Genomic DNA, 56,312 nt, shown 5'->3' with positions numbered 1-56,312 from the left:
TGCCCGCGGCGACGGCGTACGTGATGCCGGCGGCTATGGAGTTGCGGACGGCGGTGTCGAGCGCGGGGTCGGCGCCGCCGCCGAGCGACATGTTGGCCACGGCCGGCTTGACGGCGTGCTGGGTGACCCAGTCGATGCCGGCGACGACCTGCTCCGTCGTGCCGGAGCCGTTGTTGTCGAGGACGCGGACGCCGACGATCTTGGCCTTCTTGGCCACGCCGTACGAGTTGCCCGCGACGGTGCCGGCGACGTGCGTGCCGTGGCCGTGGCCGTCCTGGGCGGTGTTGTCGTTGTCGATGGCGTCGTAGCCGTAGGAGGCGCGCCCGCCGAACTCGGTGTGGCTGATGCGGACGCCGGTGTCGATGATGTACGCGGTGACGCCCTCACCGGCCTTGTCCGGGTAGGTGTAGCTGTTGTCGAGCGGGAGCGGGTGCTGGTCGATGCGGTCCAGGCCCCAGGACGGCGGGCTGGGCTGGGTGCCCTGGGCGTCGTCGACGGTGAACGTCCGGTTCTGCACGACGGACTTGACCGCCGGGTCGGCTGCGAGCTTCTTGGCCTGCGCCTCGGAGACCTTGACGGAGTAGCCGTTGAGGGCGGCGCTGTACGTGCGGCCGATCGTCGCGCCGTAGCGGCGGGCGACGGCCTTGCCGCTGTCGGCGGTGGAACGGGCGGCCGAGTCCTTCAGGGTCACGATGTAGCTCTCGGCGACCGCGCCGGGGGCGCCGGCGTTCTCGATGACGCCCTGGGGCCCGTTGTCGGCGGCGGAGGCGGGTAACGCGGCGGCGGCGCCCAGTGCGAGGGCGGCGACGGCGGTCGCGCTGAGGCCGGCGATTTTCCGGCGGGTGTGACGCATCGCGGACATGTGGGGGGTCCTTCTCGTCGGTGGCATGGAGAGCGGACATCCGGGTGCTGGGCATGCCCATGACAATGACATCCATGTGCTGCCGGCTGCCGCTGCCGAAAGGTTGACGCACGCTCAGGCAGTCCCACAAGAGGATGACGAACGCTTAACATCCGTGCCATACAACGGCCATGAACGAGCAAAGGCGTTCCGCACATGACGCACGCACTCCCCGGTTACGTCTGCCCCGAAGACGCCACGCGCGCCGACGCCCGGACGGCCCCCTGGTGCTGCCCGTTGTGCGGTGGACCGTGGGATCTCGACTTCGCACCGGATCCGGCCAGCCCGCTCGAACCGGCCGGCGGACCCAACTCGCTCTGGCGGTTCGGCTCCGTGCTGCCGCTGCCGGGGGCTTTCTCGGTGACGCTGTCGGAGGGGAACACCCCGCTGGTCCCGCTCGCGGAGCGCATTCACGCCAAGCTCGACTTCCTGATGCCGACCCTGTCGTTCAAGGACCGGGGCGCGGTGATGCTCGCGGAAGTGGCCCGGCGGCTGGCTCCGGAGCGGGTGGTCGCGGACAGCAGCGGGAACGCGGGGACGGCCGTGGCGGCGTACTGCGCGCGGGCCGGACTGCGATGTGAAGTTTTCGTGCCCGAGGGCACCTCGGAGAAGAAGACCGAGCAGATCCGTGCGCACGGGGCGGCGGTCCGCGTCGTGCCGGGCGGCCGGGAGGCCACGGCGGTGGCGGCCCGGGAGGCCGCCGACCTCCCCGGGGTCTTCTACGCGAGCCACGTCTTCAACCCGTACTTCCTGCACGGGACGAAGACGTACGTGTACGAGGTGTGGGAGGAGCTCGGCGGCCGGCTCCCCGAGACCCTCGTCGTCCCCGTCGGCAACGGCACCCTGCTGCTGGGGGCCGCGCTGGCAGTGGAGGAACTGGCCCGGCGCGGGGTCAAGCCGCCGGCGCTGGTCGCGGTCCAGGCGGAGGCGGTGTCCCCGCTGGCCGCGGCCTTCGCGGCGGGCGCGGAGGACGCCGATCCGGTGGAACAGCGGCCCACCCTGGCCGAGGGGATCGCGATCCCGGCCCCGCCGCGGGCCCGGCAGATCCTGGCGGCGGTCCGCAAGTCCGGCGGCACCTTCCTGACGGTCCCGGACACGGCCCTGCGCGCGGCCCAGCGGGACCTGGCGCGGCGCGGGCTCTTCGTGGAACCGACGGCGGCGGCCTGCTGGGCCGCGGTGGGCCCCCTGGCCCCCGCCGACCCCCTCCAGGGCCGCACGGCGGTCCTCCCCCTGTGCGGAGCGGGCCTGAAGGCCGGCCTGGCGTAACCGCGGCCGCGGCCACGGTGGCCGCCGCGGCGGCCACGGCTGCCTCGCCCCTCGGGTACGTGTCGGAAAATCGCCAGCCGAAGCCCCGCACGCTCTGATGAACTGGGCCGATGACCACCACCGTTGACCTCGCCCGCCGTTTCACCGCCCTGCACACCCCCGCCGCACCGCTGGCCCTGGCCAACGCCTGGGACGTACTGAGCGCCCGCCTCGTCGAGGCCGCCGGCGCCCCCGCCGTCGCCACCACCAGCGCCGGGGTCGCCTGGTCCCTCGGCACGCCCGACGGGGACGCCCTGAGCCGGGACCGCGCCCTCGACCTCATCGCCCGGGTGGCCGCGGCCGTTTCCGTCCCGGTGACCGCCGACATCGAGGGCGGCTTCGGCGCCGACCCCGCCGGGGTCGCCGAGACCGTCACCGGGGTGCTCGAGGCCGGTGCGGTCGGCATCAACATCGAGGACGGCACGCGGGCCCCCGCCGACCACGCGGAGCGGGTGGCCGCGGCCCGCGCCGCCGCCGAGGCCGCCGGGGTGCCGCTGTTCATCAACGCCCGCATCGACACGTTCCTCTTCGGTCTCGGCGAGGAGGAGAACCGCCTCGACGAGACGCTCGCCCGCGCCGCCGCCTGCCTGCGCGCGGGCGCCTCCGGCATCTTCGTCCCCGGCGTCACCGACCCGGCCACCGTCACCGAGCTGGTCAAGGGCATCGACGCGCCGCTCAACCTCCTCGCCGGCCCGGGCGCCCCCGCCGTCGCCGAGCTCGGCGCCCTCGGCGTCGCCCGCGTCAGCCTCGGCTCCGGGGTCGCGTCGGCCGCGTACGACGTGGTCCGCCGCGCCGCCGAGGAGCTGCTCGCGGGCGGCACGTACACCGCGCTCGACCCGGGCCTCCCCTACGGCGAGCTGAACGCCCTGCTCAAGGGCTGAGGCCTCTGCATCGAGGATGCCTGTACGCGGCAACGAACCTAGGATCCCGTCATGCGCACCTCGGAGACCGCCGGGAGCGGGCCGGCGCCGCGATCCGCGCCCCGCGGGGTCGGCGCGGGCGTCTGGACCGCGCTGGCCCTCGTCTACGTCGTCTGGGGTTCCACGTACCTGGCCATCCGGGTGGTCGTCCGGACCATGCCGCCGTTCCTCTCGGCCGGAGCCCGTTTCATCACGGCCGGCCTGCTGCTGCTCGGCCTCGTCGCCTGGCGGCACGGGCCGGGCGCGCTCCGGGCCACCCGTACGCAGGCCGGCTCGGCGGTCGTGGTGGGCCTGCTGCTGGTGCTGGGCGGCAACGGCCTCGTCGTCCTCGCCGAGACCTCGCTGCCGTCCGGCCTGGCCGCGCTGCTGATCGCCGCCGTGCCGATGTGGCTGGTGGTGCTGCGGACCGCCACCGGCGACCGGCCGCCGCCGCGCACCCTCGGCGGCGTGCTGCTGGGCTTCGCCGGGCTCGCGGTGCTGACCAGTCCGGGCATCGGCGGCGACGTGCGGCTCTCCGGGGTGGTGCTGGTGGTCGTGGCGTCCGTGCTGTGGTCGCTGGGCTCGTTCTCCGCGTCGAAGCTGTCGCTGCCGGACAACCCGTTCACCGGCAGCGCGTACCAGATGCTCGCGGGCGGGGCCGGCGGGATCGTCGTCGCCCTGCTGCGCGGCGAGCACCGCTCGCTGGACCGGGCCGCGTACTCCACCGCGTCCTGGCTGGCGCTGGGCTACCTCGTCGTCTTCGGCTCGCTGATCGCCTTCACGGCGTACGTGTGGCTGCTCCAGGCGGCGCCGCTGTCGCTGGTGGCCACGTACGCGTACGTCAATCCGGTCGTCGCCGTCGCGCTGGGGGCGCTGATCCTCGACGAGGCCCTGACCGTGCCGATCCTGGTCGGCGGCGGGATCGTCGTGGTGGCGGTGTGCGTGATCGTCAGCACCGAGCGCAGGCAGTGACCGGCGCCGCCCACGACACGCCCCGGGGCGGACCTCAGTCCCGCACGGCCCGCTCGTACAGCGCTTTCGCCTTCTCGTCGAACAGCGCGGCCGTGGAGTCCACGTCCGTCTCCCCGCCGCTCAGCACCCCGATCAGCCGCCCCGGGTTCCCCGGACCGCCGCGGTCGGCGATCCAGGGGCTTCCGCTGGTGCCCGACCAGAAGCCCGCGCAGCCGATGTACAGCATCGCGGGGTCCTGCTGGTCGTGGCTGGTCTGGGTGGTGCAGGAGACCGGCTTGTTCTGCGGGTTGCGGTCCGACTCCGGATAGCCGACGACCGTGACCTCGCGCTCGTACCCGGAGGTCCAGTCGGGCTTCGGGGCTTCGTCGGCGCCGCCGACCGCCTGCTGCACCGTACGGCCGTCCTCGTCCGGCTCGATGCTGAGGAAGGCGAAATCGGCGGTGTCCTCGCCCCATTTGGTCCAACGCTCGTCCACGTGGACCGCGCGGACCTTCCACACCCCGAGGGGCTGGCGGCCCCCGCCCTCCCCGGTGAAGGCGGGGGCGAAGGAAAGCGCGCCGATGGCCATGCCGTCGTGCGCGACCGCTCCGGGCTCGCCGTCCTCGCCCGCCGGGGCCACGCAGTGCGCGGCGGTGGCGACGACCGTGCCCTTCGGGCTGTCGACGACGCTCGCCGTGCACCAGTGCTCGCCGTTCGCCATGAGCACGCCGACGCCGGGGAAGGCGTGCACGGCGTTCAGGTCCTCGTCCGTCGCCTTGACGAAGCCGACGGCCAGGGCCGCCGCCACGGTGGCGACGGCAGCCGCGGAGGCGCCACGGACGACTGCCTTCATCGCACGCCGGGATCGGGGGTCGGTGCCAGCATGACCTTGCTGATCCACTCCAGAGCACCCTCCCTCATACCGCGGACGTACGACTTCCCATTGTGCTCACCATCCTGGATCACCTGGAGCGTGGTGTGCACGGGGCCCTTCCCGTACTCCTTCATGAACTTCTCGGCCTTCTCGCGGCCCGTCTCCTTGGTGCCGATCTGGAAGTTGACGTAGACGTCCGGACCACCCTCCTTGATCAGCTTCTCGGCGAGCTTCTCGGGGTTGTTCTCGTCCATGGCCTGCGTGTTCCCCTTCCACAGCGGGGAATCGGGGACGATGTCGACCCCGCTCGCGATGGCCGCCTTGAAGCGGTCGGGGTACTTCAGGACGTGCTTGAACGCGCCGAAACCGCCCGCGGAGGAGCCCATGAAGGCCCAGCCGTCCCGGGAGGCGAAGGTCCGGAAATTGGCCCTCGTGAAATCCGGGATGTCCTCGGCCATCCAGGTGCCCATCTTGGGCTCGCCGGGGATGTCGGAGGCGTCGAAGTGGTGCTTGGTGTCCGCGTTGTGCACCGGCATGATCAGGATGAAGGGCAGGCTCGTACCCGCCTTCGCCCCGTCGCTCACGGCCTTCTGGAGGCCGAGGCCGGGGCCCGTGCCCCAGTAGTTCGTGGGATAGCCGCGCCCTCCGGGCAGGGAGATCAGGACCGGGAAGGCGCTCTTGGCGTACTTCGGGTCGTCGTACTGCTTCGGGACCCAGACCCACACGTCGCCGGTGAACCCGGACTTCGCGCCGGTCAGGGTCGTCCGGCCGATCTGCGTGCCGTCGGGCAGCCGGTACGTCCGGACGAAGTCGGCCTTCGGTCCGGTCGGCATGATCACCCCCGGCCGGATCTCCTCGGCCGCGGCGGCCGACTCCTGGACCTTCCCGAAGGAGACCGGATCCCCTATGTCCGAGAAGAGCCCGTACTTGTACGCTGCGGCGCCGCCCCCGGCGGCGAGTGTGAGCGCCAGCGCCCCGCTGATCACGAGCCTGCGCGAGCGCTTGGGGCGGCGGCGGCCCGTGGTCTGCGGGCCTTCCTCGGTCATGAGGTCGCCGTCACCCTGTAGCTGGTCATGCTGCACGGATTTGTCCCGTTCCTTCTCCGGCGCTCCCGAAGAGCGCGGGTCGGACCGATCGGTCCCCCTTCACCCCTTACAGAGGTGTCAACGATCGGATGGGTTGCCTGGGACCGGCGGGACGTGGTGCGTCCCACGCCGGTCCGGGCGCGCCGTGCGTACGGGCCGGTCAGCCGGTGGCGGGCTGCGGGGCCTTGAGCACCTTGCTGATCCACTCCAGGGAGCCTTCCTTCATGCCCCGGACGTAGTGCCAGCCGTTGTGCTCGCCGTTCTGGATGTCGCGGATGGTCATCTTGACGGGGCCCTTGCCGAACGACTGCTGGAACCTGGTCATCCGCTCCCTCCCCGACTCCTTGGTGCCGATCTGGAAGTTGATGTAGACCTCGGGGCCGTTGCCGTCGATCAGCTTCTTCGCGAGCTTCTCGGGGTTGTTCGCGTCCATCTCCGCCTGGTGGCCCTTCCAGAGCGGGGAGTCGGGAACGATCTCGCCGCCGCTGGCGATCACGGCCTTGAAGCGCTCCGGGTACTGGAGGACGGTCTTCATGCCGACGAACGCGCCGGAGGATGAGCCCATGAAGGCCCAGCCGTCGCGGGACTTGTACGTACGGAAGTTGGCCTTGGTGAAGGCCGGGACGTCCTCGGCGATCCAGGTGCCCATCTTGGGCTGGCCGGGGATGTCGGCGCCGTCGTAGTAGTACTTGGCGTCCGGGTTGAGCACCGGCATGATCACGATGAACGGGAGGCTGGTGCCGGCCTGGACGCCCTCGCTGATGGCCTTCTGGAGTCCGAGGCTGCGGTCGGACCAGTAGTTGCTCGGGAAGCCGTTGCCGCCGGGAAGGGCGATGAGCACCGGGAAGGCGCTCTTCTCGTACTTCGCCTCGCCGTACTCCTTGGGCGTCCAGACCCAGACGTCACCCTCGAAGCCGGACTTCGCGCCCGCGAGGCGGGCCTTCGCGATGACCGTGCCGTCGTCCAGCTTGGCGGTCTGCTTGAAGTCGGACCTCGGGCCGGTCGGCAGCAGTACGTCCGGATCGCCGCTGGGCGTGGCGGACGGCGACGGCGCGCCCGGGGAGGCCTTGCCCGCGTCGGGGGCGGCGGAGGCGGAGGCATCGGTGGCGGGGGCCTTGCCGAAGCTCACGGACCCACCGTTGCCGGAGAGCCATTCGAGCTTCCAGGCGGCGAAGCCGGCGCCGCCGAGCAGGAGCGCGAAGGCCGCGGCGGCGGATATCCATATCGCGCGGCGAGGGCGTCTGGCGGGCGGGGGCTGGTGCACGGACTTCGCTCCGAACGGTCATCGCTGTCCTGGTCGCGGCGGGGACGGAACAGCTGGGTGTCGCCTTGGTTCTGATGTCTGATGTCTTGCGTCTTGCGCTTGACGTACGGGGACTCACCGCTGGGCGTCGAGTACCTCCGCGCACCGCCCGAGCAGGCTGATCAACTGCTCCCGCTCCTCCGCCGAGAAGGCGGCGGCGAGCGCCCGCTCCACCCGTACGGCGCCGGCGTCGGCGAGCTCCATCGCGGCCCGCCCCTCTTCCGTCAGCCGGGTTTCGAGCACGTTGCGGTGCCATTCGTGCGGGGTCCGCTCGATGAGCGCGCGCTCCTGGAGGTTCTTCAGCACGGTGTTCATCGTCGGCGGCGTCACCCCGCACAGGCGGGCCAGCGCGGCGGCCGAGATCCCCGGCTTCTCGGAGAGCCAGAGCAGCGCGGCGTACTGCGGAACCGTTACTCCGGCGGGCTTGAGCGCGGCGTTCTTGGCCGCGAGAAGCGCCTGTTCGGCGCGCTTGACGTGCGAGCCGATGCGCTCCTCGGGAGGCATGGAGGTCATTGCTGCATCCTAAGGCCCTTGCATGCATTAGAGCTCTAACATATCTTCGTGTTCACCCACACGGAAGAGGACACCTGCTGTGCTGAAGAAGCTCCTGCCCGCGACCCTCCTGACCCTGACCACGGCCCTCACGCTGGGCGCGATCCCGGCGGCGCACGCCTCGCAGGCCGCCCCGGCCGCCGCGGTCTCCGACAGCCGCGTTTCCACCGCCTTCACCCTCCCCGGCGGGAAGGTCTATCCCGAGGGCATAGCCACCGACCCCCGCAACCACACCGTGTACGTGGGCTCGTACGCCGACGGCACCGTCTACCGGGCCCGCCCCGGGCAGCGCACCGCCGAGGTGTTCCTGCCCGCCGGCACCGACGGCCGCCACACGGCGAACGGCCTGCGCGTCGACGCCCGCGGCCGCCTGTGGGTGACCGACTCCACCTCCGGCGTCGCCGTCTACGACACCGCGTCCGGCCGCCGCCTGGCCCACTTCGAGGTCGCCGGGGCCGGCGGGCTCTTCGTCAACGACCTGACCATCACCCCGGACGGCACCGCCTACCTGACCGACAGCGTGCGCTCGGTGATCTACCGGGTCACCCCGGCCCAGCTCGCGGCCGGTTCGGGCGCGCTGCTCCCCGCCTACGACCTGAACGGGCACCTCACCCCGTCCCCGGCGGGCAGCTTCGCCCTCAACGGGATCGTCTCGGACCCGGCGGGCCGCTTCCTGCTGGCCGTGGACATGACCGCGGGCGACCTCCACCGCATCGACCTGCGCACCGGCGCGATCTCCCGCGTCGCCCTCCAGGGCGGGGACCTCACCCACGCCGACGGCCTCGACCTGGCGCCCGACGGCACCCTGCGGGTGGCCCACAACACCACGAACACCCTGACCCGGTGGCACGTCAGCCCCGACGGCACCCGGGCCCGGCTGACCCGGACGATCACGGACCCGTCGCTGCAGATCCCGACCACGCTGAGCCACACCCCGGGCCGCACGCTGGTGGTCCGCTCCCAGTTCGACAAGGGCGGCCCGATGGGCCCGGGCACGCCGACGGCCTTCACGATCGCCTCGGTCCGCGGACTCTGATTCTTGACGCGCCGCTCGCGCGCCTCGGCCCTGGCGGGCCCGCCTTCTTGACGCGCCGCTCGCGCGCCTCGGCCCTGGCGGGCCCGCCTTCTTGACGCGCCGCTCGCGCGCCTCGGCCCTGGCGGGCCTCACCGGCTTCGCGCCGCTGCGCCGGACTCCGTCCGGCGGTTGGTCGCTCCGGGGTCGGCGACGTCAGCGGGCGGCGCCCAGGCGGGCCTGTTCCTCCTCGACGATGCGGCGGGCCAGTGAGGCGTCCGAGACGTCGACCGCCTCGGGCGCCGACTCCGCCACCACGCTGCGCCGGGCGTACGCGTCGAAGAGCCGCGCCTTGCGGTCCAGCACCTCCAGCATCCGCTGGTCCACCCCGTCGGTGGCGAGCAGCCGGTGCACCCGTACCGCGCGCACCTGGCCCATCCGGTGCGCGCGGGCCACGGCCTGCTGCTCCGTGGTCGGCTTGACCTGCGGCTCGCAGAGGATCACCACCGACGCCGCCTGGAGGTTGATCCCGATGCCGCCCGCCTCGATCTGCGCGAGCAGCACCGCGTGCCCGGCCGCCGCCGCGAACCCGTCGACCAGGCGCTGGCGGCGGGCGGGCGGCACGCTCCCGGAGATCGGACCGAAGAGGACGCCACCGCCACCGCTGCCGCCGCCCGCGTGCGGCGGCCGGCCGAGCGCGTCCTCGACCGCCCCCAGCACCTCGCGGAAGGCGGAGAACACCACGACCTTCAGCCCGTTGGCCGCGGCGTCCGCCACCAGCTCGCGCAGCCGCCGCAGCTTCGCCGATTTCTCCGGCTCCGCGTACGCGGCCCTGCGCATCGCCATGAAATTGCCGGCCCGCACCGCCGACCGGTAGGCCTCCCGGTCGGCCGCGCTCAGCTCCTCCCACTCGTCGGTCCACTGGAGCTCGGGCAGTTCGGCGAGTACGTCGCGCTGGTTGCGCCGCAGGTACGCGGGAGCCACCGCCTTGCGGAACGCCTTGGACCCGGCCACCGTGTCGACGTCGCCGATCCCCGAGGCCACCTCGGGCCGCAGGATCCGTACGAGACTGCGGAACTCCGAAACCCGGTTCTCCATCGGGGTGCCGGTGAGGAAGAGGACGTACCCACAGCGCCCGGCCCAGGCGGCGACCGCGAGCGAGCGCTGCGCCTGCGGGTTCTTGACGTGGTGCGCCTCGTCCACGACGAGCATGCCCAGCCCGCCCGCGGCCTGTTCGGGGAATCCGGTCAGTGCCTGGAAGGTCGTCACGGCCACCCCGCCCTCCCCTTGCCAGTCCGCGAAGGCGTCGTGCCGGTCGGGGCCGTGCAGGGCGACCGCGCGCAGGGTGCTGCGCGCCTCGATCTCGCGGGTCCAGTTGATCAGGACGCCGGCCGGGCAGACCACCAGGAAACGCCGGTGCCCCTGCGCCGCGAGGTGCGCGAGGGCGGCGAGTGCCTGGATCGTCTTGCCCAGTCCCATCTCGTCGCCGAGGATCACCCGCCGCTGGGCGAGCGCGAAGCGGGCGCCGAAGGCCTGGTACCCGCGCAGCGAGACCCGGCGGTGCGTGCCGTCGAGGGGCTGGGCCAGGACGCGTTCGGCCAGCGCCTCGGGCAGGAACCCCTGGGCGGCGGCCGGGTCGGCGCCGCCGCCGGGCCGCTCGGTGACCTCCGCGAGCAGGCCGTAGTACTCGGCGGAGCGCAGCTCGAAGTCGACCCAGGCGGCCGCCTCGCCGGCGGGGCCGCGCAGCAGGTCGACCGAGGCCTGCCCGAGCAGGACGGGCACCCCGTCGGCGGCGGCCCGCCCGGTCCGCCGGCCGATCTCGGCGAGGGCGGCGAGCGCCCGCTCGCGCCGCTCCCGGCCCGCGAGCCACCTCCGCAGCCGGCCGGCGGCGGGTCCGGCGTCGGCGAGCAGCGGTCCGAGCCCGGCGTCCAGGGCCGTGGCCGCCTCGACGGCCCGGCGGGCGTCGGGTCCGGCCTCGACGAGCGGGTGCAGGGCGGCGACCAGGGCGGTGGTCCGGGGCTCGGGCCGGTCCACGTCGAGGTGCACGGCGACGGTCTCCCCGACGGCTTCGGCGAGCTGCCGCGCGGCGCCGAGTGCCTGGTCGGCGGTCTGCTGCCCGACCCCGGGGATCTGCCGGAGCCGGTGGCGCCCGGCGTCCAGTACCCGCTGCACGGTGTCGAACCCGGCCGCCTCGATGGCGGCCACGGCGCCCGCCCGCAGCCGCCCCTCGGTGACGTGGGCCAGCCGGTCGGCGGGGATCCGGCGCAGCTCGGAGCGGGCCAGGTCGGCGTGGATCGGGGCCCAGGCCTCCCGTACGGCCTCGACGGCCCGCCGGTGGTCGGCCAGCAGCGCGCCGGCGGCCGCGTGCAGCCGTTCGCCCGCACCGATCACCTCGGCCGCCGCCCTGCGCCGCATGCCCCTCACCCCCGACTGCTCCCGACCGCGCCGGGTGACGGCCCGCTGCGCGACCGGCTGCAGGCAACCTACCGCCGTCGGCGGGGTCCCCCGTGACCTGCGCACGGCGGCCGGGAGGGCGCGGACGGGAGCGTGAGCGGGGACAGGAGGAGAATGAAGGGATGTTTCCGCACGAACCCGAATCAATCCATTCGGGGAGGCCGAACGTATCCACTGACGTGCAGAGAATGGGCCTCCCGCTCGGGCGTGCGCCGGACGAAGCGTTGCTGTCGGGCCTTGCGACGGGTGATCCCGAGATCGCCGTCGCGTTCGTGCGCCGCTTCCAGCGCACGGTCTTCGGCGTGGCCATCGCCGTGGTCGGCGACGCCCAGCTCGCCGAGGACATCGCGCAGCAGACGTTCGAGCGGGCGTGGCGGCACGCGCAGGTCTACGACTCGCGCCGCGGGTCGGTACGGACCTGGCTGACGGCGATCGCGCACCATCTGGCGATCGACGCGGTCCGTGCCCGCCGGGCCAATCCGGTCGCCCCGGAGGACCTGGACGCCCTCCTCGACATCGTGACGCAGACCCCCGAGCAGCACGCCGTCGCCGCCGAGACCTCGGCAGGGGTACGGGCGGCCGTGGCGGCCCTGCCCCGGGAGCAGGCCCGCGCCCTGGTGATGGCGGGCATCTACGGGTTGACCGCGCAGCAGATCGCGGACATGGAGCAGGTCCCGCTGGGGACGGCCAAGACGCGGATCCGGACGGCGATGCACAAGCTCCGCAGGACCCTGGGGACCGAGGAGATCCGGCGATGAGCGAGATGACCTGCGAGCAGCTGAGGGAATGCGACGCCGAGCTGGCGTTGGGCATCCTTCCGGCACGGGAGCGCGCCCGCGCCGTCGCCCACCTGGACCAGTGCCCCGGCTGCCGGGAGCACATCGAGCAGCTGGCGCTGGTCGGCGACGACCTGCTCGGCCTGCTGCCGGGGACGGAGCCCCCCGTCGGCTTCGAGAGCCGGGTCACTTCCCGCCTCCAGGCGCCGCCCCCGGCTCCGGAGCCCGCCCCGGCTCCGGCCCGGCGGTGGCTGCTGCGGCCCCGGGTCGCGGCGGTGGCGGCCGCCCTGGCGGTGGCGTGCGGGTTCGGCGGCTGGGCGGCGGGCACGGCGATCGAACAGGCCTCGGCGCCTCCCGCGTCCCCGACGGCCCGCGCGGGCGCCGAGCTGCTCCAGGCCCCGCTGGTCACCGGCGGCCGGGAGGTGGGCCGGGTCTTCGCCCACCCGGGCGCGCAGGGCTGGGTGTACATGTCGGTGGACCTGGAGAAGCCGATGCCCGAGATCGCTTGCGTCCTCGACCACACGGACGGCACGATGACCCGCCTCGGCACGTTCTCGCTCCGGGACGGCTACGGCTACTGGGTCGCGACGACCGACGTGAACGCCACGACCCTGGCCGGCGCCCGCCTCCTCACCCCGGAGGGCTCGGTCCTGGCCTCGGCCCACTTCGCCCAGGCCGCGGCCGCCCCGCCGGTCACGTGACGGTGAGGGTCACGGTGGCCGGGGAGGCGGCGCCGGGGCGGGGGACGGTGATGCGGGTGGTGCCCGGGTGGACCGCGCGGAGCTCCCATTCGCGGTGGCCCGAGCCCGTCACGTTGCTGATGGGGATCAGCAGCACCGCATCGCCCCGGGCGGCGGGTTCCGGGCCGCCTTCCGGGAGGGGCAGGCGCAGGCGGGCGCTCTGCCCGACGGCGAGCCGCCCCGCGAAGCCGTCGTCGGCCCCGGTGAGTACGCGGCCCTGCGCCGGGGTCGCCGCCCCGGCCGCCGTGGCACCCGTACCGCCGGTGACGCCCTGGTCACCCGTACCGCCGGTGGCGCCCGGGTCACCCGTACCGTCCGGCTCGTGCGTCCCTTTCGCCGGCGCACGCACCTCGCCGCCCCCGCACCCCGTGAAGAGGGCGAGGGCGGCGAGGCACACCAGCCGCCGGTCAGCCACCGTCACGCACGTTGAAGCGCAGCAGTACGTCGACCTGGTTCAGCAGCTGGTTCCGCGTCGACGCGGGGTTGTTGTAGACCGCCTCGGCGTTGGCCACCGCCGCCCCGAAGGTCGAGTCCGTCTTCCAGTCGCCGTTGGTGTCGACCGGCGTGGACAGGTCGTACGACCCGTTCGCGAAGTTGAGCCACGCCGCGAGCAGCTGCTGGGAGACCAGGGGCCGCGGCTGCGGGGAGCCCGAGCTGAGGATCGCGTACGCCTGGGCGTCGGCCAGCGGCCCGTACACGGCGCTCATGAACGAGGCCACGCCCAGCAGGCAGGCCCGCTGCGCCGCCGTGAAGTGGTCCGGCGCCCGCCCGTCGAACTCGCCCATCCAGTACGCCTGGTTGCGCGCCCGCAGCGCATTGCCGGTGGTGATGACGGAGGCAGTGTCGGAGGCGCTGCCGCCGTCGTCGTCCGTGCTGGTGAACGTCAGCGTGGACAGGCAGGCGGCCGGGTACGCGTGCGACTTCGTCTCCGTCACGTCGCGCGGCTGGATCGAGGGGCTCGGGTCCGGGTCGGTGGCCGGCGGGTTCACCAGTGAGACCAGGTGGTCCGAGGCCCCGTCGCCCCACAGCCAGTTCAGGGTCAGGTCGTCGCTGCCCGGGTCGGCCGAGGCGCCGGTGACGGCGATCGGCGTGCCGGCGTGGGCGATGAAGGCCTTCTGCCCGTTGTACGTCGTCTGCCCGTCGCCCGAGATCGACGCGGTCGGGTCGGTGTTGGCGATGGTCGCGTCGACCGTCCGGCAGGTGCTCGTGTCGTCGTCACTGCCGCAGACCTCGATCGGGAAGGTCCCGTCGTCCCCGTACGTGTGCTCCGCGGTGAAGGTCAGCGTCGCGTCGGGGCGGTCGTTCTCCAGCGTGCCGGTGAGCTCCTGCCGGCCCGCCCCGTCCTTCCAGTCGACCGTGGCGGTCAGCGGGTCGAGCCAGCCCGGGTCGCTGATCCTGCCCGTGAGGGTGACGGGGCGGTTCTCCCCGGCCGGGGGGACCGGCTGGAGCGTCACGACCGGTGCGGCGTTCGCGACGGTGACCGTCGTCGAGTCGGTGTCGGTGTTGCCGGCGGCGTCGGTCACCCGCAGCCCGACGGTGGAGACGCCGTCCCCGCCCACCGCGGCGAAGGCGGCGGTGACCCCGGTGGCGTCGTCGTACTGCCCGTCGTTGTCGAGGTCCCAGGCGTACGCGGTCAGGTTCCCGGCCGACGGCGCGGTCCCTTTGGTGGAGCCGGCCGCGCTGAGCGTGACGTCCGTACCCTCGTTCGTCGTGTACGGGCCGCCGGCCTTCGCGGTCGGCAGGCAGGCGGCCGGGACGGTCTCGTCGGCGGTCACGGTGCTCTGGTCCGCGCTGGAGGCGGCGTTAGCGCCCATGCCGCGGCCCGCGAAGACCCGCCACAGGAGGCACTGGTTCGCGCCCGCGTTGTTGGTCATGTCGGCGGCCAGGATGCCGTCGCGCGCGTCGAGGTAGCTGGGCGTGCTGACGGTGTTCTTCATGCCGTCGATGACGAGCTGCTGGGTGAACGCGACGCCCTTGGCCTCGCGGATGTCGTACATCGTCGCGGCCCAGATCTCGCCGTTGCGGTGCACGCCGCGGGCGGGGTTGAAGGTGCCCCACTTCTCGGTGGACGTGTCGTACGCCTGCGAGCGGATGCCGGTGGCGGTGTTGCCGGTGACGTACTCGCCGACCGTCGCGTCTCCCCACTTGAGGAAGGAGATCGTGTCGCTCCAGCCCTCCCCGAGGGCCCCGGTCTGGGAGCCGCCGCCGAGGTGGCCGCCGCCGACGAGACGGCTGGACACGCCGTGTCCGTACTCGTGCGCGATGACGTCGCCGTCGAGCGAACCGTCGCGGTACGGCCGGCCCGGCGGCTGCCACATGTACATCTGCATGCGCGGGCTGGTGCCGTCCCCGGGGGTGCCGAAGTTGGCGTTGTTCGTGCAGCGGATCGCGTTCGGCGGCATGGCGTCGTCGAGGCAGCCGAGGTCCCAGCCGTCCTGCGCCTCGGCCAGTACGGGGTCGTTGCCCGAGCCGCCGCGGCCGAAGTTGTCGACCTGGAAGTTGCGCGACGCCTCGTCGAACCCGAGGTCGTAGAGGTAGTCGTGCATCACGTTGGTGTAGTAGAAGAGCTGCGTGATGGCCGGGTTGACGTCGGCGTCGAGGTTGGCCTGCGTCGCGCTGGCGTTGGTGCGCCAGGTGTCGTTGAACGTGTAGTTGAAGTGCTGGTGGTTCGGGTCGCCGCTCGCCGGGGACTGCGGGCGGACGGCGTCGTTCCCGGTGTCCGGGACGGTGTTGTCGCCGTCTTCGTCCCGGTACGCGTTGGCGTTGTTGCCCTGCGTCAGCCGGTCCGCGACCCAGGAGCCGTCGCGGCCGGTGAGCGGCGTGACGGTGCGGGTGGCGCCGCTGATGTCGGGGTGCTGGGCCGTGAAGACGGTGCCTTCCGGGCCGGCGTGGTGGTAGCGGCTCTCGCGGCTCAGGACCCGGCCGTCGGCGGCGTCGACCACCGTCTCGTACCAGGAGGTACCCGAGACCTCGATGTCGGTGAGCCAGGCGGGGCGCAGCTCGCGGCCGGAGCCGGCGGGGAACCAGACCAGTTCGGCGGTCACGTCGTTGGGCTTCGTGAGCCGCTTGGCGTAGACGTTCTTGAACTTCTGCCGGCCCTTGTCGCGGTTGTCGGTGCCGGCCTGCGTGTGCTGGGGGCGCGCGCCCTGGGCCTCGGCCGCCTGGTCGAGGGCCTGCTTGGCGGTCAGCTCCACGGTGCCGGCCGGCTCGGCGGTCACGACGGCGCCGCCGAGGATCACGAGGCGGCCGCGCCTGTCGACGGTGGCGGTGAGGAGCCCGCCGTGGACGCGCATGCCGTCGATGCTCTGGCCGATCGTCACCTGCCGTGCCCCGTTGTGCCGGGTGGGGTACGAGGAGACGACGACGAGCTGCTCGGCCTGCCGGGCGGTGAGCCCGAACTCCCCGCGGTGGTCGCGTACGTAGGCGAGCGCGACGTGCTCGGGAGCCCGCTTGGACGCCGGGGTCAGGTACCCCCCGGAGTTGAAGATCATCCGGGCGTGCCCGGTGGCGGGGTCACGCCGTACGGTCGGATCGGCGGGATCCGCGGCACCCGGCGGGGCGGCGGCGGCCGGTCCGGGGGCCAGGGCCAGCAACAGGCCGGTGGTGGTCACCGCGGTCCACAACCGCGTGCGCAATCGCCATCTGGTCACGGCCTGAGCCTCCCGAGCGCCCACGCTTCCCCCGGGTCTGCTGTCGAGACCGCGTGCGCTCCGTGACCCTACTCACCAAGATCCACCCGTCAACGAGGCTCTCCGCCCACCCACCCCGCCGAACCCCTTTAGCACGCACACCCCGCCCGCGCCCGGCCCGCGCGGAAGGCCGCCTCAAATCCCCCGACCGAGACGCGTTCCCTCCGGCCCGAGCTGCCGGCCGCTACCGTGAAGCCATGACCGCACTGCCCGACTGGATGCGCCCGCCGCGCGCGGAAGGCTGGTTCGCGGAGGACTTGGACCACCTCCCGGAAGCGCCTCGCCACACCGAGCTGATCGACGGAGCCCTCGTCTTCATGATGTCGCCCCAGCGGTCCTGGCATGGCCGCCTCGTTACCGCTCTGACCACCACGCTCATGGCACAGGCGCCGGCCGGCTTCGAGGTCGAGCGCGAAATGACGATCCGCCTCGATGCCCGCAACCGCCCCGAGCCTGACCTTCTGCTGACGACCCTGCCGTACGACCCCGACCGCACCTGGTACGCCCCGGAGGACGTGAGGCTCGTCGTGGAGGCTGTCTCACCCGAGTCCGCCCATCGCGATCGCACAGTAAAGCTCCGCAAGTACGCGGAGGCCGGCATCCCGCACTACTGGTGCATCGAGGACGAGGACGGGGCACCCGTCGTCCACGTCTACGAGCTCGACGAACCCACCGGCGCCTACGCGCCCGCCGGGATCTTCCGGGGCACCCTCCAGCGCCCGGTGCCCTTCGAGGTCAGCCTGGATCTCGACAAGCTCACACCGCCCCGAAGCAGCTGAGAAGTCAGCACCAAGTCAGCACGGGAATGCAGAAGGAGTCGGACTCGACAGAGTCCGACCCCTTCTGACCTGCATGTTTGCCACGTCAGCGACGTGGTGCCAATCCGTCCGCTCAGACGTTGAAGCGGAATGTCTGCGGGCTGATCCTGACCTGCGGCGGAGCTCCGCCGAGGGCCCTGACCCGGGATTTCTTCGTTGGCATGCGTTGGCTCCCGACGGCTGTTTACGGGTGTCCTGCGGACTGGCTGCGGACTGGCAGCGGCCACGGGTCCTGCTCGCCGTGCGCCACAGCGAGGCTGCTCGCGAACCAGCGGATGTTCCGTTGAGTGCGTACGGTCTTCCTCTGTCTCACGGCACGTACCGCGTCGAGCCCGGCGTACCCGACATCGCCATCATGGACTGCCACTAGGCAGCGCTGTCCTTGCCGTTCGTGACGCAACAACGACGAAGACGCTGCGACCTGTACCGATCGCCCATCGGAGGCCACGATCCAGCAGAAAATCCGGCACGCAGAGGACATCGCGCAACCGCGCTTCGGACTGCCTGCACTCACCGTGCAGGGGATTCGACGGCTCGGACGTACGGCGGCAGCTCGAGGAGATTCTCGCGTCGCTCGCCGACCGATCCTGTCACTGCCGCGACCGAGACCAGGGCGTTGATCTCAAAGGCGGCGCCCGCATCCTCGGAGCTGCGAGCGACGAAGAAGAGCCGGTCCGCTCCTTCAGGCAGGGCGCCGTCGGCGGAATGGAAGTCCCAAAAGATCCCGCGTGGCTCGATCCGACCTGCGACGAGGTGGGGCTGGAAGCGTGCCTCCGGACCGGCCGACCCGTGACTGTGGAGCTCCTCTCGCTCCAACTCGGCGTCCGCTGAGAGGCTGAAGCGGCCGGTGAAGAGCCGGGGTTCCAGCACCGACCGCGGGAAGCCGGACAGCACCTCAACGTCCTGCGTCGTCGGCGTGATCCGGAGCCGGGCCCATCGCAGCACGATCGCCTCCGAGGTGCGCACACGAAGACCGCAGGAAACGAGAAGCAGACCGTCGGCGTGGTGAACGGCCCGGAGCCGACACACCCGGCAGTCGATCTCGTCTTCGAGGGCCCGACCGGAATCCGTCCGCTCAGCACCTCGCACCCTCGGCTGCTGACGGGGCACGAGTGCCCGAGGCTCGTCGGCGATTGAGACGTTCATCGCGTGGACCCAGACGCGGCTCATCAGTCGACTCCCAATGCGCCGATGTGGACGAACGGCGCCCAGTAGTGCGGGTGGGGGGCTTCCTCCGCGAACACCGATCGAGTCCAGCTGAGCGCGTCAGCCATCGTGGCGCCGGTACTGATCCGGTGTTCGTAGAGGGTCGTCAGGAACCGGGCCGCCGCCCAGTCGTCGACCGGCCACAGCGAGCCCGTCACACCGGACGCACCCGCGTTGAGGAACGCCGAGGCGAGGCTCTGTGTGTGGCCGCCCTGGTGTGCCGCGGCGTCGGCGGTCTCGCAGGCACTGAGGACGACGTGCTCGGCGTCGAGGGGCGTCACCGCGATCTCGAAGGAGAAGACCGGCCGGTCTGCGAGCAGCAGACGTGACAGGTGCGGGGCGCCAGGTTCGAAGGCGGCGTGGCAGGCGATGTGCAGGACATCGGCTTGGGCCGTCGGCCCCAGCAGGTCGGCCGCGGTGGCCGGCGGATCGACGACGAAGGTCGGGGCCTTGAAGTGAGCGCCGATATCCCGCAGTTCCGCACGGACATGACCGAGTTCCGGCATCGAGGAGTACGCAGGGGACGGCACTCCCAGCCCGGTCCAGTGCGAGGTCGCGCTCAACGGGCTCTCCCGGCCAGCCTTGCCCGGTCGCAGATCGGCCGCTCGGGTGCTGTAGGTGACTGCCTTGCCGCGGAGGGGCCGCATGGCGTGGAAGGGCAGGCCATGCAGGTCCGCGCACGGCACGATCACGACTGCCTCGGCGTCCACGACGAGTCGGCCGACCGGATCGAGCAGGCGTCGGGCCGACTCGTCGAGCGCGTCCGTGGGAAACAGCCCACGGCATTCCCGTGCGGTGCTCATCGCCAGCAGGCCCGCCTCGGCCCTCGGAACGTCAAGGGGTGTGCAGACCACTGAACCCGAGGTCACCGCGAACACGCAGACTCGGTCACCGATCGCCGCGTACGACAGAAGCAAGGTCCCCGGCTTGACCGTGCCGCGCAGCTCCGCCATCCACGCGTCGACCAGCTCGCGGGAGGCCGCTCGCGGCCGGGGGATCCGGCCGAGCATGTCGTTGCGGAACAGAAGCCAGTCGGCCCGGTCCTGGCAGTCGGCCAAGGCCGACGGGTCACCCGCCGCGAGCGCGCCGCGAGCATGCCCGACGAGTTCCGCAGCCTCGGTGGCGATCTCGTCGCGCATGCCGTCGCGGAGCGCCTGCACGTAGGCGTCCTCGTCTCTCGGCAGCAGTGCCGCGCCGGATCTGGCCATCTCCCAGGCCGCGAACGCTCCGGCGTGCTGCCCCGCCTCGATCAGCGCACTGATGGATGTGGTGAAGACCTGGTCGTGATGATCACGAGCACCGCGCCGAAACCGTGTCGAGGAGTAGGAGGAGATGTTCCGGGCGGCGCGGATCGCCACTTCCAGATAGTCGTCCGCGGCGGCACCGGCACCGGATCGGCGGCGCACGACATCGGCACGCACGAGAGCGGGCGTGACCACGGCGCTTCCGGGCGAGGAAGCGAGCCAGGCGTCCGCTTCTGCGAGGGCCTCCTCAGCACGGCCGAGTTCAGAGAGGCAGAAGAGGGTCTCCGACCGGATGCGCGATGCCCACAGATTGTCGGACGTTCCCGGTCCGATGGCGCGCAGTGCACCGGTCGCGTGATCGAGCTCCGACAGCGCCTCAGCCTGAAGTCCGAGAAGGCGGAGCATCGCGGCCCGCTCGTAGTGGACCGCCAGGAGCGCTCCGGTGTCACGGTGCTCGCGTTCGGCGTCGGCGGCGCGGTCGAGGGCCGCCAGGGCGTCGTAGAGGCGGTACATCTTCTTCAGGACATTGCTGAGGGCGACGTAGGCGCGTGGCAGCCTGTGCGGAGCGCCGGCCTGCCGAAGGGCAGCGATGGCCTCCACGATAAGGGCGAGCTGCCGTTCCAGACCGTCTGCCCCCTCGCTGGCCCGGGCCAGACTGAGAAGGCTCTCTGCGAGCAGAGCCGTGGGCTCACCTCGGCGGAGCTGTGCTACGGACTGTCGCAGCCCCGTCGTCAGCAGTTCCCGGTCGAGGCCCCGCGACTGCCGCAGCACGGTCGGGAGCAGGTTGACCGGCAGCACGATGACGGGAGCGCCGATACCGATCGCGGAGAAGGACTCCTCCTTCATGACCAGCGAGACGAACCTGCCATCCATGTCGAGCCGTCGCATGTCCGCCTCGAGTTCGTCACCGGACGTCACAAGCGCTCCTCAAGCTTCCGCAACGCGAACTCCCTTAAGACGAGGAGCATCTCGTTGGCGATCAGGTTCTCCGGCTCGCGTTCCAGCGCCTCGCCGGTCGCCGAGACCGCCGCGTGCAGGTCGCCCCTCGCGAAGTGCGTCATGCCGGTGTAGGCGAGGGCGGTCACGTCGTCGGGACGGAGTGCTCGATAGCGGTTCATCGCTGACAGGGCGGCGACGGGGCGGCCGAGGGCCAGTTCGAGCAGGGCGACCTCGTAGTGCGCCCGGGGCTGATCCGGCATGAGGTCCGCTGCCATGCGCAGGGCCTGAACGGCTCTGAGGAGGTCGTTCCGCTCGGCGTCACTGAGCACTGCAGCAGGGAGTACAGAGTCGGGGATCACTGCCCGGTAGGCCAGGCCCAGGCCCAACCAGGCACGGGGGGAGTACTGGTGCCAGGCGAGACCGGAGACCAAGTGGTCGACCGCAGGCTCCCGTTGTCCGTCGAGATACAGTTCCAGGCCTCTCTCCAGCCTGCCGGCGATCACGTCGTCGGAAGGCCTCGCCTCATCCAGGACCCGGAGTCGGTAGTCGGCCAGAACGCCGACGACACCGTCGGGATCACGCTCCCGGGCCCGCTCGAAGCAGAGCTTGCTCTGCTCTGGGCTGAGCGGCGCGAGCTCATCCCCGAGCTGGGCCATGGCCATGGCGCGCCGTGTCGCGCCCTCGTCCTCGTCCTCGTCGTCGACCGCCCTGGTGAGGGTGTCGACCGCGGAACGGTACGCGCCGGACTCTACGTAGAGGCCGACCAAAAGGCGCTTCGGCAGTCCATGAGGAACTCCGGTCGCGACCGCGCGGACCAGGTGCCGCTTGGCCCGCTCCCGGCGTCCGAGCCGCTGCTCGAGCTCGAATGCCCGCAGGTGCAGGTCGCAGAGGCCGGCCGAAAGATACGCGGGGGTGAGCTCGCGGTCACCCCCGGCGCGCTCGACGGCGTCGCGGAAGACCCAGCGCTGCGCCGCCGCGGCCAGCGCGATCTGCCGCTCGACCTGGCTCAGGGCATCTTCCAGGCCGACCCCGGTGCGCAGTGCGCGGACCGCGGCCGCAAGGGCGGGATCGAACGCCAACCGGATCCGGCCGGACTCGACCAGGTCCTCGTCGACATCACCGAAAGCTGCGAGGAACTCCCACTGGGGCGTGGGACGGCCCTCATCAGGCGAAGTGGTCATAGTCGACGTCGCCGAGGAAGACGGACGGCAACTGTTCTTCCGGCACCTGCGAAAGCGGCGCCCCTGCGTCCAGCCGACTGGTGAGCGTCGCCCGTCTCAGCAGTCGCCGCCGGATGCCTTTGGCCCTGAACAGCGGTGTCAGGTCGCCGTACCCGACCACCTGGGTTCCGATGTTGCGCGACGCGGTGACCCGTACCCCGGCGCGGCCACCGACTGCGGGCACCTCGGCCCGGGTGGTCAAGTCGATCCCGCCCTGCGCGCCACCGGAGACGAGAACCGTGCCCTGCTCGGCCCGGATGACCTCGGTGACGACCACGAGGTCGTCGTCCCATTTGCCCGCCTCGTTCAGAGCCACGATCTCCGACTCCAGGGCGAGCAGGTCCTCGATGGCCTCGACCACACACGCCTCGGCCTGGAACCACACCGCACCCTCGCGCGAGAACTTGATGGACATCGCCACCCCGGCCGGCGCCGCCCACGGCCCCGATGCCACTTCGGCGGTGCCGCCGACGGTCACCTCGACTCCACCCGACGATGCATACGCCATCGTCCCGACCGATTCGCACCCGCGCGCCTCGAACCGCACCCCGAAGTCGGCGAGCCCACCCAGCCGTTCGAACTCGTACCCGACCATCCGACCGACGTCACCGAGGCCGATCCGGACCGTGGGGAGCCACGTGGCGGAGTAGCCGAACCGTTCCCGAAGTTCTTTGGTGTACCGCGCGCTGACGCTCACTGATCCGACCCCTCCGCACCCGCAGGCGCGCCCCCTCGGCGGTGAGTAAAGGCCTCTATGGTAACGGGAGCAGGCCTCGCCGCTGAGGGATCGCCAGAATCCAGCACGGATCCGGCACAGGTTTTCCGAACGCAACAGAAGCGGCCGTCCATCGAAATGAACAACCGCTCCTGACCTGCGACTTCACCTGAGTTGGAGCAGGGGGAACACCACTACACATTGAAGCGGAACGTGCACTACAGCGCCCCCACCTGCGGAAACGCGCTCCCGCCGCTCCAAGTCAGCACAGAATCAGCACCGTCATAGAGACCGTCGCACGAATAGTCCGACTCGTCGCCCAGGGGCTCCACAGGGAGCCGCGCGCGCCCAGCGACGGCCCGCCTCTTCACCTGAATGCCTCTGCCACGTTGACCCCCATCCGCCCCGGCCATCGCATGGAGTGGGGAACACGAGCCCGCGCGGGGCCATCGGAAGGCAGGAAAGGGCGCTATGTACGTTCGCACCATCTATGCAACGGGTGATCCGGCCGAGCTCGACGGGGTCGCCGAGGCCCTCCGGACCGACGGGCGCGCGCTGCTGTCGACGCAGCCGGGCTTTCGCGGGATGGGCCTGCTCGCCGACCGCGAGCTCGGCAAGCTCCTGGTGGGATCGTGGTGGGAGGACGAGGCCTCCCGGCAGGCCAGCTACGAGAACCTGAGCAAGCGGCGGGCCGAGATGATGGCGCCCTTCGCGCAGACCGTGACGGTCGACAACTGGGAAGCGGCGGTCGCCCGGCGCGCAGAGGAACTCGGGCCGGGCGCGGGGTTCCGGCTGGTCCGCATGGACGTCGAGCCGCCCGGCATCGACCTGCTGGTGGACACTTTCCGCGACACCTCACTGCCCAAGGTCCAGGAGATCCCCGGACTGGCCGGCATCTCCCTGCTCATCGACCGCGATCGAGGCAGAGCCGCTGTCGGCGCGCTCTACACCGACCGCGACGCACTCGTGGCCTCCCGTGGCGCCGTCGCGGCGGTCCGCGGAGAGGTCGCGACGAAGGCCCACGTGACCACCCGCAGCCTGGAGGAATTCGAGGTGGTCCTCGCCACGGCGGTCCCCCACACCTGACCCTGCGCCCCTCGCGCGCCTTCCCACTCGGACCGACACCGCGATTCCAAGTCGGCACCAGGTCGGCACGGGAATGCGGAAGGGGTCGGACTCGACAGAGTCCGACCCCTTCTGACCTGCATGTTTGCCACGTCAGCGACGTGGTGCCAATCCGTCCGCTCAGACGTTGAAGCGGAATTCGACCACGTCGCCGTCCTGCATGACGTAGTCCTTGCCCTCCATGCGGGCCTTGCCCTTGGCGCGGGCTTCGGGGACCGAGCCGCATTCGACGAGGTCCGCGAAGGAGATGACCTCGGCCTTGATGAAGCCGCGCTGGAAGTCGGTGTGGATCACGCCGGCCGCCTCGGGGGCCGTCGCGCCCTGCTTGATCGTCCAGGCGCGGGTTTCCTTCGGGCCGGCCGTCAGGTAGGTCTGCAGGCCCAGGGTGGCGAAGCCGACGCGGCCGAGGGTGGCCAGGCCCGGCTCGTCCTGGCCGACCGACTGGAGGAGCTCGAGGGCCTCCTCGTCGTCCAGCTCCGAGAGGTCCTGCTCCAGCTTCGCGTTCAGGAAGATGGCCTCCGCCGGGGCGACCAGGGCGCTCTGCTCCGCCTTGAAGGCGTCGTCCACCAGCTCGTCCTCGTCCACGTTGAAGACGTAGAGGAACGGCTTCGTGGTCAGCAGGTGCAGCTCGTGGAGGAGGTCGCCCTGCTCCGTGCCCTTGGTGATGCCGTGCGAGAAGAGGGTGTCGCCCGCTTCGAGGATCTTCTTCGCCTCGACGACCGCGGCCAGGACCGCGACCTTCTCCTTCTGGAGGCGGGACTCCTTCGTCAGGCGCGGCTCCGCCTTCTCGATGGACTGGAGGTCGGCGAGGATCAGCTCGGTGTTGATCGTCTCGATGTCGTCCTTGGGCGAGACCTTGCCGTCGACGTGCACGACGTTCTCGTCCTTGAAGGCGCGGATGACCTGGCAGATCGCGTCCGACTCGCGGATGTTCGCGAGGAACTTGTTGCCGAGGCCCTCGCCCTCCGAGGCGCCGCGCACGATGCCCGCGATGTCGACGAAGTCGACCGTCGCCGGGAGGATGCGCTGCGAGCCGAAGATGCCGGCGAGCACGGCCAGGCGCGGGTCCGGGACGCCGACGACGCCGACGTTCGGCTCGATGGTGGCGAACGGGTAGTTGGCCGCCAGCACGTCGTTCTTGGTCAGGGCGTTGAACAGGGTCGACTTGCCGACATTCGGCAGGCCGACGATTCCGATCGTGAGCGACACGTTGGCGACTTCCCGTAGCTGGAGGGGGCGGCGGCCCGGGAGTGGGCCACCGGACAGTTTACTTTCCGATGAGTGGCAGTCGTTGTACGCGTGTCCCCACACCGATACCGCGCTCGGCCCGCCTAGCGTGGTGGGGTGGAGCACTACAGGACGCACTCGGTGGATCACCCGCAGCGACAGCAACAGCAGCAGCCGCGCCGCCCGGCCCCGGCGGCGCAGCCCATCGGCGGCGTACCCGCCCAGGGCGGCGGCGGCCGGCCCCGGCCCGCGCCCGCCCGGCGGCTGCCGCGGCCCCGGCTGACCGGGCTCGGCGGCGGGCTGTTCGCCTGCGTCGCGATGACCCTGGCCGCCGGGATCGCCTGGCTGCTCTTCGGCGGCTCGCTGCTCGCGTACGGGCTGCTCTTCCTGCCCGTCGCGGCGGCCACCGCCCTCTGGGTGCGGCCGGCCGACCTGATCACCGCCCCGATCTCCGCCCCGATCGCCTTCGCCGCCGGATTGTGGCCCATCTCCGGCGGCTCCGGCGGCTTCGGCGCGGAGCTCATGGGCATCGTGTCCGCCCTGTCGCTGCACGCCGGCTGGCTGTACGGGGGGACCCTCGTCTCGGCGCTGATCGTCGTCGTGCGGAAGGCCGTGCTCATCTCGCGGCGCAGGCTCCCCCGCCGGACCGCCTGAGCCGCCTGAGCGCCTAAGACGTGCCCGAACCGCTCGCCGCCCGCGCCGCCATCGCCGCGCCCACGATGCCCGCGTTGTTCTGGAGCTTCGCCGGGACGATCTCGGCCCGTACGTCCTCGATCAGCGGAAGGAACTTCTCCGGCTTGCGGCTCACGCCGCCGCCGATGATGAACAGGTCCGGGGAGAAGAGCATCTCCACGTGCTCCAGGTAGCGCTGCACCCGGTGCGCCCAGCGCTCCCAGGTCAGCTCCCCGTCCTCCTTGGCCTTGACCGACGCCCGCTTCTCCGCGTCGTGGCCCTTCAGCTCCAGGTGCCCGAGCTCCGTGTTCGGCACCAGCCGGCCGTCCGTGAACAGTGCGCTGCCGATGCCCGTGCCGAGCGTCAGCAGGATCACCGTCCCGCCTCGGCCCTTGCCCGCGCCGTACGTCATCTCCGCGATCCCGGCCGCGTCCGCGTCGTTGAGCACCGTGACCGGCCGGCCCCCGAGCCGCTGCGACAGCAGGGCGGCCGTGTCGACGCCGATCCAGCCCTTGTCCATGTTGGCCGCCGTACGGGTGACCCCGCCGGTGACCACCCCCGGGAACGTCACCCCCACGGGTCCGTCCCAGTCGAAGTGGCGCACCACCTCGACGACACAGCCGGCCACCCCGTCGGGGGTGGCCGGCTGCGGTGTCAGTACCTTGTGGCGCTCCTGCGCCAGCTCGCCACGGTCCAGGTCCACGGGAGCGCCCTTGATCCCTGAACCACCGATGTCCACGCCGAAGATCTGCATGGAATCACCGTACGAAACGAAGAGGGCTACTTCTCGGCGACCAGCGAGGCCGCTTCCGCGCGCAGGTCGCGGCGCAGCTCCTTGGGCAGCGAGAAGACGATCGACTCCTCGGCGGTCTTGACGATCTCGACGTCCGCGTAGCCGCGCGCCGCCAGCCACTCCAGGACCTCCTCGACCAGCACCTCCGGCACCGAGGCGCCCGAGGTCAGGCCCACCGTGGTGACGCCCTCCAGCCAGGCCTCGTCGATCTCGCTCGCGAAGTCGACGAGGTACGCGGCGTCCGCGCCGGCGTCGAGGGCGACCTCGACCAGCCGGATCGAGTTCGAGGAGTTCTTGGAGCCGACGACGATGACCAGGTCGGAGTCGGCGCCCATCACCTTGACCGCCGCCTGGCGGTTCGAGGTGGCGTAGCAGATGTCGTCGCTCGGCGGCGAGACCAGCAGCGGGAACTTGGTCTTCAGCGCGTCGACCGTCTCCATGGTCTCGTCGACCGAGAGGGTGGTCTGGGACAGCCACACGACCTTCGACTCGTCGCGCACGACGACCTTGTCCACGTCGTCCGGGCCGTCCACGATCGTGATGTGCTCCGGGGCCTCGCCCGAGGTGCCGATGACCTCCTCGTGGCCCTCGTGGCCGATGAGGAGGATGTCGAAGTCCTCGTTCGCGTACCGGATGGCTTCCTTGTGCACCTTGGTGACCAGCGGGCAGGTCGCGTCGATCGTCGCGAGCTTGCCGCGCGCCGCCTCCTCGTGCACCACCGGGGCCACGCCGTGCGCGGAGAACATCACGATGGAGCCCTCGGGCACCTCCTCCGTCCGCTCGACGAAGATGGCGCCCTTCTTCTCCAGCGTCTGGACGACGTACTTGTTGTGCACGATCTCGTGGCGGACGTAGACCGGCGCACCGTACTGCTCGAGAGCCTTCTCGACGGCGATCACGGCTCGGTCCACGCCCGCGCAGTAGCCGCGCGGGGCGGCGAGCAGGACGCGTCGGGAAGCGGGAACAGGGGCGGCAGCAGTCATGCGGTCCATCGTACGGGGGTCTCCAGGAGGCCGGGCGTCGCCCGTTCGGCACAGACTGGGGCGAACGTACGAACCGCTCGCCCCCCGGAGGAATGATGGCGTCCGTGACGGACCCCGGTACGGCGCCGAAGGCGGCCCTCCGCCGGAGCCTCGGATTCCGGGACCTGGTCGTGTACGGGCTCCTGTTCATCGCCCCCATGGCCCCGGTCGGGGTCTTCGGCACGCTCGACGCGAAATCGCACGGCGCCGTCGCGCTCGTCTACCTCTGCGCCACGGTCGCGATGGCCTTCACGGCCTTCTCGTACGCGCAGATGGTCCGGGTGGCCCCGCAGGCCGGCTCGGTCTTCACGTACGCCCGCAAGGGGCTGGGCGAGGGCGCCGGGCTGATCGCCGGCTGGATGGCGATGCTCGACTACCTGCTGATCCCGGCGGTCGCCTACCTCTTCTCCGGGATCGCGATGAACGCGTTGGTCCCGGAGGTCTCGCGGTGGGTGTGGACGGCGCTGGCGGTGCTGGTGACCACCGCGCTGAACCTGTGGGGCGTACGGGCGGCCGCGCGCGTCGGCTTCGCGGTGCTGGCGATGGAGATCGCGGTGCTGCTGGTCTTCGTGGCGGCCGCGACGACGGTGCTGGCCCAAGGCGGGGCGCAGCGCGGCTGGCTGTCTCCGCTGACCGGGGACGGCTCGCTGGGCTTCTCCTCGGCGGCGGTCCTGGGCGCGGTGTCGGTGGCGGTCCTGTCGTACCTCGGCTTCGACGCGATCGCCTCGTTCGCGGAGGAGGTGACGGGGGGCTCGGCGCGGGTGGCGCGCGCGGTGCTGTTCTGCCTGGCGCTGGCCGGGGTGCTGTTCGTCGTGCAGAGCTACCTGGCGGCGCTGCTGATGCCGGTGTCCTCGGCACAGCTGGCGGCCGATCCGGCGCAGCAGGGCCCGGCGTTCTACACGGCGGTGGAGTCCTCGGTCGGGACCTGGCTGCACGACCTGGTCGCGGTCAGCAAGGCGATCGGGGCGGCCTTCGCGGCGCTGGCGGGGCAGGCGGCGGCGGGCCGGCTGGTGTTCGCGATGGCCCGCGAGCGGCGGCTGCCGGGGGCGCTGGCGCGCACCTCGGACGGGACCCCGCGGCCGGCGCTGCTGGTGGCGGCGACGATCACGCTGGTCGCGGCGGTGTGGGCGGCCCGCCGCGACGACGGGCTCGACCAGCTGGTCTCGGTGGTGGACGTGGGCGCGCTGGTGGCGTTCACGCTGCTGCACGCCTCGGTGGTCGGCTGGTTCGTGGTGAAGCGCGGGGCGGGCGCGCCGATCTGGTGGAAGCACCTGCTGATGCCGGTGCTGGGCGCGGCGGTGACCGTCGCGGTGATCGTCGAGGCGGCCTGGACGGCGCAGCTGGTCGGCGCGGTCTGGCTGGCGGCGGGTCTGGCGGTCCTCGTCCTTCAGGGAACCCGCCCGACCCGGCGCGACCGGCCGGATCCCGACACCACCGGCGGCCCCTGAGACGCTGTCAGTGTGGCTGTCGGCGCGGGCGGATAGCCTGCGCACATGGGTCTGAATACGTCGGCTGACGCGCCGCTGCCGGTCGGTCAGGTGTCCCGGCTCATCGGGGGCTGGATCGACCGGCTGGGCCAGGTGTGGGTGGAGGGGCAGATCACGCAGCTCTCGCGGCGGCCGGGGGCGGGGGTGGTCTTCCTGACGCTGCGCGACCCCTCGCACGACATCTCGCTCAGCGTCACCTGCTTCCGCCAGGTCTTCGACGAGGTCGCGGACGCGGTGACGGAGGGCGCGCGGGTCGTCGTCCTGGCCAAGCCGGAGTGGTACGCCCCGCGCGGGCAGCTGTCGCTGCGGGCGACCGAGATACGGCCCGTCGGCATCGGCGAGCTGCTCGCCCGGCTGGAGAAGCTCAAGCGCTCGCTCGCCTCCGAGGGGCTGTTCGCGCTGGACCGCAAGAAGCCGCTGCCCTTCCTGCCGCAGCTGATCGGGCTGGTGGTCGGGCGGGCCTCGGCGGCCGAGCGCGACGTACTGGAGAACGCCCGGCGGCGCTGGCCCGCGGTCCGCTTCGAGGTGCGCAACGTGGCGGTCCAGGGGGTGAACGCGGTGCCCCAGGTGATCAGGGCGGTCAAGGAGCTCGACGACCTGGACGAGGTCGACGTGATCATCGTGGCGCGCGGCGGCGGCAGCGTGGAGGACCTGCTGCCGTTCTCCGACGAGGAGGTCGTACGGACGGTCGCGGCGGCCCGTACGCCCGTGGTCTCGGCGATCGGGCACGAGCCGGACTCCCCGCTGCTGGATCTCGTCGCGGACCTGCGGGCGTCCACGCCCACCGACGCGGCGAAGAAGGTGGTCCCGGACGTGGGCGAGGAGCTGGAGCGGGTACGCCAGCTCCAGGGCCGGGGGCTCCGGGCGGTGCGCGGGCTGCTCGACCGGGAGGAGCGGGGGCTCGCGCACGCGCTGGCCCGGCCGGTCTTCGTCCATCCGCAGCGGATGGTGGAGACCCGCGAGGCCGAGCTGGAGGCCCTGCTGGGGCGCACCCGGCGGACGCTGGGGCACCTGCTGGACCGGGCCGATTCCGAGCTGGCGCACACCCTGGCCCGGGTGGTGGCTCTGTCCCCGGCCGCGACGCTGGAGCGGGGGTACGCCGTACTCCAGCGGGCGGACGGGCACGTGGTGCGCTCGCCGGAGGAGGTCTCGGGGGACGAGGTGCTGCGGGCGCGGGTGGCGGAGGGCGAGTTCTCCGTACGGGTGGCGGGGCCCGGCGCCGAGTGAGCCGGCCGGCCCGGACACCCGGAAGATATTCGATGCACTGCACACATAAGGCGGAACGGGAATGACGGAAACCGATACCTCGTTGGGGTACGAGCAGGCCCGGGACGAGCTCATCGAGGTCGTCCGCAAGCTGGAGGCCGGCGGCACGTCGCTGGAGGACTCCCTCGCGCTCTGGGAGCGCGGCGAAGAGCTCGCACAGGTCTGCCGGCACTGGCTGGAGGGCGCTCGCGCCCGGCTCGACTCGGCGCTGGCGGCCCGCGAAGCGGGGGCCGGCGGGGCCGACGGCGCCCGTGAGGGCGGCGGGGGTGGCGAGCGGGACGCCTGAGAGGCGGACCAAACGTGATGTGAGTCATTCCCAAGCCGATTTAGTTGAAAGTTCTACAACTTCCGGCTTAGAGTCGAGGCATCGCTTCACCCCCCGCATGTATGGAAGAAGGCTTTCCGATGTCTCTCGTTCTCGACTCCGCCGCCCAGGACCTGCTCTTCCGCGAGGCCCGCACCGCCAACTCGTTCTCCGACGAGCCGGTGACCGAGGAGCAGATCCAGGCGATCTACGACCTGGTGAAGTTCGGCCCCACCGCCTTCAACGGCACCCCGCTGCGCATCACCCTGGTCCGCTCCCCCGAGGCCCGCGAGCGCCTGGTGAAGCACATGGCGGAGGGCAACCAGGCCAAGACCGCCGCCGCGCCGCTCGTCGCGATCCTCTCCGCGGACAACGAGTTCCACGAGGAGCTGCCGCGCCTGCTGCCGCACTTCCCGCCGGCCAAGGACATGTTCTTCTCCGAGCGCCCGGTGCGTGAGCAGTCCGCGCTGGTGAACGGCGCCCTTCAGGCCGCGTACTTCATCGTGGGCGTCCGCGCCGCCGGCCTGGCCGCGGGCCCGATGACCGGCGCCGACCTCGCCGGCATCCAGAAGGAGTTCCTGGACGCCGACCACACCCCGATCATGGTCGTCAACATCGGCAAGCCGGGCGAGGACGCCTGGTTCGACCGCTCCCCGCGCCTGGGCTTCGACGAGGTCATCACCACCGTCTGAGTCCCGACACTCCGGACATCCGGACATCCGGGTATCCCGGGTATCGGGACATCCGCACAGGTACGCAGAAGGCCGCTCCCCGGGATCCCGGGGAGCGGCCTTCTCGCATGCCACTCGGGCTACTGCTGCGCGCCCTGCCTGAACTCCAGCGCCGCCGCCATCGCGCCCAGCTCCTCGAACGAGGCCGTGCCGGTCACCACCGTGGCGTGCCCCTGCTCCTGCCGGACGAGGGCGTCGTACTTCTCGCCCTCCCAGCGCTCCCAGACCAGGTCTCCGACCTGCTGCGTCTGCCCGGTGGCCTTCGCGTTCCGGGTGACGCCGGCCAGGTGCTTGGCCGAGGCGTCGCTGGACTGCTCGATCGCGACGTACTGCCCCTTCGGGTCCAGGAAGCCCAGGTGCCAGGCGTTCGCGGACTTGCGGTCGTACGTCACCGAGGTCGCGCGCCACTGCTCGGGGAGCCCCACGGGCGCGGCCACCGGATACGGCGCCGCGCGCCGCGCGGTGATCGTCTCCACCCGGTAGTCGACCACGTGTGTCGGATCGGCCTTGTCGTCATGTGGGACGAAGATGTAGATCCCGGCGACGACGATACCGATCACCGCCAGCGACCGGACCATGTCCCAGACCGTCTGCTTGCCCTTCATACCTGCCACGCCACCATCGTCCCCCATGACCGGGAGTGATCTCCGCCGGGGTCGGCGCGGCGCCCTCACGGGTCCGCGAGATGTTCCGCAAGATGTCCGCTCACGCCAATCGCCTGACCGATACGGCGCTCATACGTGACCCGGTCTGCTCAATTTGTCGACGTACCGATAGAGTTCCAGCACCCTCACTTCCCGGCCGTCGCCGTACAGAAAGGTGCGCTCCGATGACCGAGCACAACCTGCCGCCCCAGCTCGAAGTCTCTCCGGAGGCCCCCGACCGCAACCTCGCCCTGGAACTCGTCCGGGTGACCGAGGCCGCTGCCATGGCCGCGGGCCGGTGGGTCGGGCGCGGCGACAAGCTCGGCGCCGACGGCGCCGCGGTCAACGCGATGCGGACCCTGATCTCCACCGTCTCGATGAACGGCGTCGTCGTCATCGGCGAGGGCGAGAAGGACGAAGCCCCGATGCTGTTCAACGGCGAGCGGGTCGGCGACGGCACCGGCGCCGAGGTCGACATCGCCGTGGACCCGATCGACGGCACGACGCTGAACGCCAAGGGCATGCCGAACGCGATCGCCGTCCTGGCCGCCGCCGACCGCGGCACCATGTTCGACCCGTCCGCGGTCTTCTACATGGAGAAGCTGGTCACCGGGCCCGAGGCCGCCGACTTCGTCGACATCAACGCCCCCGTCTCGGTCAACATCCGGCGCGTCGCCAAGGCCAAGAACATGGCCGTCGAGGACGTCACCGTGATCATCCTGGACCGCCCCCGCCACGAGGGCATCGTCAAGGAGATCCGCGAGACCGGCGCCCGGATCAAGTTCATCTCGGACGGCGACGTCGCGGGCTCGGTCATGGCGGTGCGCGAGGGCACCGGCGTGGACCTGCTCCTCGGCATCGGCGGCACCCCCGAGGGCATCATCTCGGCCTGCGCCATCAAGTGCCTCGGCGGCACCATCCAGGGCAAGCTGTGGCCGAAGGACGAGGCCGAGCGCCAGAAGGCCATCGACGCGGGTCACGACCTGGACCGCGTCCTGCACACCAACGACCTGGTCTCCGGCGACAACGTCTTCTTCGTCGCCACCGGCATCACGGACGGCGAGCTGCTGCGCGGCGTCCACTACCGCTCGGAGACGGCGACCACGTCCTCGCTGGTCATGCGCTCGAAGTCGGGCACGATCCGGCAGATCGACTCGACGCACCGCCTGTCGAAGCTGCGCGCGTACAGCGCGATCGACTTCGACCGCGCCCAGTAGGAGCCTGCGCACAGGGCAGCAGGTACGGCGAGAGGGGCGCCACCGCGTGCGGCGGTGGCGCCCCTCTCGCTTTCGTGTGTACGGGGCTCAGCCCGCGGCGGCTATCGGCCCGGCTCCCGGCGCCTGGCGCAGTTCCGCCGCCCGGCGCCTGCGGCGGGCCAGCACCACGCGGCGCTCGGCCGCGGTGAGCCCGCCCCACACCCCGTACGGCTCGGGCTGGAGCAGTGCGTGCTCGCGGCAGGCGACCATCACCGGGCAGCGCGCGCAGACGCGCTTCGCGGCCTCCTCGCGGGAGAGCCGGGCCGCCGTCGGCTCCTTGGAGGGGGCGAAGAACAGCCCCGCCTCGTCCCTGCGGCACACCGCCTCCGCGTGCCATGGGCCGTCATCTTCCCTCGCCGGCACCCGCGGCTTCGGTACGGCGGCCGGACGCGCCTGAAGGCTCGGTACGGCGGCTACCTGCAGGGACTGATGCGGCGGATGCGGCACGGCCTACTCCTGACGACGTATACGCAAGCGAGAGACGATGCACCTGTCCCTACCCGCTGTGCGCGCCCCTATGCACTGCGTGGGGCAAGGGCGCCGCCCCGCCGAACTTCGACCGAAACGCGACGCCCGCGCACACCGTCACGTGCCCGCGCACGCCCGGCCGGATTCCGCCGCCGTCGCCCCGGGTGGCGCGGCCCGCGGACCCGCTACTCCCGGAGGCGCTGCCGGCTGGAGGCCCTACCCCTGGAGGCGCTTGCGCAGCTTGAGGGCCAGGTCGACCAGGCGGGCGCCGAGCTTGGGCCGGGCCTCGATGTTGCCCAGCAGGGCGAAGCCGCGGATGATCACGACCGGGGCGCTCGGGTCGGTGGTGTCGGCGCGGCCCTCCCCGTGCACCTCGAAGTTGCCGAGGACCCCGCTGCCGTAGCCGCGGAGCGTCACGTTCTCCGGGACCGTGATCTCGACGTTGCCGAGCACGCTCGTCACGTCGATCTCGGTGACCTGCTGCTCGAAGACGGCCTCGGTGAGGTCGATGGTGACGTCGCCGAGGACGCAGACCACGCGGGTGTGCGCGCCGGGCCGCCAGCCGCCCTTGCGGGTGGAGCTGCTGCACACGGCGACCACGGTCTCCGCGACCGCGCCGCCGGCCTGGCCGGCGGCGGCCGGGGTCGGGCCCGGGGCCGGATGCTGTCCGTACGCGGGCGCCGCCGCGGCCGGGCCGCCGGGCGCCGGGAGGTCCCGTACGAGCACCTCCAGCTCCCCGACGGTCTTCACGGCGTACAGCGAATCCAGCCGCTCGGAGTGCTCGTCGGCGGTCAGCCGGCCCTCGGCGAGGGCGTCGGCCAGAATGTGCGCGATCCGGTCGCGGTCGGCGTCGGAGGCCCGCAGGTCGGCGGGCGCGGCAGGCTTCTTTTCCAGGTCCACGTCGGCCAGCATAGCGATACGCGATAGATCGCGATAGTTGACAGTGAGCCTTACCTCACAGACACAGTCCCGGACGGAGGTCCTACGCTGGATAGCCGCGCTGCCAATTGGTCGTCAGCGCCGTCTGCCGAGTGAGGAATGACTGCCGTCATGCCAGAGTTTGCGTACACCGACCTTCTGCCCCTGGGCGAGGACACCACCCCCTACCGGCTGGTGACCTCGGAGGGCGTCTCGACCTTCGAGGCCGACGGCCGTACGTTCCTCAAGGTCGAGCCCGAGGCGCTGCGCAAGCTCGCCGAAGAGGCCATCCACGACATCCAGCACTTCCTGCGCCCCGCGCACCTCGCGCAGCTGCGCCGGATCATCGACGACCCCGAGGCCTCGTCGAACGACAAGTTCGTCGCCCTCGACCTGCTCAAGAACGCGAACATCGCGGCGGCCGGCGTCCTGCCGATGTGCCAGGACACGGGCACGGCGATCGTGATGGGCAAGCGCGGCCAGAACGTCCTGACGGAGGGCGCCGACGAGGCGGCCCTGTCCCGCGGGATCTACGACGCGTACACGCGGCTGAACCTGCGCTACTCGCAGATGGCCCCGCTCACCATGTGGGACGAGAAGAACACCGGCTCGAACCTGCCCGCGCAGATCGAGCTGTACGCGACCGACGGCGGCGCGTACAAGTTCCTCTTCATGGCCAAGGGCGGCGGCTCGGCCAACAAGTCCTTCCTCTACCAGGAGACGAAGGCGGTCCTCAACGAGGCCTCCATGATGAAGTTCCTGGAGGAGAAGATCCGCTCGCTCGGTACGGCGGCCTGCCCGCCCTACCACCTGGCGATCGTGGTCGGCGGCACCTCGGCGGAGCACGCGCTCAAGACGGCCAAGTACGCCTCGGCCCACTACCTCGACGAGCTGCCGCGCGAGGGCTCCCCGCTGGGCCACGGCTTCCGCGACGAGGCCCTCGAACAGCAGGTCTTCGAACTGACCCAGAAGATCGGCATCGGCGCGCAGTTCGGCGGCAAGTACTTCTGCCACGACGTGCGCGTCGTGCGGCTGCCGCGCCACGGCGCGTCGCTGCCGGTCGCGATCGCCGTGTCCTGCTCGGCGGACCGCCAGGCGACCGCGAAGATCACCGCGGAGGGCGTCTTCCTGGAGCAGCTGGAGCGCGACCCCGCCCGCTTCCTGCCGGAGACGACGGACGAGCACCTGAACGACGCGTCGGACGTGGTGTCGATCGACCTGAACCAGCCGATGGAGGACATCCTCGCCACGCTCACCAAGCACCCGGTGAAGACCCGCCTCTCCCTGACCGGCCCGCTGGTCGTGGCGCGCGACATCGCGCACGCCAAGATCAAGGAGCTGCTGGACTCGGGCGCGGAGATGCCGCAGTACCTGAAGGACCACCCGGTCTACTACGCCGGCCCGGCGAAGACCCCCGAGGGCTACGCCTCGGGCTCCTTCGGCCCGACCACGGCCGGCCGGATGGACTCGTACGTCGAGCAGTTCCAGGCGGCGGGCGGCTCGAAGGTCATGCTGGCCAAGGGCAACCGCTCGCAGCAGGTGACGGACGCGTGCGGCACGCACGGCGGCTTCTACCTCGGCTCGATCGGCGGCCCGGCGGCGCGCCTGGCCCAGGACTGCATCAAGAAGGTCGAGGTCCTGGAGTACGAGGAGCTCGGCATGGAGGCGGTCTGGAAGATCGAGGTCGAGGACTTCCCGGCGTTCATCGTCGTGGACGACAAGGGCAACGACTTCTTCCAGAACCCGGCCCCGGAGCCGACGTTCACCCACATCCCGGTCCGCGGCCCGGGCCTGGCGTAACCGGCGGGGCGGGACCGCCCCCACCACGGCGGGCCCCGGGGGCGATCACCCCCGGGGCCCGCCGCGCATCCCGCGCAGCAGTTCCGCCTCGACCGGGGTCGCGGCCAGGCCGTGCTCCCGTGCCGCGCGCAGCTGCGGGAGCGTGAACCCGTACACCTCGCGGACGGCCTTCAGCGGCACTCCGTCCGGCCCGCCGACGGCGAGGCGCACGGTGCCCTCCGCGGCGACGATGCGCTCGCGGAGCCACGGCGGGGGCGGTCCCCAGTCGCCGTCGCACGCCTGGACCACGTACGCGGAGCAGTACTGCTGCTCCTCCCAGCGCAGCCGGCCGTCGACGACGTGCTGCCACGCCTCGAACCGGCACGAGCCGCACGGCTCGCAGTGGAGCATCACCGAGTGTTCAGCCATCCGGGCAGCATCCTGTACCGGAGCGGCCACCGCATCCGGATAACGTCTACGGCATGACTGAGTCGTCCTTGCCCACCGCCCGCGACGTGCGGGTCATCGCCCATCGCGGGGCCTCCCACGAGCATCCCGAGCACACCCTCGCCGCCTATCGGCAGGCCATCGACGACGGCGCCGACGCGCTGGAGTGCGATGTGCGGCTGAGTGCCGACGGGCGGCTCGTGTGCGTGCACGACCGGCGGGTGGAGCGGACCTCCGACGGGCGCGGGGTCGTCTCCGCCATGACGTACGAGGAGCTGGCCGGGCTCGACTTCGGCGGCTGGAAGGGCGAGGCGCACCGCGGGGCGCAGGTGCTGCTCTTCGAGGACCTGCTCAAGGAGGTGCTGACCGCCGACCGGCCCGTCGGGCTGGCCGTCGAGACCAAGCACCCCACCCGCGCCGGCGGGCGCCTGGAGGCCGAGCTCGTACGGGTCCTCAGGGAGCACGGGCTCGCGGACGGCTCCGACGGCCGGGTCGAGGTGATGAGCTTCTCCCGCAACGCCCTGATCCGGCTGAACCGGCTGGCCCCCGGGCTGCCCGCCGTGTACCTCATCGAGCGGCGGCTGCGGCCCGCCCGGCCGCCGTTCGCCGGGCACGCCGGTCCCGGCATCGACCTGCTGCGCAAGGACCCGGGGCTGGTGGCGCGGCTGAAGGCCCGGGGGCTGCGGGTACGCGTCTGGACGGTCGACGAGCCGGAGGACGTGGAGCTCTGCGTCCGCCTGGGAGTGGACACGCTGATCACCAATCGGCCTCGGGAGGTCCGCGAGTACCTGCGCCGGTTGTGAGCCCGGATGGGAACACCCGGCCGGGTGTGCCGGCCGGGTGTGGGGGGTGCGGGTGGTGCGTTGGTGCGGGGCGGTGCGGTGCGGTGCCGTGCGGTGCCGTGCGGTGTTACGCGAAGCGCTGGCTCGCCGAGCCGTTGCAGGTCTGCAGCCGCAGCGGGTCGTGGGCGGCGGCCACGGTCAGGCACATGCCCGGGGCGGCCGCGGGGCGCAGGGTGGCGCCGTCGCGGACCCAGCTCTGGTTCGCGCCGCCGTGACAGTTCCAGATGATCAGGCCGGTGCCCGCGCCGTAGTTGGCGCCGGGGGCGTCCAGGCAGCGGTCGTGGGTGAGCTCGACGTGGACCGACTTGCGGGCCGCGTCGTACCACCAGCCCTGGTTGCGGCCGCCGTGGCAGTCCCAGCCCAGGACGGCCGTCTCATTGGCGCTGGAGCCGCCCTTCGCGTCGAGGCAGTTGCCGGTCGCCTCGTTCTTCAGCGGCGCGTAGAGGGAGTCCCAGGCCCCGGCCTGGAGGACGGGCGTTCCGGTGCTCGCCGGGTCGGCGCAGGAGGCCTCGCGCAGGCCCGAGCCGTAGAGCTGGGTCAGGCAGGACGCGAACGCCCCGTGGCCCCGGTAGTTGGGGTGGAAGGACTGGCGGGCGGTGTTCTCGTCCCACGGGAAGTGGTCCCCGAGGTCCAGGTACAGGCCGCGGGCCCAGGTGTCCTCCATGCAGACCTCGTGGCCCTGGAAGAGCCGCGAGTTGTCCAGGTACGTGGCCCCCGAGGCCAGCGCCGCCGCGCGCATGCCCTTCTCGAAGGTGGGCACCGCGTAGTTGCGGCCCCAGGCGGCGTCGGAGTCGTAGCCGGCGCAGCCTCCGGGGAGCTTGCCGGGGAAGTTCGGGTTGTCGTAGAAGTCGGGGCCGATGGGGCTGGGGTAGCCCATCACGACGAGCTTGTAGTCGGAGTCGGCGTAGCCCGCGTCGCGCATGACGGTCTTGAGGTCGGCGACCGTCGCCTCGACCTTGGGCTTCAGGCCGTCCACGCGCGCCTGCCAGCCCGGCCCGTACTTGGGCTCGCAGGTGCCCTGGCTGAGCACCCAGCGGGTCACGCAGTCGGTCATGACCGGGCCGAACTGGAGGTCGTCGTTGGCTCCGGCGACGAGCAGCACCATCTTGATCTTCGTATTGCGCGCCTTGACGGCGAGGCTGTCGCTCTGCACCAGCTCGTCGGCGTACTGCTTGCTGCCGCCGATCCGGATGTTGCCGGTGTAGCCGCCGGAGCAGGCGACGTTGAAGGTCAGGTCCGCCGGGATGCCGGTGCGGTGGATCGCGGAATCCGGCGAGCGGTGGCACTGGTTGTTCGGGGTGTTGGTCGCCGGGTCGTAGTTGCCCACGCCCTCGCCCGAAATCTCGCTGTCGCCGAGCGAGATCAGGCCGGTCTTGCGCTCGTTCAGCGGGCGGATCGCCGGGTCGCCGTAGATCTTGACGGCCTCCGCCGCGCGGATGGCCTCCAGTTCGGGCGAGAGCGGGGTGGCGGCGGCCGCGGGGCCGGTCGCCGCCTGGGCCATGGGGGTGATGGCGGTGACGCCCCCGAGGGCGGCCGCGATCGCCGCGACGGCGGCGAAGGTAGATCTGAGCCTGGGTTTCGTACGTACACGTGTCATGAACGCCTCCCCTATCGGTGTTACCCACGGTATTTACTGGCCGGTAGGGGACTTGGGAACACTTCGAACAAGACAATTGCTCAACTTTTTGAGGAGGCAACGAACATGACCGATGATCAGAACCAGGACGCCTACCGGATCGAGCACGACTCGATGGGCGAGGTACGGGTCCCCGCGCACGCCAAATGGCGGGCTCAGACCCAGCGCGCGGTGGAGAACTTCCCCGTCTCCGGGCAGCGCCTGGAGCGCGCCCACATCGAGGCCCTCGCCCTCGTCAAGGCCGCGGCCGCCGCGGTGAACGCGAAGCTGGGGGTGGTGGACGAGGACATCGCCGACGCGATCCGGTCCGCCGCTTCCGAGGTGGCCGAGGGCCGCTGGGACGAGCACTTCCCCGTCGACGTGTTCCAGACCGGGTCCGGCACCTCGTCGAACATGAACACCAACGAGGTCATCGCGACCCTGGCCGGCGAGCGGCTCGGCCGCGAGGTCCACCCCAACGACCACGTCAACGCCTCGCAGAGCTCCAACGACGTGTTCCCGTCGTCCATCCACATCGCCGCGACCGCCGCCGTCACCCGCGAGCTGATCCCGGCCCTGGAGCACCTCGCCGCCGCCCTGGAGCGCAAGGCCGCCGAGTTCGCGGAGGTGGTCAAGGCGGGCCGGACGCATCTGATGGACGCCACCCCGGTGACCCTGGGCCAGGAGTTCGGCGGGTACGCCGCCCAGGTGCGCTACGGCGTCGAGCGGCTGCGCGCCGCCCTGCCCCGGCTCGCCGAACTGCCGCTGGGCGGAACCGCGGTGGGCACCGGGATCAACACCCCGCCCGGGTTCTCCGCGGCCGTGATCGCCGAGGTGGCCGCCGCGACCGGGCTGCCGCTGACCGAGGCCCGCAACCACTTCGAGGCCCAGGGGGCGCGGGACGCGCTGGTGGAGACCTCGGGGATGCTCCGTACGATCGCCGTCTCCCTGACCAAGATCTCCAACGATCTGCGCTGGATGGCCTCGGGACCGCGCACAGGATTGGCCGAAATCAATCTGCCCGACCTCCAGCCGGGCTCCTCGATCATGCCCGGGAAGGTCAATCCGGTGGTCCCGGAGGCCGTACTGATGGTCGCCGCACAGGTGACCGGGAACGACACGACCGTCGCCGTCGCCGGCGCGGCCGGCAATTTCGAGCTCAATGTGATGCTCCCCGTGATGGCCAAGAACCTGCTGGAATCGATCCGGCTGCTCGGCAACGCGAGCCGCCTGCTGGCCGACCGCACGGTCGACGGGATCACCGCGAACGTGGCGCGGGCCAGGGAGTTCGCCGAGTCCTCCCCCTCCGTGGTGACCCCCCTGAACCGGTACATCGGCTACGAGGAGGCGGCCAAGGTCGCCAAGAAGGCGCTCGCCGAACGGAAGACGATCAGGGAGGTCGTGCTGGAGGCCGGGTACGTCGACCGCGGCGACCTGACGCTGGAACAGCTGGACGCGGCCCTCGACGTCCTGCGGATGACCCGGCCCTGAAAACGTCACAGCAGGAGGGCCGGATTCGGTCGTTTCCCGTCCCCGCGCACCTCCGTGACCTGCACCGCAGCGGGCGCGGGGGCCCCAGCCCTAAGATCTGCGCATGACAGGTACCGCAGGCCGCGGGGGCGGCGACGCGCAGGGCAGCCGCTGGCGGCCGGGTGAGCAGATCCTCTGGCGCTACCGCGATCACGCCCCGGGCCTGAAGGGCGCGGTCCACATCTGCCGCCCGGTGACGGTGGTCCAGGACACCGCCGACCTGCTGGCGGTGTGGATGGCCCCCGGCACCGAGTGCGTCAAGCCGGTGCTGGCCGACGGCACCTCCGTCCACGAGGAGCCGCTCGCCACCCGGTACACCGCCCCGCGCACCACCGCACGCTCGCGCTGGTTCGGCGCCGGCGTGCTGAAGCTGGCGCGGCCCGGGGACCCGTGGTCGGTGTGGCTGTTCTGGGACCACGGCTGGCGGTTCAAGAGCTGGTACGTGAACCTGGAGGAGCCGCGGACCCGGTGGTCCGGCGGGGTCGATTCCGTGGACCACTTCCTGGACATCTCCGTCTACCCCGACCGTACGTGGAAGTGGCGCGACGAGGACGAGTTCGCGCAGGCCCAGCGGGCCGGTCTGATGGACGGGGAACAGGCACGTCAGGTGCAGGCCGCGGGGCGGGCGGCGGTGGACGTGATCAAGTCGTGGGGGGCGCCGTTCTCCGACGGCTGGCAGGACTGGCGGCCGGATCCCGCCTGGGGGGTTCCGGCCCTTCCCGAGGACTGGGACCGCACTCCGGCGCATATGACCTCATGAGACCCTTGATGCGCCCCCGGGGTTCAACCGTAAGATCTCCCTCCGCAGGTCGCGCGCGGGAAGGCGCGCTGGGCCCCGAATCCGTAAATGTCGTGCCGTACGCGGGACTTGACCGGAGGTCAACGCAGAGCGAGAGGTAACGAGCGGGACGCGGAACCGCGGGGCGGTGGTGTCCCCGCCGCTGAGCGGGTATACCGCGACTGACCGAGTTGAGTGCAGCGCACATCGAGCGCAAACGGACGGAATTCCACGCGTGACGGAGTACCCCACCTCGCAGGAGGGCCCGCAGCCTGCCGCGGCCGCCGCGACACCGGCCCCGGGCGGCCCCGGCATGCCCGCCGCCCCCGGCGGCCGTGCGGAAGAGCTGGGCCACGGCAAGGCCCCCGTCCCCGCGGCCGAGGCCGTACGCGGCTCGGCCGCGGGCGGCGACGACCCCGTCCGCTCGGACGTCCCGCGCCCGCGCGGCGAGGGCGTACCCGCCCCGCAGGACGGCACGCCCCGGCCGGCGCGCGGCCGCGCGCGCGGCACGGCGGCATCGGGCGCGGCCGGCCGCCGCGGCCGCGACGCCGAGGCGGCGCGCAACGCCGTACGCGACGCCGCGGCAGCGGGCGGGTCCCGGCGGCGCGACGGCGAGGCGGCACGGAACGCCGCGCGCGACGCCGCGCACGGCGAGGACCCGGCCGGCCTGTCCGCCGCCCGGGCCCACGAGGCCCGCGGCGGGGCCCAGGACCGCCCGGCGCCGATACCGGACGCCTCCCGCCCCCGCACGGACGGGGACGAAGACCGAGACGGAGACGGAAACGCGGTAACCGCCGGGCAGGGCGCCGGAGTCGGCGAGGGCTCGGACCCGGCCGCGGACGCCGGGGCGGCCTACGGCGGCCCTGCCGCGGCCGAAGCCGAGGGTGGCGCGGCGGACGCGCAGGCGTACGGCCTGGGCGCCGGTACGGCGGACGGTGCGGTCGGCGGGGGTCTGCAAGGAGCCGAGGGCGGGGTCGCCCGGCGCGAAGGGGACCGGCTGCGGTTCGTCGGGGCCGCGACCCGCCGGATCGCCCGCGGCATCGACCTCGACGAGATCGTCCTCGGCCTGTGCCGGGCCACCGTGCCCACCTTCTCGGACGCCATCCTCGTCTACCTGCGCGATCCCCTCCCCGTGGGCGACGAACGTCCCGTCGGCCCGGTCGTTTTAAGGCTGCGCCGCACCGACCGGCTCCGGCCGATCGACGATCTGACGGGACCCGATTCCGCGGGGGCCGCGGGGGCCCCCGGGGCCGCGGGTTCCGGCGGCGAGCTCGACTTCAGCCAGCTGCCGCTGGTCGGCCCGCAGGGTGACCTGCCCGCGGCCGAGCTCTGCGAGATCCGCCCCGGCGGAGCCCTCGCCGAGGTGCTGCGCGGCGTCCGCCCGGTGTTCGGGTCCGCCGCCGGGGCCAAGGACGCGCTGCCGGAGCTGCTGGGCTCGGAGCACCCCGTACCGCGCGGCCAGCGGGCCATCCTCGCGCCGCTGCGCGGCCGCCGCCGCGTCATCGGCTCGGCGGTGTTCCTGCGCAGCCCCGAGCGGCCCGCGTTCGAGCAGAACGACCTCCTGGTCGCCGCCCAGCTGGCCACGCACACCGCACTCGGCATCGACAAGGCGGTCCTGTACGGCCGCGAGGCGTACATCGCCGACGAGCTCCAGCGCACCATGCTGCCCGACAGCCTCCCCCAGCCCACCGGGGTCCGGCTCGCCTCCCGCTACCTGCCCGCCGCCGAGACGGCCCGGGTCGGCGGCGACTGGTACGACGCGATACCGCTGCCCGGCAGCCGCGTCGCGCTCGTCGTCGGCGACGTCATGGGCCACTCCATGACGTCGGCCGCGATCATGGGCCAGCTCCGCACCACCGCCCAGACCCTGGCGCAGCTGGACCTGCCGCCCGCGGAGGTCCTGCACCACCTGGACGAGCAGGCGCAGCGCCTGGGCTCCGACCGGATGGCCACCTGCCTGTACGCGGTCTACGACCCCGTCTCGCACCGGATCACCATCGCCAACGCCGGCCACCCGCCACCCGTGCTCCTGCACCTGGGCGGCCGCGCCGAGGTGCTCCGGGTGCCGCCCGGCGCCCCCATCGGCGTCGGCGGCGTGGACTTCGAGGCCGTGGAGCTGGACGCGCCCGCCGGGGCCACCCTCCTGCTCTACACCGACGGGCTGGTCGAATCCCGGCTGCGCGACGTGTGGACCGGCATCGAGCAGCTGCGCGAGCGCCTGGCCACCACCGCCCAGCTGACCGGGCTGGACCACCCGCCGCCGCTGGAGGCCCTCTGCGACGACGTCCTGGACATGCTCGGGCCGGGCGACCGGGACGACGACATCGCGCTGCTCGCCGCCCGCTTCGACGGGATCGCGCCCAGCGACGTCGCGTACTGGTTCCTCGACCCGGAGGAGACCGCTCCGGGCCGCGCCCGCCGGTTCGCCCGCCGCGCGCTGACCCGGTGGGGCCTGGAGGAGCTCCAGGACTCCCTCGAACTGCTGGTCAGCGAGGTGGTCACGAACGCCGTGCGGTACGCCGAACGGCCCGTGACCCTGCGCCTGCTGCGGACGGACGTGCTGCGCTGCGAGGTCGGCGACGACTCCCCGCAGCTGCCGCGCCAGCGCCGGGCCCGGGACACCGACGAGGGCGGCCGCGGGCTGTTCCTGGTCAACCGGATGGCCCGCCGCTGGGGCGCGACCCGGCTGAGCAGCGGCAAGGTGGTCTGGTTCGAGCTCCCGCTGCCGGGGGCGCAGGACCGGCGCTGACCGGGCGCGCCCCCGCAGAACACCGCCGCCCCGCAGCGTGGATGCTGCGGGGCGGCGGTGCGTCAGGCCGTACGGGCGCCATGGGCGCCACACGCGCTACGGGATCGTGATCGGCGCGCTCTTCGTCGGGTCCGGGCTCTTCGTGGGGTCCGGGCTCTTGGTCGGGTCCGGACTCTTCGTCGTGCTCTTGCTCGGGTCCGGCGAGCTCTTGCCGGGGCCCGGGGTGTTCTGCGACGGCGAGACCGGCGCCGACGGCGTGTTGGCCGACGAGGAGCTCGACGAGGACGGGGAGCTGCTGCGGCTCGGCGCCTGCGAGGCGCCCATCTTGGCCTCGGAGAGGTCGAACTCGCCGGTGTCCACGCCCTTGAGCGCGGCCAGCGTGTACGCCTTCCAGATCTCGGCCGGGAAGCTGGAACCACCCGCTCGGCCACCGCCCGCGGTACCGGTCAGGGTGACCTGCTTGGCCGTTCCGGGCTCCTCGCCGAACATCGCGACGACGGTGACGAGTTCCGGCGTATACGCGGTGAACCAGGCGGCCACGTTGGACTCGGTGGTACCGGTCTTGCCGGCGGCCTCGTAGGCGGAGCTCTTCACGGCCTTGCCGGAACCGTCCTGGACGACGCCGGTGAGCACCTTGGTCACCGTGTCGGCGGTCTGGCGGCTGATGGCCTGGCCGCCCACGGACTCGACCGGCTTGAACTCCCGGGCGGCGTGCTTGGCGCTCTTGATGATCGTCGGGGTGACCTTCTTGCCGTGGTTGTCGAAGGTGGCGTAGACGCCGGCCATCTCCAGGGTGTTGGCGCTCATGGTGCCGAGCGACATGGCCGGCTTGTCGGCCGGCCAGCCGTCGCGGTCCTTCATGCCGAGTTCCAGCGCCGTCTTCTTCACGTTCGGCGGTTGCACGTCCACGATCATCTGGGCGTACACCGAGTTCACCGAGGAGTTGGTGGCCGCCTGGACGGTGAGGAAGGGGTCGCCGTAGTTCGCGTTGTCCTGGTTCTGCGGGGCGAACGGGGTGTCGCTGCCGACGACCGGCCGCTTGCTGGTGCCGTCGTAGAGCGCGTTCGGCGTGATCGGCTTGCCGTCCTGCGTCGTGGACTTGTGCTCCAGGGCGGAGGCGAGCACGACCGGCTTGAAGGTCGAGCCGGGCTGGAAGTCCTGGCGCAGGGCGTTGCTCGCCCAGTGGTCGGAGAGCCCGGTGCCGCCGTACATCGCGACGACCGCGCCGGTCTTCGGGTCCACGGAGGTGGCGCCGGCCTGCACGCTCGCGTCGACCGGGCGGTCCTTGCGGTCGAGCTTGGACTCCAGCTCGTCCTGGACGGCCTTCTCCAGCGCGGCCTGCTTCTTGGGGTCGATGTTGAGGGTGATCTCCCAGCCGCCGGCCTGCAGCTCCTGGGTGGTCATCTTGGTCTGGCGCCGCAGTTCCGCGTCCGCCGCCTGCTTCAGATAGCCCTTCTGGCCCTCCATGCCGGGGGCGGCCTTGGGCTTGATCGGCATGGGCAGCTGGAGCTGCTTGCGCTTCTCCGGGTCGAGGGCCTTCATCTCGACCATGTTGTCGAGCACGCCGTTGAAGCGGATCTTGACCAGCCGCGTGCCGTTCGGGCCCGCGGTCGCCAGGTCGTAGTCGCTGGGCGCTTGGAGGACGGCCGCGAGGTACGCGCCCTGCTCCAGGGTCAGCTTGTCGACGTCGACGCCGTAATAGGCCTGGGCGGCCGCCTGGATGCCGTACGCGCCGCGCCCGAAGTAACTGGTGTTCAGGTACCCCTCGAGGACCTGGTCCTTCTCCAGGCGCTGGTCGACCTTGAGGGAGATCACCAGCTCCTTGAGCTTGCGGGTCGCCGTCTGGTCCTGGTTCAGGTAGAAGTTCTTGACGTACTGCTGGGTGATCGTCGAACCGCCGGCCTTGCCCTTGCCGGTGACCGTGTTGAACAGGCCTCGGGCGACGCCGATGAAGTCGACGCCGCGGTCCGTGTAGAAGGTCTTGTTCTCGATGGCGATGAAGCCGGTCTGGACGTCCTTGGGCACCCGGCTGATCGGCACCATCTCGCGGTTCATCGAGCCGTCGCGCGCCATGATCGAGCCGTCCGCGTACTTGTAGACGTTGCTCTGCTTGATGGCGTCGGCGTTCGGGTCGGGCTCGTCCACGTAGTAGTAGAGGGCGACGAGTGCGCCCATGCCGAGCAGGATGATCCCGAAGAAGGCCCCGAGGATCTTCTTCCATGTGAAGAAGCGACGTATGCCGGTCCGCTTGCCGGCACGCCCCTTCCCGGTGGCGCGCCCGCGCGGCGCCCGTCGCGTACTGCGCTGCTGCGCCTTACGCGCTTCTGCTCGGCCCATCGCTCCCGCTCCGCTCGATTACCCCCCCGACGTCAGCTCAGAAAGCTAACACCGCAGGTTGTGACAAAGGTTGGCCAATGTTGGCCAATACCGGTCAATTCGGACGTGAGAATCAGCACCCACATCAAGGGAACCGACGCGCGGCAAGCCCGTAGGGTTGCGGCGGCCTGAAAAAGTGATATCACTTTGCTAAGCGGCTCGATCGGCCGCGACCAGACCAATGGGGGCAGATCATGACGAATATGGCGGCCATGGCCGGAGACATACGAGAGTTCACGGCGCGCAGCCTGGGTGGCGGACTGGCCCTGCTTCTGGGGCTGTTGGGGGCTGCGGCCGGCGCCGCCCTGATCGCCCTCGGCGCGGCCGCCGAGGGTTCGGCGGCGCACGTCTCCCTGATCGTGCTCGGCATCCTCCTGATCGCCGCCTCGGCGTTCGCGATGGGCGGGCTGAACATGGTGGCTCCGGGCGAGGCCCGCGTGGTCCAGCTCTTCGGCCGGTACCGGGGGACGATCCGTACGGACGGCCTGCGCTGGGTCAACCCGCTCACCTCACGGGAGAAGATCTCCACCCGGGTCCGCAACCACGAGACGGCCGTCCTGAAGGTCAACGACGCGTACGGCAACCCGATAGAGCTGGCCGCCGTCGTGGTGTGGCGGGTGGAGGACACCGCGCGGGCGACGTTCGAGGTGGAGGACTTCACGCAGTTCGTCGAGACCCAGACCGAGGCGGCGGTCCGGCACATCGCGATCGAGTACCCGTACGACGCGCACGACGAGGGCGGGCTGTCGCTGCGCGGCGACGCCGAGGAGATCACCGAGAAGCTGGCGCTCGAACTGCACGCCCGGGTGGAGGCGGCCGGTGTCCGGATCATCGAGTCCCGGTTCACGCATCTCGCGTACGCTCCGGAGATCGCCTCGGCGATGCTCCAGCGCCAGCAGGCGGGAGCGGTCGTGGCGGCCCGCAAGCAGATCGTCGAAGGAGCGGTGGGCATGGTCGAACTGGCCCTGACGCGGCTGGCGGAGCAGGACATCGTGGACCTGGACCCGGAGCGCAAGGCCGCCATGGTGTCGAACCTGATGGTGGTCCTGTGCGGCGACCGGGCCGCCCAGCCGGTCGTCAACACGGGCACGCTCTACCAGTGAGCCCCGCCGGCGAGCCGCAAGACCCGCAAGCGGGCGAGGGCCCGGAGCGCCCGCCCGCGCGGGCCGGACGGCAGGCGCGCAAGCAGGTGCTGCTGCGGCTCGACCCGCAGGTGTACGACGCCCTCGCCCGCTGGGCGGGCGAGGAGCTGCGCAGCGCCAACGCGCAGATCGAGTTCCTGCTGCGGCGGGCCCTGTCCGAGGCCGGCCGCCTCCCGGGAGGCGCGGCCCCGATCCCGCCGCGCGGCCGCCCCCGCGTCCCGCCCGACGCCTGAGCGGATCAGGACCGAAGTCCCGGCGAGCGACCGATGAGGCAGGCCGAAAGTCCTCTCTACACTCCGGGTATACATCGAGCGTATACACCGGATGTATAGTCCTCGGCATGTCCATCGGTCACACGCTCCTGGGCCTCCTCGAGGCCGGTCCACGCCATGGTTACGACCTCAAGCGCGCCTTCGACGAGAAGTTCGGCCACGACCGGCCCCTCGCCTACGGCCAGGTCTACTCGACCATGTCCCGCCTCCTGAAGAACGGCCTCGTCGAGGTCGAGGGGATCGAGAGCGGCGGCGGTCCCGACCGCAAGCGGTACGCCATCACCGACGCCGGCATCACCGACGTCGACGGCTGGCTCGCCCAGCCCGAGAAGCCCGAGCCGTACCTCCAGTCGACCCTCTACACCAAGGTCGTCCTCGCCCTGCTCACCGGCCGCAGCGCCGCCGACCTGCTGGACACCCAGCGGGCCGAGCACCTGCGGCTCATGCGCATCCTGACCCAGCGCAAGCGCAAGGGCGACCTCGCCGACCAACTCGTCTGCGACCACGCCCTGTTCCACCTCGAAGCGGATCTGCGATGGCTGGAACTCGCCGCCGCCCGCCTCGACCAGCTCGCCCGGGAGGTCGGCCGATGAGCGCGACGACCCCGGCCGGCACCCTGCTTTCCGCCACGGACCTGCGCAAGACGTACGGGTCCACCGCCGCGCTCGACGGCGCGGACTTCTCCATCCACCCCGGCGAGGTCGTCGCCGTCATGGGCCCCTCCGGGTCCGGCAAGTCGACGCTCCTGCACTGCCTCGCCGGGATCGTCCCGCCCGACTCCGGCACCGTCACGTACGCCGGCCGCGAGCTGTCCGCCATGAACGACGCCGAGCGCAGCGCGCTGCGCCGCGGCGAGTTCGGCTTCGTGTTCCAGTTCGGCCAGCTCGTCCCGGAGCTGACCTGCGTCGAGAACGTGGCCCTGCCACTGCGCCTGACCGGCGTCAAGCGCAAGGAGGCCGAGCGGACCGCCCTGGAGTGGATGGCCCGCCTGGAGGTCGCCGACCTCGGCCGCAAGCGCCCCGGCGAGGTCTCCGGCGGCCAGGGCCAGCGCGTCGCCGTCGCCCGCGCCCTCGTCACCGGCCCGCGCGTCCTCTTCGCCGACGAGCCCACCGGCGCCCTCGACTCCCTCAACGGCGAGCTCGTCATGGAGCTGCTGACCGAGGCCGCCCGGTCCGCAAACGCCGCCGTCGTCCTCGTCACGCACGAGACCCGCGTGGCCGCGTACTCCGACCGCGAGATCGTCGTACGCGACGGCAGGTCCCGCGACATGGAGCGCGCCGTATGAGCCGGGGCACGCTCCGGGTCTGGGCCCGCGACCTCGGCCTCGGCGCCCGCTTCGCCTTCGGCGGCGGCCGCGAGGGCTGGACCCGCACCCTCCTCACCGGTCTGGGCGTCGGCCTCGGCGTCGCGCTGCTGCTGGTCACCACCGCGATACCGGCCGCGATGGCCGCCCGTGACCAGCGCGGCGCCGCGCGCGAGACGCTCTCCTCGGCGCCCGGCGCGAAGCCGGGCCCCGGCGCCGACACCCTGCTGGTCGCCTCCGGGAACATGACGTACCACGGGGACGACATCGACGGGCGCCTCGTCCAGCCCGAAGGGCCGGACGCCCCGCTGCCGCCCGGCCTCGGCGCGCTCCCCGGCCCGGGTGAACTGGCCGTCTCCCCGGCCCTGGACCGGCTGATGAAGACCGGCGAGGGCGCACTGCTCCGCGAGCGCCTCGACGGCAAGATCGTGTCGGTCATCGGCGACGCGGGGCTGGTCGGGCCGAGCGACCTCTACTACTACGCGGGAACGGACCGGCTCGCCGCGCAGGCGGACCGCCCGTACGTCCAGCGGCTCACCGGTTTCGACAAGACCGTCGACAACGTGCCGCTCGACCCCGTCCTCGCCCTGCTCGTGCTGATGGTCTTCGTCGCCCTGCTGACGCCCGTCGCCGTCTTCATCGCGGCCGCCGTCCGCTTCGGCGGGGACCGCCGCGACCGGAGGCTGGCCGCCCTGCGCCTGGTCGGCGCCGACGCCCGGATGGTCCGCAGGATCGCCGCGGGCGAGGCGCTCGCCGGCGCGCTGGCGGGCCTGGTGCTGGGCGCCGGCTTCTTCCTGATCGCCCGGCAGCTCGCCCCGGGCCTGGAGCTCCAGGGGCGCAGCGTCTTCTCCGCGGACCTCGACCCGCGCCCGCCGCTGGCCGCGCTCGTCGCGGTCTGCGTCCCGGCCGCCGCCGTCGCCGTGACCGTGTTCGCCCTGCGCGGTGTGGTCATCGAGCCGCTCGGCGTGGTCCGCACCACCACCCCGCGCCCGCGCCGGATCTGGTGGCGGCTGCTGATGCCGCTGGCCGGACTGGGCCTGCTGGCCCCGATGATGGGCCGCGGCAGCACCCACGGGCGGTTCAACCAGTGGCAGGTCTCCGGCGGTGTGGTGCTGCTCCTGGTCGGCATCACCGCCCTGTTGCCCTGGCTGCTGGAGCGGGTCGTGGGCCGGCTCGGCGGCGCCGGCGGGGTGTCCTGGCAGCTGGCCGTGCGCCGGCTCCAGCTCACCAGCGGATCCGCGGCCCGGCTGGTCAACGGCATCGCGGTCGCGGTGGCCGGGGCCATCGCCCTGCAGATGGTCTTCGCCGGCGTCGAGGACTCCTACACCAGCGACACCGGCCAGGACCCCTCCCGGGCGTCCATGGCCATCCTGACCCGCGCCGGCACCGAGGACCGCCTCGATGCCATCGGCAAGGAGGTGACCGGCACCCCGGGCATCGCCAAGGCGGTGCCGCTGACGTCCGCTTCGGCCTCCCGCACCCCCGAGGCGGGCGATGAGTCGGTCCACCTCACGATCGGGACGTGCGAGGCCCTGCGCGAGGTGGCGCAGCTGCCCTCCTGCACGGACGGCGACGTCTTCGTCCTGACCGGTGGCGTCGGCCGAGCCCGTGCCGGGTCGGCCGCGCCGGGCGAGAAGCTGTTCACCGGGAACCGGTACGACTCCGGGAGCGCCGGGTCGGCCGCCTGGTCCGTACCCGCCGACGCGCGGACGGCGCCGGCCCGCAAGGACCCGAACGGCACCTTGCGCACCGGCCTGCTCGTCACCCCGGCGGCCGCCCCGAAGAACGTGGGCGGCAGCGCCATGGCCCAGGTGTTCGTCCAGCTGGACCCGAACGTGCCGGACGCCCTGGAGCGGGCCAGGACCGCCTCCTACAAGGCCGGCCCGCTGGCCACGGCCATGACCTTGCAGTCGGCCGGGACGAACGGCCGGTTCGGCTCGATCCGCACCGGCCTGTTCGTCGGCGCGACCCTGGTGCTGGTGCTGATCGGCGCGAGCCTGCTCGTCTCCCAGCTGGAGCAGCTGCGCGAGCGCAAGAAGCTGCTGTCGTCGCTGGTCGCCTTCGGTACGAAGCGCTCCACACTGAGCCTGTCGGTGCTGTGGCAGACGGCCCTGCCGATCTCGCTCGGCCTGGCCCTGGCCACGTCCATCGGCCTCGCGCTCGGTGCGGTGCTGATGCGGATGACCAACGTGCCGGTCCGGATCGACTGGGCCTCGGTGCTCGCCATGGCGGGCACCGGCGCGGGGGTGGCCGTCGCGGTGACCCTGCTCAGCCTGCCGCCGCTGCTGCGGCTGATGCGCCCGGACGGCCTGCGTACGGAGTGACGCCGGACGAGTCGAAGCCCCGTACGCCCGCCCCCGCGGGCCCGCCCTACTCGGCCGGCCAGACGGGGAGCGGGCGTACGGCTTCGCGCAGGGCGGCCGCGATGGCCCGGAACTCCTCCTGGCGGGCCGTCCCCGTCCGCATGGCCAGCGCGATCCGCCGCGAGGGCGCGGGCTCGGCGAAGTACCCGGTGGCCAGGTACTCGTTGCGGGCGGTCTCCAGCCGCAGCGCGGTGCGCGGCAGCAGGGTCACGCCCAGTCCCCCGGCGACCAGCTGTACGAGGGTGGACAGCCCGGCGGCGGTGGTGGTGACGGCCGCCCCGTGGGGCCGGCCCGCCTCGCGGCAGATGTCCAGGGCCTGGTCGCGCAGGCAGTGCCCCTCGTCGAGCAACAGCAGTTGCAGGCCCCGCAGTTCCTCGCGCGGGATGTCCCGGCGCCCGGCGAGCGGGTGCTCCCGGGGCGCGAGGAGGACGAAGTCCTCGTCGAAGACGGGCAGTTCGGTGACCCCGGGGACGCCGAGCGGCACCGCGAGCAGCAGCAGGTCGAGCCGCCCGCCGGCCAGCCCCTCCAGCAGCGAGGAGGTCTGCTCCTCGTGGACCTGGAGGTCCATCCGGGGATAGCGGCGGTGGAACAGCCCAAGCACGGTCGGCAGCAGGTAGGGGGCCACCGTGGGGATCACCCCGAGCCGCAGGATCCCGGTGAAGGGCGCCCGTACGGCCTCGGCCTCCTCCAGCAGTCCGCCCATGGCGTCGAGGACCGTCCGGGCCCGGGCCGCGATCCGCTCGCCCGCCGGGGAGAGCAGCACCTTGCGGGTGGTGCGCTCCAGCAGCTGGACGCCGAGGGCCTCCTCCAGCGCGGAGACGGCGCCGGAGAGCGCGGGCTGGCTCATGCCGATCGCCGCGGCGGCGTCCCGGAAGTGCAGGTGTTCGGCGACGGCCGCGAACGCGCGCAGCTGTGCGAGCGTCGCCTGCTTCGCGCCCCTGTTTCCGACGGCCACTGATAGGTACCTCCGATCACCCGCCACCAGACTAGCTCCGGCGGCCACCCCGAACCCCGCACAACAAGGGCGCCGCGAAGGCCGCGGCCGGGTTCTGCACGCAGCTGCCACCGAACCGATCACACTGTGTCGCTCTTTGCCCGTACGGGCACATTGATAGGGAAGCCTGATCAGCGCAACCACTGTTTGCGATTTCCGCGATCAATGCTGCTTGTGCCAGCATGTGAGACCGTCCAACCCCTCAGGGAAAGACCCCAAAAGGGCCACTTTCCCGTCTCGCAAGGAGAGCACGTGCTCACTGTCGGTGACAAGTTCCCCACCTACGATCTGACCGCTTGCGTCTCGCTCGAAGCCGGCAGCGAGTTCGCCCAGATCGACCACAAGACCTACGAGGGCAAGTGGCGCGTGGTGTTCTTCTGGCCGAAGGACTTCACCTTCGTCTGCCCGACCGAGATCGCCGCCTTCGGCAAGCTGAACGAGGAGTTCCAGGACCGCGACGCCCAGATCCTCGGCGTCTCCGGCGACTCCGAGTTCGTCCACCACGCCTGGCGCAAGGACCACGCCGACCTGCGTGACCTGCCCTTCCCGATGCTGGCCGACTCCAAGCACGAGCTCATGCAGGCCTGTGGCGTGCAGGGCGAGGACGGCTTCGCGCAGCGCGCCGTGTTCATCGTCGACCAGAACAACGAGATCCAGTTCACGATGGTGACCGCCGGTTCCGTGGGCCGTAACCCCAAGGAGGTCCTGCGGGTCCTCGACGCCCTGCAGACCGACGAGCTGTGCCCCTGCAACTGGAACAAGGGCGAGGGCACCCTGGACGCCGGCGCGCTGCTGGCCGGTGAGTGACGGATGTCCCTCGACTCCCTCAAGTCCGCCATACCGGACTTCGCCAAGGACCTGAAGCTGAACCTCGGCTCGGTCGTCGGCAACCAGGACACCCTCTCGCAGCAGCAGCTGTGGGGCACCGTCCTGTCCTGCGCGATCGCCGCCCGCTCCCCGCGCGTCCTGCGTGAGCTGGAGCCGGAGGCGAAGGCGGCCCTGTCGCCGGAGGCGTACACCGCCGCCAAGTCCGCGGCCGCGATCATGGCGATGAACAACGTCTTCTACCGCACCCGCCACCTGCTCTCCGACCCGGAGTACGGCACGCTGCGGGCGGGCCTGCGGATGAACGTCATCGGCAACCCGGGCGTGGAGAAGGTCGACTTCGAGCTGTGGTCGCTCGCCGTCTCGGCGATCAACGGCTGCGGCCAGTGCCTGGACTCGCACGAGCAGGTCCTGCGCAAGGCCGGCGTCGACCGCGAGACGATCCAGGAGGCCTTCAAGATCGCCTCGGTGATCCAGGCCGTCGCGGTCACCCTCGACGCCGAGGCCTCCCTCGCCGCCGAGTAGCAGCCTCTTCGTACGCAGTACGCGCAGTACGCGCAGTACGCACTGCACGCACAGCCGTACGAACCCCAGGGCCCCCGCAGCCGTTCCCGGTCGCGGGGGCCCTGTCGTTCACTTGCGCAGAGCGGCCATGAGGGCGCGCATGTCCTCGACCATCGCCGCCTGCACGGCGGCCTCGTCCGGGTCCGCGGCGTCCGGCCCCCCGTACCACTGAACGGTGAGGCTGAAGGCGGCGCCCCCGTCGAGCACTTCGAGCCGTGAACCGCCCACCCGGCGGGTGAGCAGTGCCCGCTCGCCGAGCCCGGGGACCTGCTCCACCTCGCCGCCCGAACTCGCCATGGCCCCGACGCCCCCGAGGCCGGTGGGGCCCGCACCGAACTCCGTGCGGGGATCGGCCTTCTTGTGCAGCTGGACCAGCACCTCGGCCCCGTACGACAGGCGGCCCTCGACATACGGGGCGCCGTGCGCGCAGTACGCCCAGTCGAGCGCGGGGTGCTCCTCATGGCGCGCGTAGTCCCCGGTGAGCTGCACGGTGGACGCGGACACGGCGGTCAGCTTGACCTTGCACAGGTCTTCGGGATGCCGGTACGCGATCCGCGGCGCGGGGTCGCCGAAACGATCCTGTGCCACGAGGACACCGGCCCAGACGGCCGAGGCCAGTACGGCCCCGCCGAGCGCCCATAACCAGGCCCTGCGAGGCCCCCGTACGCGCTCGTGCGGGCCGTCGGGCTCCTCGGCCTCGGCCGCCGCGGCCGGCCGGCCGGTGCCCCACTCCCCTTCGAGCTCAGGCTCGCTGATCACGTCCGGCCTCCCGGAAGGCCTGTTCGACCGCCGTCGAGCCGTGCGGGCCGGGCCCGATCGGTGCGGCGCCCTGGAGGAGCTGGTCCCGGGAGTAGGCCCTCAGGTAGACGACCACCGTGTTGGTGACGGCGACCAGCGGGACCGCGACCACCGCTCCCCCGATGCCCGCGACCATGCCGCCCGCGGCCACCGACAGCACCACCGCGAGCGGGTGCACCCGTACCGCCCGGCCCAGGATGAAGGGCTGGAGCACGTGCCCCTCGATCTGCTGCACCGCCAGCACCACGGCCAGCACCAGCAGCGCGGTCCACGGCCCCTGGGTCACCAGGGCGACGACCACCGCGAGGGCGCCGGAGACCACCGCGCCGACGAGAGGGATGAACGCGAACAGGAAGATGAAGACGGCCAGCGGCACCGCCATGGGCACCTTGAGGAAGTAGATGCCGAGGCCGATGAAGATGGCGTCGATGAGCGCGACGAGCACCGTGCCGCGCACGTACGCCGTCAGCGTGCGCCAGGCGCGCGGACCGGCGCCCGCGACACCGGGGCGGGCGGCGGCCGGGACCAGGCCGAGCACCCAGGTCCAGATGCGCTTGCCGTCGTAGAGCAGGAAGAGCGTCGAGAACATCGCGAGCAGGATGCCCGTGAGCACCTCGACGAGCACCGTCACGCCCTGGAGACCGGCGGAGGTGATCTGCTCGGTGTTGGTGCCGATGGTCTCGCTGAGGTTCTTCGCGATGTCGTTGATCTGCTTCTCGGTCACGTGGAACGGACTGTCCAGTGCCCAGAGTTTGAGCTCGTTGATGCCGTCCCGGACCCGGGCGGAGAGGTCGTCGAGGTTCTCCATGACCTGCCAGACCACGAACCAGCCGACCAGCCCGATGACCACGAACCCGAGGATCGCGGTGACGGCGGTGGCGAGCCCCCGCGGCAGGCCGAGGCGGCGCAGCCGGACCACGAAGGGCTGGAGCAGCGCGGTGACGAGCAGGGCGGCGGCGAAGGCGAGGACGACCAGGCGGACTTCGCTGATCACCTTCATGACGACCCAGAGCATCCCGGCGAGCAGCAGGAGCCGCCAGCTGACCTCGGCGGCGACCCGCATGCCCCACGGGACGACGCTCACCGGTTCGGGGCGCCCGCGCAGGGCGGCCGGGTGCGGTACGTGGCCGGGATGCTCGGCGGGCGTGCCGGGTTCCTGGACGGGCGCCGGGGCGGCCGCGCCCGTACCGGCGCCCGCGGGGGCGGTGCCGGAAGCGGTGACCGGGACCGCGGCAGCCGTGCCGGTGCTCTCCGCCTCGACCTCGGCACGCCGCGCCTGGAGCCGCGCCTCCATGCGGCTCAGCCTGTTCCCGAGCCGGCCGAGCCAGCCTGCCCTCTT

The 56,312-nt window shown here is 72.0% G+C and carries 50 protein-coding genes (2 of these 50 only partly in view); 26 read left to right on the top strand and 24 right to left on the bottom strand.

Annotated elements, in window-relative coordinates; translation table 11 throughout:
• Positions 1-862 carry the 5' portion of a S8 family peptidase gene (locus IF02_RS0122455; RefSeq protein ID WP_030159648.1) on the bottom strand. Its footprint begins 722 nt before the window's first position, so the window shows 862 of its 1,584 coding nt (coding positions 1-862); the start codon lies at positions 860-862; the stop codon falls past the left edge of the window.
• Between the two features lie 195 nt (positions 863-1,057).
• On the opposite strand from IF02_RS0122455, the gene IF02_RS0122450 reads away from it, so the two are divergent.
• The 3 genes from IF02_RS0122450 (at position 1,058) to IF02_RS0122440 (ending at position 4,077) form a co-directional block, all read left to right on the top strand.
• Complete coding sequence (locus IF02_RS0122450; RefSeq protein ID WP_030159646.1) at positions 1,058-2,167, top strand: threonine synthase; 1,110 nt, start codon at positions 1,058-1,060, stop codon at positions 2,165-2,167.
• Positions 2,168-2,277: 110 nt separating this feature from the next.
• A complete protein-coding gene (locus IF02_RS0122445) occupies positions 2,278-3,087 on the top strand; it encodes an isocitrate lyase/PEP mutase family protein (protein WP_030159644.1) in 810 nt (269 codons plus the stop codon).
• 51 nt (positions 3,088-3,138) lie between these two features.
• Complete coding sequence (locus IF02_RS0122440; RefSeq protein WP_030159642.1) at positions 3,139-4,077, top strand: EamA family transporter; 939 nt, start codon at positions 3,139-3,141, stop codon at positions 4,075-4,077.
• Positions 4,078-4,111: 34 nt separating this feature from the next.
• Here IF02_RS0122440 and IF02_RS0122435 read toward each other — a convergent pair whose 3' ends face one another.
• The 4 genes from IF02_RS0122435 to IF02_RS0122420 form a co-directional block, all read right to left on the bottom strand.
• On the bottom strand, positions 4,112-4,909 hold the full coding sequence (locus IF02_RS0122435; protein WP_030159640.1) for a trypsin-like serine peptidase: 798 nt from the start codon (positions 4,907-4,909) through the stop codon (positions 4,112-4,114).
• Complete coding sequence (locus IF02_RS0122430) at positions 4,906-5,976, bottom strand: alpha/beta hydrolase (protein WP_234318300.1); 1,071 nt, start codon at positions 5,974-5,976, stop codon at positions 4,906-4,908. Before IF02_RS0122430 ends, IF02_RS0122435 begins: the two co-directional genes overlap by 4 nt.
• Positions 5,977-6,175: 199 nt before the next feature.
• Positions 6,176-7,279 (bottom strand): alpha/beta hydrolase, encoded by a 1,104-nt coding sequence (locus IF02_RS0122425; RefSeq protein WP_051696446.1) that lies wholly within the window; start codon positions 7,277-7,279, stop codon positions 6,176-6,178.
• A gap of 114 nt (positions 7,280-7,393) precedes the next feature.
• Positions 7,394-7,831, bottom strand: a complete 438-nt coding sequence (locus tag IF02_RS0122420) for a MarR family winged helix-turn-helix transcriptional regulator (protein ID WP_037836894.1) — start codon at positions 7,829-7,831, stop codon at positions 7,394-7,396.
• A 79-nt stretch (positions 7,832-7,910) separates the two neighbouring features.
• Here IF02_RS0122420 and IF02_RS0122415 point away from each other — a divergent pair, with 79 nt between their 5' ends.
• On the top strand, positions 7,911-8,906 hold the full coding sequence (locus IF02_RS0122415) for an SMP-30/gluconolactonase/LRE family protein (protein ID WP_030159633.1): 996 nt from the start codon (positions 7,911-7,913) through the stop codon (positions 8,904-8,906).
• Between the two features lie 192 nt (positions 8,907-9,098).
• Here the strand turns inward: IF02_RS0122415 and IF02_RS0122410 are convergent, their stop codons facing one another.
• The gene (locus tag IF02_RS0122410; RefSeq protein ID WP_030159631.1) at positions 9,099-11,297 is read right to left on the bottom strand and encodes a DEAD/DEAH box helicase; all 2,199 of its coding nucleotides are present in this window, start codon (positions 11,295-11,297) and stop codon (positions 9,099-9,101) included.
• A 227-nt stretch (positions 11,298-11,524) separates the two neighbouring features.
• On the opposite strand from IF02_RS0122410, the gene IF02_RS0122405 reads away from it, so the two are divergent.
• Entirely contained in the window at positions 11,525-12,094 is a 570-nt protein-coding gene (locus tag IF02_RS0122405; RefSeq protein ID WP_030159629.1) for an RNA polymerase sigma factor, read from the top strand.
• Positions 12,091-12,813, top strand: a complete 723-nt coding sequence (locus IF02_RS0122400; protein WP_030159627.1) for a hypothetical protein — start codon at positions 12,091-12,093, stop codon at positions 12,811-12,813. Before IF02_RS0122405 ends, IF02_RS0122400 begins: the two co-directional genes overlap by 4 nt.
• Here IF02_RS0122400 and IF02_RS0122395 read toward each other — a convergent pair.
• Complete coding sequence (locus IF02_RS0122395) at positions 12,806-13,267, bottom strand: hypothetical protein (protein WP_158708538.1); 462 nt, start codon at positions 13,265-13,267, stop codon at positions 12,806-12,808. The genes IF02_RS0122400 and IF02_RS0122395 overlap by 8 nt on opposite strands.
• Positions 13,260-16,502: a M36 family metallopeptidase gene (locus IF02_RS33230; protein ID WP_158708537.1), complete on the bottom strand. Its 3,243-nt coding sequence runs from the start codon at positions 16,500-16,502 to the stop codon at positions 13,260-13,262. Before IF02_RS33230 ends, IF02_RS0122395 begins: the two co-directional genes overlap by 8 nt.
• 236 nt (positions 16,503-16,738) lie before the next feature.
• Here IF02_RS33230 and IF02_RS0122385 point away from each other — a divergent pair, with 236 nt between their 5' ends.
• Positions 16,739-17,320 carry a Uma2 family endonuclease gene (locus tag IF02_RS0122385; protein ID WP_030159621.1) on the top strand — a complete coding sequence of 194 codons (582 nt, stop codon included), beginning with the start codon at positions 16,739-16,741 and terminating at the stop codon, positions 17,318-17,320.
• A 549-nt stretch (positions 17,321-17,869) separates the two neighbouring features.
• Here the strand turns inward: IF02_RS0122385 and IF02_RS0122380 are convergent.
• From IF02_RS0122380 to IF02_RS0122365, 4 genes are read right to left on the bottom strand one after another with little or no spacing between them, the layout of a single operon-like run.
• Positions 17,870-18,529: a hypothetical protein gene (locus tag IF02_RS0122380; RefSeq protein ID WP_030159619.1), complete on the bottom strand. Its 660-nt coding sequence runs from the start codon at positions 18,527-18,529 to the stop codon at positions 17,870-17,872.
• Positions 18,529-20,727, bottom strand: coding sequence for a CHAT domain-containing protein (locus tag IF02_RS0122375; RefSeq protein ID WP_030159616.1), 2,199 nt, complete (start codon positions 20,725-20,727; stop codon positions 18,529-18,531). The genes IF02_RS0122380 and IF02_RS0122375 overlap by 1 nt, the downstream gene beginning before the upstream one ends.
• On the bottom strand, positions 20,724-21,929 hold the full coding sequence (locus IF02_RS0122370) for a hypothetical protein (protein ID WP_030159614.1): 1,206 nt from the start codon (positions 21,927-21,929) through the stop codon (positions 20,724-20,726). Before IF02_RS0122370 ends, IF02_RS0122375 begins: the two co-directional genes overlap by 4 nt.
• Positions 21,913-22,665 (bottom strand): hypothetical protein, encoded by a 753-nt coding sequence (locus tag IF02_RS0122365; RefSeq protein ID WP_030159613.1) that lies wholly within the window; start codon positions 22,663-22,665, stop codon positions 21,913-21,915. The genes IF02_RS0122370 and IF02_RS0122365 overlap by 17 nt, the downstream gene beginning before the upstream one ends.
• Before the next feature lie 489 nt (positions 22,666-23,154).
• Between IF02_RS0122365 and IF02_RS0122360 the strand changes: the two genes are divergently transcribed.
• Entirely contained in the window at positions 23,155-23,769 is a 615-nt protein-coding gene (locus IF02_RS0122360; protein ID WP_030159611.1) for an antibiotic biosynthesis monooxygenase, read from the top strand.
• Positions 23,770-23,928: 159 nt separating this feature from the next.
• On the opposite strand, the gene ychF is transcribed toward IF02_RS0122360, so the two are convergent.
• Positions 23,929-25,017, bottom strand: a complete 1,089-nt coding sequence (ychF, locus tag IF02_RS0122355) for a redox-regulated ATPase YchF (RefSeq protein ID WP_030159610.1) — start codon at positions 25,015-25,017, stop codon at positions 23,929-23,931.
• Positions 25,018-25,152: 135 nt separating this feature from the next.
• On the opposite strand from ychF, the gene IF02_RS0122350 reads away from it, so the two are divergent.
• Positions 25,153-25,689 carry a DUF6542 domain-containing protein gene (locus tag IF02_RS0122350; RefSeq protein WP_030159608.1) on the top strand — a complete coding sequence of 179 codons (537 nt, stop codon included), beginning with the start codon at positions 25,153-25,155 and terminating at the stop codon, positions 25,687-25,689.
• Between the two features lie 13 nt (positions 25,690-25,702).
• Here the strand turns inward: IF02_RS0122350 and ppgK are convergent, their stop codons facing one another.
• Together ppgK and IF02_RS0122340 are read right to left on the bottom strand one after the other, a co-directional pair.
• Positions 25,703-26,461: a polyphosphate--glucose phosphotransferase gene (ppgK, locus tag IF02_RS0122345; RefSeq protein WP_030159607.1), complete on the bottom strand. Its 759-nt coding sequence runs from the start codon at positions 26,459-26,461 to the stop codon at positions 25,703-25,705.
• A gap of 26 nt (positions 26,462-26,487) precedes the next feature.
• Complete coding sequence (locus IF02_RS0122340; RefSeq protein ID WP_106977342.1) at positions 26,488-27,492, bottom strand: 4-hydroxy-3-methylbut-2-enyl diphosphate reductase; 1,005 nt, start codon at positions 27,490-27,492, stop codon at positions 26,488-26,490.
• Between the two features lie 86 nt (positions 27,493-27,578).
• Between IF02_RS0122340 and IF02_RS0122335 the strand changes: the two genes are divergently transcribed.
• From IF02_RS0122335 to IF02_RS0122320, 4 genes are all read left to right on the top strand, one after another.
• Positions 27,579-28,970 (top strand): APC family permease, encoded by a 1,392-nt coding sequence (locus IF02_RS0122335; protein ID WP_106977341.1) that lies wholly within the window; start codon positions 27,579-27,581, stop codon positions 28,968-28,970.
• Positions 28,971-29,015: 45 nt separating this feature from the next.
• On the top strand, positions 29,016-30,236 hold the full coding sequence (xseA, locus tag IF02_RS0122330; protein ID WP_030159601.1) for an exodeoxyribonuclease VII large subunit: 1,221 nt from the start codon (positions 29,016-29,018) through the stop codon (positions 30,234-30,236).
• 61 nt (positions 30,237-30,297) lie between these two features.
• Complete coding sequence (locus IF02_RS0122325; protein WP_030159600.1) at positions 30,298-30,561, top strand: exodeoxyribonuclease VII small subunit; 264 nt, start codon at positions 30,298-30,300, stop codon at positions 30,559-30,561.
• Between the two features lie 119 nt (positions 30,562-30,680).
• A complete protein-coding gene (locus IF02_RS0122320; protein ID WP_030159598.1) occupies positions 30,681-31,271 on the top strand; it encodes a malonic semialdehyde reductase in 591 nt (196 codons plus the stop codon).
• A gap of 119 nt (positions 31,272-31,390) precedes the next feature.
• Here IF02_RS0122320 and IF02_RS0122315 read toward each other — a convergent pair whose 3' ends face one another.
• Positions 31,391-31,915, bottom strand: a complete 525-nt coding sequence (locus IF02_RS0122315) for a DUF4245 domain-containing protein (RefSeq protein WP_234318302.1) — start codon at positions 31,913-31,915, stop codon at positions 31,391-31,393.
• A gap of 224 nt (positions 31,916-32,139) precedes the next feature.
• On the opposite strand from IF02_RS0122315, the gene glpX reads away from it, so the two are divergent.
• Complete coding sequence (glpX, locus tag IF02_RS0122310) at positions 32,140-33,171, top strand: class II fructose-bisphosphatase (RefSeq protein ID WP_030159594.1); 1,032 nt, start codon at positions 32,140-32,142, stop codon at positions 33,169-33,171.
• Between the two features lie 87 nt (positions 33,172-33,258).
• Here glpX and IF02_RS0122305 read toward each other — a convergent pair whose 3' ends face one another.
• Both IF02_RS0122305 and IF02_RS0122300 read right to left on the bottom strand, forming a co-directional pair.
• Entirely contained in the window at positions 33,259-33,657 is a 399-nt protein-coding gene (locus IF02_RS0122305) for a WhiB family transcriptional regulator (protein ID WP_078622249.1), read from the bottom strand.
• A 237-nt stretch (positions 33,658-33,894) separates the two neighbouring features.
• Positions 33,895-34,578, bottom strand: a complete 684-nt coding sequence (locus IF02_RS0122300) for a DUF1707 and DUF2154 domain-containing protein (protein ID WP_037836913.1) — start codon at positions 34,576-34,578, stop codon at positions 33,895-33,897.
• 150 nt (positions 34,579-34,728) lie between these two features.
• Between IF02_RS0122300 and IF02_RS0122295 the strand changes: the two genes are divergently transcribed.
• Positions 34,729-36,396: a fumarate hydratase gene (locus IF02_RS0122295; RefSeq protein ID WP_030159589.1), complete on the top strand. Its 1,668-nt coding sequence runs from the start codon at positions 34,729-34,731 to the stop codon at positions 36,394-36,396.
• Positions 36,397-36,441: 45 nt separating this feature from the next.
• Here IF02_RS0122295 and IF02_RS34880 read toward each other — a convergent pair whose 3' ends face one another.
• On the bottom strand, positions 36,442-36,804 hold the full coding sequence (locus tag IF02_RS34880; protein ID WP_030159587.1) for a hypothetical protein: 363 nt from the start codon (positions 36,802-36,804) through the stop codon (positions 36,442-36,444).
• A gap of 53 nt (positions 36,805-36,857) precedes the next feature.
• On the opposite strand from IF02_RS34880, the gene IF02_RS0122285 reads away from it, so the two are divergent.
• Positions 36,858-37,625 (top strand): glycerophosphodiester phosphodiesterase, encoded by a 768-nt coding sequence (locus IF02_RS0122285; RefSeq protein ID WP_030159585.1) that lies wholly within the window; start codon positions 36,858-36,860, stop codon positions 37,623-37,625.
• 106 nt (positions 37,626-37,731) lie between these two features.
• On the opposite strand, the gene IF02_RS0122280 is transcribed toward IF02_RS0122285, so the two are convergent.
• Complete coding sequence (locus tag IF02_RS0122280; protein ID WP_030159583.1) at positions 37,732-39,261, bottom strand: ricin-type beta-trefoil lectin domain protein; 1,530 nt, start codon at positions 39,259-39,261, stop codon at positions 37,732-37,734.
• Between the two features lie 105 nt (positions 39,262-39,366).
• Between IF02_RS0122280 and IF02_RS0122275 the strand changes: the two genes are divergently transcribed.
• The 3 genes from IF02_RS0122275 (at position 39,367) to IF02_RS32610 (ending at position 44,336) form a co-directional block, all read left to right on the top strand.
• On the top strand, positions 39,367-40,770 hold the full coding sequence (locus IF02_RS0122275) for a class II fumarate hydratase (protein ID WP_030159581.1): 1,404 nt from the start codon (positions 39,367-39,369) through the stop codon (positions 40,768-40,770).
• 103 nt (positions 40,771-40,873) lie between these two features.
• Positions 40,874-41,569 (top strand): DUF402 domain-containing protein, encoded by a 696-nt coding sequence (locus IF02_RS0122270; RefSeq protein ID WP_030159579.1) that lies wholly within the window; start codon positions 40,874-40,876, stop codon positions 41,567-41,569.
• Positions 41,570-41,933: 364 nt separating this feature from the next.
• Positions 41,934-44,336 carry a SpoIIE family protein phosphatase gene (locus tag IF02_RS32610; protein ID WP_420708192.1) on the top strand — a complete coding sequence of 801 codons (2,403 nt, stop codon included), beginning with the start codon at positions 41,934-41,936 and terminating at the stop codon, positions 44,334-44,336.
• Positions 44,337-44,432: 96 nt separating this feature from the next.
• Here the strand turns inward: IF02_RS32610 and IF02_RS0122260 are convergent, their stop codons facing one another.
• Positions 44,433-46,673, bottom strand: a complete 2,241-nt coding sequence (locus IF02_RS0122260) for a transglycosylase domain-containing protein (protein ID WP_030159575.1) — start codon at positions 46,671-46,673, stop codon at positions 44,433-44,435.
• A gap of 233 nt (positions 46,674-46,906) precedes the next feature.
• Between IF02_RS0122260 and IF02_RS0122255 the strand changes: the two genes are divergently transcribed.
• The 5 genes from IF02_RS0122255 (at position 46,907) to IF02_RS0122235 (ending at position 51,753) form a co-directional block, all read left to right on the top strand.
• Entirely contained in the window at positions 46,907-47,815 is a 909-nt protein-coding gene (locus IF02_RS0122255) for an SPFH domain-containing protein (protein WP_030159573.1), read from the top strand.
• Positions 47,812-48,087, top strand: a complete 276-nt coding sequence (locus tag IF02_RS0122250) for a hypothetical protein (protein WP_051696445.1) — start codon at positions 47,812-47,814, stop codon at positions 48,085-48,087. The genes IF02_RS0122255 and IF02_RS0122250 overlap by 4 nt, the downstream gene beginning before the upstream one ends.
• A gap of 107 nt (positions 48,088-48,194) precedes the next feature.
• A complete protein-coding gene (locus IF02_RS0122245) occupies positions 48,195-48,719 on the top strand; it encodes a PadR family transcriptional regulator (protein ID WP_030159568.1) in 525 nt (174 codons plus the stop codon).
• Positions 48,716-49,411 carry an ABC transporter ATP-binding protein gene (locus IF02_RS0122240; RefSeq protein ID WP_030159566.1) on the top strand — a complete coding sequence of 232 codons (696 nt, stop codon included), beginning with the start codon at positions 48,716-48,718 and terminating at the stop codon, positions 49,409-49,411. The genes IF02_RS0122245 and IF02_RS0122240 overlap by 4 nt, the downstream gene beginning before the upstream one ends.
• Positions 49,408-51,753, top strand: coding sequence for an ABC transporter permease (locus IF02_RS0122235; RefSeq protein ID WP_030159564.1), 2,346 nt, complete (start codon positions 49,408-49,410; stop codon positions 51,751-51,753). The genes IF02_RS0122240 and IF02_RS0122235 overlap by 4 nt, the downstream gene beginning before the upstream one ends.
• A gap of 46 nt (positions 51,754-51,799) precedes the next feature.
• Here the strand turns inward: IF02_RS0122235 and IF02_RS0122230 are convergent, their stop codons facing one another.
• Positions 51,800-52,747, bottom strand: a complete 948-nt coding sequence (locus IF02_RS0122230; RefSeq protein WP_030159562.1) for a hydrogen peroxide-inducible genes activator — start codon at positions 52,745-52,747, stop codon at positions 51,800-51,802.
• A gap of 291 nt (positions 52,748-53,038) precedes the next feature.
• On the opposite strand from IF02_RS0122230, the gene IF02_RS0122225 reads away from it, so the two are divergent.
• Entirely contained in the window at positions 53,039-53,593 is a 555-nt protein-coding gene (locus IF02_RS0122225) for a peroxiredoxin (protein WP_030159560.1), read from the top strand.
• Positions 53,594-53,596: 3 nt separating this feature from the next.
• Positions 53,597-54,136 (top strand): alkyl hydroperoxide reductase, encoded by a 540-nt coding sequence (locus IF02_RS0122220; RefSeq protein ID WP_030159558.1) that lies wholly within the window; start codon positions 53,597-53,599, stop codon positions 54,134-54,136.
• Positions 54,137-54,244: 108 nt separating this feature from the next.
• Here IF02_RS0122220 and IF02_RS0122215 read toward each other — a convergent pair whose 3' ends face one another.
• Together IF02_RS0122215 and IF02_RS0122210 are read right to left on the bottom strand one after the other, a co-directional pair.
• The gene (locus tag IF02_RS0122215) at positions 54,245-54,934 is read right to left on the bottom strand and encodes a hypothetical protein (protein ID WP_030159556.1); all 690 of its coding nucleotides are present in this window, start codon (positions 54,932-54,934) and stop codon (positions 54,245-54,247) included.
• A protein-coding gene (locus tag IF02_RS0122210) for an AI-2E family transporter (RefSeq protein ID WP_037836890.1) crosses the window boundary here: on the bottom strand, positions 54,918-56,312 show its 3' portion. The gene runs 6 nt beyond the window's last position; 1,395 of the gene's 1,401 nt are visible here — the last part of the coding sequence; its start codon lies beyond the right edge, outside the window; the stop codon is at positions 54,918-54,920. Before IF02_RS0122210 ends, IF02_RS0122215 begins: the two co-directional genes overlap by 17 nt.

The sequence above is a fragment of the Streptomyces sp. NRRL S-244 genome (genome assembly GCF_000717915.1).
In the GTDB taxonomy this organism is placed as follows: domain Bacteria; phylum Actinomycetota; class Actinomycetes; order Streptomycetales; family Streptomycetaceae; genus Streptomyces.
This window is presented reverse-complemented; position numbering and strand designations above follow the sequence as displayed.

What these genes read in the sequence shown, in the direction of transcription:
- IF02_RS0122450 (WP_030159646.1), top strand. Translation starts at nt 1,058, where the DNA reads ATGACGCACGCACTCCCCGGTTACGTCTGCCCCGAAGACGCCACGCGC.
- IF02_RS0122445 (WP_030159644.1), top strand. Translation starts at nt 2,278, where the DNA reads ATGACCACCACCGTTGACCTCGCCCGCCGTTTCACCGCCCTGCACACC.
- IF02_RS0122440 (WP_030159642.1), top strand. Translation starts at nt 3,139, where the DNA reads ATGCGCACCTCGGAGACCGCCGGGAGCGGGCCGGCGCCGCGATCCGCG.
- IF02_RS0122435 (WP_030159640.1), bottom strand. Translation starts at nt 4,909, where the DNA reads ATGAAGGCAGTCGTCCGTGGCGCCTCCGCGGCTGCCGTCGCCACCGTG.
- IF02_RS0122430 (WP_234318300.1), bottom strand. Translation starts at nt 5,976, where the DNA reads ATGACCGAGGAAGGCCCGCAGACCACGGGCCGCCGCCGCCCCAAGCGC.
- IF02_RS0122420 (WP_037836894.1), bottom strand. Translation starts at nt 7,831, where the DNA reads ATGACCTCCATGCCTCCCGAGGAGCGCATCGGCTCGCACGTCAAGCGC.
- IF02_RS0122410 (WP_030159631.1), bottom strand. Translation starts at nt 11,297, where the DNA reads ATGCGGCGCAGGGCGGCGGCCGAGGTGATCGGTGCGGGCGAACGGCTG.
- IF02_RS0122405 (WP_030159629.1), top strand. Translation starts at nt 11,525, where the DNA reads ATGGGCCTCCCGCTCGGGCGTGCGCCGGACGAAGCGTTGCTGTCGGGC.
- IF02_RS0122400 (WP_030159627.1), top strand. Translation starts at nt 12,091, where the DNA reads ATGAGCGAGATGACCTGCGAGCAGCTGAGGGAATGCGACGCCGAGCTG.
- IF02_RS0122385 (WP_030159621.1), top strand. Translation starts at nt 16,739, where the DNA reads ATGACCGCACTGCCCGACTGGATGCGCCCGCCGCGCGCGGAAGGCTGG.
- IF02_RS0122380 (WP_030159619.1), bottom strand. Translation starts at nt 18,529, where the DNA reads ATGAGCCGCGTCTGGGTCCACGCGATGAACGTCTCAATCGCCGACGAG.
- IF02_RS0122370 (WP_030159614.1), bottom strand. Translation starts at nt 21,929, where the DNA reads ATGACCACTTCGCCTGATGAGGGCCGTCCCACGCCCCAGTGGGAGTTC.
- IF02_RS0122360 (WP_030159611.1), top strand. Translation starts at nt 23,155, where the DNA reads ATGTACGTTCGCACCATCTATGCAACGGGTGATCCGGCCGAGCTCGAC.
- ppgK (WP_030159607.1), bottom strand. Translation starts at nt 26,461, where the DNA reads ATGCAGATCTTCGGCGTGGACATCGGTGGTTCAGGGATCAAGGGCGCT.
- IF02_RS0122340 (WP_106977342.1), bottom strand. Translation starts at nt 27,492, where the DNA reads ATGGACCGCATGACTGCTGCCGCCCCTGTTCCCGCTTCCCGACGCGTC.
- IF02_RS0122335 (WP_106977341.1), top strand. Translation starts at nt 27,579, where the DNA reads ATGGCGTCCGTGACGGACCCCGGTACGGCGCCGAAGGCGGCCCTCCGC.
- xseA (WP_030159601.1), top strand. Translation starts at nt 29,016, where the DNA reads ATGGGTCTGAATACGTCGGCTGACGCGCCGCTGCCGGTCGGTCAGGTG.
- IF02_RS0122325 (WP_030159600.1), top strand. Translation starts at nt 30,298, where the DNA reads ATGACGGAAACCGATACCTCGTTGGGGTACGAGCAGGCCCGGGACGAG.
- IF02_RS0122320 (WP_030159598.1), top strand. Translation starts at nt 30,681, where the DNA reads ATGTCTCTCGTTCTCGACTCCGCCGCCCAGGACCTGCTCTTCCGCGAG.
- IF02_RS0122315 (WP_234318302.1), bottom strand. Translation starts at nt 31,915, where the DNA reads ATGAAGGGCAAGCAGACGGTCTGGGACATGGTCCGGTCGCTGGCGGTG.
- glpX (WP_030159594.1), top strand. Translation starts at nt 32,140, where the DNA reads ATGACCGAGCACAACCTGCCGCCCCAGCTCGAAGTCTCTCCGGAGGCC.
- IF02_RS0122295 (WP_030159589.1), top strand. Translation starts at nt 34,729, where the DNA reads ATGCCAGAGTTTGCGTACACCGACCTTCTGCCCCTGGGCGAGGACACC.
- IF02_RS34880 (WP_030159587.1), bottom strand. Translation starts at nt 36,804, where the DNA reads ATGGCTGAACACTCGGTGATGCTCCACTGCGAGCCGTGCGGCTCGTGC.
- IF02_RS0122285 (WP_030159585.1), top strand. Translation starts at nt 36,858, where the DNA reads ATGACTGAGTCGTCCTTGCCCACCGCCCGCGACGTGCGGGTCATCGCC.
- IF02_RS0122280 (WP_030159583.1), bottom strand. Translation starts at nt 39,261, where the DNA reads ATGACACGTGTACGTACGAAACCCAGGCTCAGATCTACCTTCGCCGCC.
- IF02_RS0122275 (WP_030159581.1), top strand. Translation starts at nt 39,367, where the DNA reads ATGACCGATGATCAGAACCAGGACGCCTACCGGATCGAGCACGACTCG.
- IF02_RS0122270 (WP_030159579.1), top strand. Translation starts at nt 40,874, where the DNA reads ATGACAGGTACCGCAGGCCGCGGGGGCGGCGACGCGCAGGGCAGCCGC.
- IF02_RS0122260 (WP_030159575.1), bottom strand. Translation starts at nt 46,673, where the DNA reads ATGGGCCGAGCAGAAGCGCGTAAGGCGCAGCAGCGCAGTACGCGACGG.
- IF02_RS0122255 (WP_030159573.1), top strand. Translation starts at nt 46,907, where the DNA reads ATGACGAATATGGCGGCCATGGCCGGAGACATACGAGAGTTCACGGCG.
- IF02_RS0122245 (WP_030159568.1), top strand. Translation starts at nt 48,195, where the DNA reads ATGTCCATCGGTCACACGCTCCTGGGCCTCCTCGAGGCCGGTCCACGC.
- IF02_RS0122240 (WP_030159566.1), top strand. Translation starts at nt 48,716, where the DNA reads ATGAGCGCGACGACCCCGGCCGGCACCCTGCTTTCCGCCACGGACCTG.
- IF02_RS0122235 (WP_030159564.1), top strand. Translation starts at nt 49,408, where the DNA reads ATGAGCCGGGGCACGCTCCGGGTCTGGGCCCGCGACCTCGGCCTCGGC.
- IF02_RS0122220 (WP_030159558.1), top strand. Translation starts at nt 53,597, where the DNA reads ATGTCCCTCGACTCCCTCAAGTCCGCCATACCGGACTTCGCCAAGGAC.